The organism is Bdellovibrionales bacterium (assembly GCA_016716765.1).
Taxonomy (GTDB): Bacteria; Bdellovibrionota; Bdellovibrionia; order Bdellovibrionales; family UBA1609; genus JADJVA01.
The window spans coordinates 1-57671 of sequence record JADJVA010000011.1; the positions used below are offsets into that span (position 1 = coordinate 1).

60 protein-coding genes and 1 pseudogene (1 of these 61 running past the window's edge) are annotated in these 57671 nt (G+C 43.5%); 21 read left to right on the plus strand and 40 right to left on the minus strand.

Going from position 1 to position 57671, the window contains the following annotated elements; translation table 11 throughout:
- Positions 1-174: 174 nt before the first annotated feature.
- Both IPL83_07200 and IPL83_07205 read right to left on the minus strand, forming a co-directional pair.
- A complete protein-coding gene (locus IPL83_07200; GenBank protein ID MBK9038931.1) occupies positions 175-1032 on the minus strand; it encodes an IS3 family transposase in 858 nt (285 codons plus the stop codon).
- On the minus strand, positions 1029-1325 hold the full coding sequence (locus IPL83_07205) for a transposase (GenBank protein MBK9038932.1): 297 nt from the start codon (positions 1323-1325) through the stop codon (positions 1029-1031). The genes IPL83_07200 and IPL83_07205 overlap by 4 nt, the downstream gene beginning before the upstream one ends.
- An 831-nt stretch (positions 1326-2156) precedes the next feature.
- On the opposite strand from IPL83_07205, the gene IPL83_07210 reads away from it, so the two are divergent.
- On the plus strand, positions 2157-2978 hold the full coding sequence (locus tag IPL83_07210) for a FliM/FliN family flagellar motor switch protein (protein MBK9038933.1): 822 nt from the start codon (positions 2157-2159) through the stop codon (positions 2976-2978).
- Positions 2979-3071: 93 nt separating this feature from the next.
- Here IPL83_07210 and IPL83_07215 read toward each other — a convergent pair whose 3' ends face one another.
- Positions 3072-3950, minus strand: coding sequence for a hypothetical protein (locus IPL83_07215; protein ID MBK9038934.1), 879 nt, complete (start codon positions 3948-3950; stop codon positions 3072-3074).
- Positions 3950-5755: a serine/threonine protein kinase gene (locus IPL83_07220; GenBank protein MBK9038935.1), complete on the minus strand. Its 1806-nt coding sequence runs from the start codon at positions 5753-5755 to the stop codon at positions 3950-3952. The genes IPL83_07215 and IPL83_07220 overlap by 1 nt, the downstream gene beginning before the upstream one ends.
- 158 nt (positions 5756-5913) lie before the next feature.
- Between IPL83_07220 and IPL83_07225 the strand changes: the two genes are divergently transcribed.
- Together IPL83_07225 and IPL83_07230 are read left to right on the plus strand one after the other, a co-directional pair.
- Positions 5914-6549: a hypothetical protein gene (locus IPL83_07225; protein ID MBK9038936.1), complete on the plus strand. Its 636-nt coding sequence runs from the start codon at positions 5914-5916 to the stop codon at positions 6547-6549.
- Between the two features lie 129 nt (positions 6550-6678).
- Positions 6679-7791, plus strand: a complete 1113-nt coding sequence (locus tag IPL83_07230; GenBank protein MBK9038937.1) for a hypothetical protein — start codon at positions 6679-6681, stop codon at positions 7789-7791.
- 13 nt (positions 7792-7804) lie between these two features.
- On the opposite strand, the gene IPL83_07235 is transcribed toward IPL83_07230, so the two are convergent.
- Positions 7805-7936 (minus strand): DUF4277 domain-containing protein, encoded by a 132-nt coding sequence (locus IPL83_07235; GenBank protein ID MBK9038938.1) that lies wholly within the window; start codon positions 7934-7936, stop codon positions 7805-7807.
- 257 nt (positions 7937-8193) lie between these two features.
- Here IPL83_07235 and IPL83_07240 point away from each other — a divergent pair, with 257 nt between their 5' ends.
- Positions 8194-8613: a hypothetical protein gene (locus IPL83_07240; GenBank protein MBK9038939.1), complete on the plus strand. Its 420-nt coding sequence runs from the start codon at positions 8194-8196 to the stop codon at positions 8611-8613.
- Positions 8614-8624: 11 nt separating this feature from the next.
- On the opposite strand, the gene IPL83_07245 is transcribed toward IPL83_07240, so the two are convergent.
- The 8 genes from IPL83_07245 to IPL83_07280 form a co-directional block, all read right to left on the minus strand.
- Entirely contained in the window at positions 8625-8999 is a 375-nt protein-coding gene (locus tag IPL83_07245; protein ID MBK9038940.1) for an ATP-binding protein, read from the minus strand.
- Complete coding sequence (locus tag IPL83_07250; GenBank protein MBK9038941.1) at positions 8915-9265, minus strand: ATP-binding protein; 351 nt, start codon at positions 9263-9265, stop codon at positions 8915-8917. The genes IPL83_07245 and IPL83_07250 overlap by 85 nt, the downstream gene beginning before the upstream one ends.
- A gap of 149 nt (positions 9266-9414) precedes the next feature.
- Complete coding sequence (locus IPL83_07255) at positions 9415-9618, minus strand: hypothetical protein (GenBank protein MBK9038942.1); 204 nt, start codon at positions 9616-9618, stop codon at positions 9415-9417.
- Positions 9619-9647: 29 nt separating this feature from the next.
- Positions 9648-9965 carry a hypothetical protein gene (locus IPL83_07260; GenBank protein MBK9038943.1) on the minus strand — a complete coding sequence of 106 codons (318 nt, stop codon included), beginning with the start codon at positions 9963-9965 and terminating at the stop codon, positions 9648-9650.
- Positions 9962-10135, minus strand: coding sequence for a hypothetical protein (locus IPL83_07265; GenBank protein ID MBK9038944.1), 174 nt, complete (start codon positions 10133-10135; stop codon positions 9962-9964). The genes IPL83_07260 and IPL83_07265 overlap by 4 nt, the downstream gene beginning before the upstream one ends.
- On the minus strand, positions 10132-10518 hold the full coding sequence (locus tag IPL83_07270; protein ID MBK9038945.1) for a transposase family protein: 387 nt from the start codon (positions 10516-10518) through the stop codon (positions 10132-10134). Before IPL83_07270 ends, IPL83_07265 begins: the two co-directional genes overlap by 4 nt.
- Entirely contained in the window at positions 10485-10994 is a 510-nt protein-coding gene (locus IPL83_07275; protein MBK9038946.1) for a hypothetical protein, read from the minus strand. Before IPL83_07275 ends, IPL83_07270 begins: the two co-directional genes overlap by 34 nt.
- Before the next feature lie 56 nt (positions 10995-11050).
- Positions 11051-11713 (minus strand): hypothetical protein, encoded by a 663-nt coding sequence (locus IPL83_07280; protein MBK9038947.1) that lies wholly within the window; start codon positions 11711-11713, stop codon positions 11051-11053.
- A 75-nt stretch (positions 11714-11788) separates the two neighbouring features.
- Between IPL83_07280 and IPL83_07285 the strand changes: the two genes are divergently transcribed.
- The 4 genes from IPL83_07285 to IPL83_07300 all read left to right on the plus strand — a co-directional run bounded on the left by IPL83_07285 (position 11789) and on the right by IPL83_07300 (position 19715).
- Positions 11789-12835: a DUF2779 domain-containing protein gene (locus IPL83_07285; GenBank protein ID MBK9038948.1), complete on the plus strand. Its 1047-nt coding sequence runs from the start codon at positions 11789-11791 to the stop codon at positions 12833-12835.
- Positions 12836-12845: 10 nt separating this feature from the next.
- Complete coding sequence (locus tag IPL83_07290) at positions 12846-15806, plus strand: DEAD/DEAH box helicase family protein (protein ID MBK9038949.1); 2961 nt, start codon at positions 12846-12848, stop codon at positions 15804-15806.
- Between the two features lie 81 nt (positions 15807-15887).
- Positions 15888-16154 (plus strand): hypothetical protein, encoded by a 267-nt coding sequence (locus tag IPL83_07295; protein MBK9038950.1) that lies wholly within the window; start codon positions 15888-15890, stop codon positions 16152-16154.
- Positions 16155-16157: 3 nt separating this feature from the next.
- Positions 16158-19715 (plus strand): N-6 DNA methylase, encoded by a 3558-nt coding sequence (locus IPL83_07300; protein ID MBK9038951.1) that lies wholly within the window; start codon positions 16158-16160, stop codon positions 19713-19715.
- A 5-nt stretch (positions 19716-19720) separates the two neighbouring features.
- On the opposite strand, the gene IPL83_07305 is transcribed toward IPL83_07300, so the two are convergent.
- Genes IPL83_07305 through IPL83_07315 form a run of 3 tightly spaced genes read right to left on the minus strand, consistent with a single transcriptional unit; the run spans position 19721 to position 21706 of the window.
- Complete coding sequence (locus IPL83_07305) at positions 19721-20125, minus strand: hypothetical protein (GenBank protein ID MBK9038952.1); 405 nt, start codon at positions 20123-20125, stop codon at positions 19721-19723.
- Entirely contained in the window at positions 20125-21513 is a 1389-nt protein-coding gene (locus IPL83_07310) for a hypothetical protein (protein MBK9038953.1), read from the minus strand. Before IPL83_07310 ends, IPL83_07305 begins: the two co-directional genes overlap by 1 nt.
- A complete protein-coding gene (locus IPL83_07315) occupies positions 21494-21706 on the minus strand; it encodes a hypothetical protein (protein MBK9038954.1) in 213 nt (70 codons plus the stop codon). The genes IPL83_07310 and IPL83_07315 overlap by 20 nt, the downstream gene beginning before the upstream one ends.
- Positions 21707-22052: 346 nt before the next feature.
- On the opposite strand from IPL83_07315, the gene IPL83_07320 reads away from it, so the two are divergent.
- From IPL83_07320 to IPL83_07330, 3 genes are all read left to right on the plus strand, one after another.
- Positions 22053-22532 carry a hypothetical protein gene (locus tag IPL83_07320; protein ID MBK9038955.1) on the plus strand — a complete coding sequence of 160 codons (480 nt, stop codon included), beginning with the start codon at positions 22053-22055 and terminating at the stop codon, positions 22530-22532.
- 459 nt (positions 22533-22991) lie between these two features.
- Positions 22992-23141 carry a transposase gene (locus IPL83_07325; GenBank protein MBK9038956.1) on the plus strand — a complete coding sequence of 50 codons (150 nt, stop codon included), beginning with the start codon at positions 22992-22994 and terminating at the stop codon, positions 23139-23141.
- Between the two features lie 18 nt (positions 23142-23159).
- Complete coding sequence (locus IPL83_07330; protein ID MBK9038957.1) at positions 23160-23948, plus strand: transposase; 789 nt, start codon at positions 23160-23162, stop codon at positions 23946-23948.
- A 345-nt stretch (positions 23949-24293) separates the two neighbouring features.
- On the opposite strand, the gene IPL83_07335 is transcribed toward IPL83_07330, so the two are convergent.
- From IPL83_07335 to IPL83_07435, 21 genes and pseudogenes are all read right to left on the minus strand, one after another.
- Complete coding sequence (locus IPL83_07335; protein MBK9038958.1) at positions 24294-25175, minus strand: hypothetical protein; 882 nt, start codon at positions 25173-25175, stop codon at positions 24294-24296.
- Positions 25176-25552: 377 nt separating this feature from the next.
- On the minus strand, positions 25553-25819 hold the full coding sequence (locus IPL83_07340) for a hypothetical protein (protein MBK9038959.1): 267 nt from the start codon (positions 25817-25819) through the stop codon (positions 25553-25555).
- Complete coding sequence (locus IPL83_07345) at positions 25782-26096, minus strand: BrnT family toxin (protein MBK9038960.1); 315 nt, start codon at positions 26094-26096, stop codon at positions 25782-25784. Before IPL83_07345 ends, IPL83_07340 begins: the two co-directional genes overlap by 38 nt.
- 148 nt (positions 26097-26244) lie before the next feature.
- Positions 26245-27066: a hypothetical protein gene (locus IPL83_07350; GenBank protein ID MBK9038961.1), complete on the minus strand. Its 822-nt coding sequence runs from the start codon at positions 27064-27066 to the stop codon at positions 26245-26247.
- Between the two features lie 60 nt (positions 27067-27126).
- On the minus strand, positions 27127-29070 hold the full coding sequence (locus tag IPL83_07355; GenBank protein MBK9038962.1) for a hypothetical protein: 1944 nt from the start codon (positions 29068-29070) through the stop codon (positions 27127-27129).
- 7 nt (positions 29071-29077) lie between these two features.
- On the minus strand, positions 29078-29953 hold the full coding sequence (locus IPL83_07360) for a ParA family protein (GenBank protein MBK9038963.1): 876 nt from the start codon (positions 29951-29953) through the stop codon (positions 29078-29080).
- Positions 29954-30080: 127 nt separating this feature from the next.
- Positions 30081-31196, minus strand: coding sequence for a TraM recognition domain-containing protein (locus IPL83_07365; GenBank protein MBK9038964.1), 1116 nt, complete (start codon positions 31194-31196; stop codon positions 30081-30083).
- Positions 31127-31312: pseudogene (locus tag IPL83_07370) on the minus strand (ATP-binding cassette domain-containing protein). Before IPL83_07370 ends, IPL83_07365 begins: the two are co-directional and overlap by 70 nt.
- Entirely contained in the window at positions 31297-32049 is a 753-nt protein-coding gene (locus tag IPL83_07375) for a hypothetical protein (GenBank protein ID MBK9038965.1), read from the minus strand. Before IPL83_07375 ends, IPL83_07370 begins: the two are co-directional and overlap by 16 nt.
- Positions 32050-32133: 84 nt before the next feature.
- Positions 32134-32874, minus strand: a complete 741-nt coding sequence (locus tag IPL83_07380) for a hypothetical protein (GenBank protein ID MBK9038966.1) — start codon at positions 32872-32874, stop codon at positions 32134-32136.
- Entirely contained in the window at positions 32871-33413 is a 543-nt protein-coding gene (locus IPL83_07385; protein ID MBK9038967.1) for a hypothetical protein, read from the minus strand. Before IPL83_07385 ends, IPL83_07380 begins: the two co-directional genes overlap by 4 nt.
- 2 nt (positions 33414-33415) lie before the next feature.
- A complete protein-coding gene (locus tag IPL83_07390; GenBank protein ID MBK9038968.1) occupies positions 33416-33736 on the minus strand; it encodes a hypothetical protein in 321 nt (106 codons plus the stop codon).
- 27 nt (positions 33737-33763) lie between these two features.
- The gene (locus IPL83_07395) at positions 33764-34660 is read right to left on the minus strand and encodes a hypothetical protein (protein ID MBK9038969.1); all 897 of its coding nucleotides are present in this window, start codon (positions 34658-34660) and stop codon (positions 33764-33766) included.
- Positions 34657-35310: a hypothetical protein gene (locus IPL83_07400; GenBank protein ID MBK9038970.1), complete on the minus strand. Its 654-nt coding sequence runs from the start codon at positions 35308-35310 to the stop codon at positions 34657-34659. Before IPL83_07400 ends, IPL83_07395 begins: the two co-directional genes overlap by 4 nt.
- Complete coding sequence (locus IPL83_07405) at positions 35307-35858, minus strand: hypothetical protein (GenBank protein ID MBK9038971.1); 552 nt, start codon at positions 35856-35858, stop codon at positions 35307-35309. Before IPL83_07405 ends, IPL83_07400 begins: the two co-directional genes overlap by 4 nt.
- A 41-nt stretch (positions 35859-35899) precedes the next feature.
- Positions 35900-37237, minus strand: coding sequence for a hypothetical protein (locus IPL83_07410; GenBank protein ID MBK9038972.1), 1338 nt, complete (start codon positions 37235-37237; stop codon positions 35900-35902).
- Entirely contained in the window at positions 37234-37764 is a 531-nt protein-coding gene (locus IPL83_07415; GenBank protein ID MBK9038973.1) for a hypothetical protein, read from the minus strand. Before IPL83_07415 ends, IPL83_07410 begins: the two co-directional genes overlap by 4 nt.
- Positions 37765-38194: 430 nt before the next feature.
- On the minus strand, positions 38195-40084 hold the full coding sequence (locus IPL83_07420) for a hypothetical protein (GenBank protein MBK9038974.1): 1890 nt from the start codon (positions 40082-40084) through the stop codon (positions 38195-38197).
- A gap of 250 nt (positions 40085-40334) precedes the next feature.
- Positions 40335-40667 (minus strand): hypothetical protein, encoded by a 333-nt coding sequence (locus IPL83_07425; protein MBK9038975.1) that lies wholly within the window; start codon positions 40665-40667, stop codon positions 40335-40337.
- A gap of 61 nt (positions 40668-40728) precedes the next feature.
- The gene (locus IPL83_07430; GenBank protein MBK9038976.1) at positions 40729-41214 is read right to left on the minus strand and encodes a hypothetical protein; all 486 of its coding nucleotides are present in this window, start codon (positions 41212-41214) and stop codon (positions 40729-40731) included.
- Positions 41215-41332: 118 nt separating this feature from the next.
- Positions 41333-42643 carry a hypothetical protein gene (locus tag IPL83_07435; protein ID MBK9038977.1) on the minus strand — a complete coding sequence of 437 codons (1311 nt, stop codon included), beginning with the start codon at positions 42641-42643 and terminating at the stop codon, positions 41333-41335.
- A 426-nt stretch (positions 42644-43069) separates the two neighbouring features.
- Here IPL83_07435 and IPL83_07440 point away from each other — a divergent pair, with 426 nt between their 5' ends.
- Together IPL83_07440 and IPL83_07445 are read left to right on the plus strand one after the other, a co-directional pair.
- Positions 43070-43849 carry a hypothetical protein gene (locus tag IPL83_07440; GenBank protein ID MBK9038978.1) on the plus strand — a complete coding sequence of 260 codons (780 nt, stop codon included), beginning with the start codon at positions 43070-43072 and terminating at the stop codon, positions 43847-43849.
- Positions 43836-44135 (plus strand): hypothetical protein, encoded by a 300-nt coding sequence (locus IPL83_07445; GenBank protein MBK9038979.1) that lies wholly within the window; start codon positions 43836-43838, stop codon positions 44133-44135. Before IPL83_07440 ends, IPL83_07445 begins: the two co-directional genes overlap by 14 nt.
- 113 nt (positions 44136-44248) lie before the next feature.
- On the opposite strand, the gene IPL83_07450 is transcribed toward IPL83_07445, so the two are convergent.
- The 3 genes from IPL83_07450 to IPL83_07460 all read right to left on the minus strand — a co-directional run bounded on the left by IPL83_07450 (position 44249) and on the right by IPL83_07460 (position 48091).
- A complete protein-coding gene (locus IPL83_07450) occupies positions 44249-46345 on the minus strand; it encodes a hypothetical protein (GenBank protein MBK9038980.1) in 2097 nt (698 codons plus the stop codon).
- A gap of 209 nt (positions 46346-46554) precedes the next feature.
- Positions 46555-47748 (minus strand): hypothetical protein, encoded by a 1194-nt coding sequence (locus IPL83_07455; GenBank protein ID MBK9038981.1) that lies wholly within the window; start codon positions 47746-47748, stop codon positions 46555-46557.
- Positions 47749-47935: 187 nt separating this feature from the next.
- Positions 47936-48091: a hypothetical protein gene (locus IPL83_07460; GenBank protein MBK9038982.1), complete on the minus strand. Its 156-nt coding sequence runs from the start codon at positions 48089-48091 to the stop codon at positions 47936-47938.
- Positions 48092-48474: 383 nt separating this feature from the next.
- On the opposite strand from IPL83_07460, the gene IPL83_07465 reads away from it, so the two are divergent.
- The 8 genes from IPL83_07465 to IPL83_07500 all read left to right on the plus strand — a co-directional run.
- Positions 48475-50133: a hypothetical protein gene (locus IPL83_07465; GenBank protein ID MBK9038983.1), complete on the plus strand. Its 1659-nt coding sequence runs from the start codon at positions 48475-48477 to the stop codon at positions 50131-50133.
- A 1-nt stretch (position 50134) separates the two neighbouring features.
- On the plus strand, positions 50135-51523 hold the full coding sequence (locus tag IPL83_07470; GenBank protein ID MBK9038984.1) for a hypothetical protein: 1389 nt from the start codon (positions 50135-50137) through the stop codon (positions 51521-51523).
- Between the two features lie 17 nt (positions 51524-51540).
- Positions 51541-52125, plus strand: coding sequence for a hypothetical protein (locus IPL83_07475; GenBank protein ID MBK9038985.1), 585 nt, complete (start codon positions 51541-51543; stop codon positions 52123-52125).
- Positions 52122-53105, plus strand: coding sequence for a hypothetical protein (locus IPL83_07480; GenBank protein MBK9038986.1), 984 nt, complete (start codon positions 52122-52124; stop codon positions 53103-53105). Before IPL83_07475 ends, IPL83_07480 begins: the two co-directional genes overlap by 4 nt.
- A 104-nt stretch (positions 53106-53209) precedes the next feature.
- Entirely contained in the window at positions 53210-54145 is a 936-nt protein-coding gene (locus IPL83_07485; GenBank protein ID MBK9038987.1) for a hypothetical protein, read from the plus strand.
- Complete coding sequence (locus IPL83_07490; GenBank protein ID MBK9038988.1) at positions 54142-55830, plus strand: hypothetical protein; 1689 nt, start codon at positions 54142-54144, stop codon at positions 55828-55830. Before IPL83_07485 ends, IPL83_07490 begins: the two co-directional genes overlap by 4 nt.
- Positions 55827-57338 (plus strand): hypothetical protein, encoded by a 1512-nt coding sequence (locus tag IPL83_07495; protein ID MBK9038989.1) that lies wholly within the window; start codon positions 55827-55829, stop codon positions 57336-57338. Before IPL83_07490 ends, IPL83_07495 begins: the two co-directional genes overlap by 4 nt.
- Positions 57290-57671: the start of an RHS repeat-associated core domain-containing protein gene (locus IPL83_07500; GenBank protein MBK9038990.1), read on the plus strand. It continues 2180 nt past the right edge of the window; 382 of the gene's 2562 nt are visible here — the first part of the coding sequence; the start codon lies at positions 57290-57292; its stop codon lies off the right edge, out of view. The genes IPL83_07495 and IPL83_07500 overlap by 49 nt, the downstream gene beginning before the upstream one ends.

Below are 57671 nucleotides of genomic sequence, written 5' to 3' on the forward strand. Positions count from 1 at the left end.
AAACTTGGTTGCCATCTGTGACATCCCAATTATCGGGAAGAGAAAGAACAAAGCGAATAATATTGCATGTCTGAGAAAATACATACTCACAAACGCCTCCACCGTAGATCGAACAGATTGGCACAATATAGCGATAACAAACTGTGGAATTCCCCAGAAAAACTGGATAGTTTCTCAGGCGGCATTTAGTGTTGATTCATACTCCAAAGGACTTTGATAACCAAACGATGAATGCAATCTTTTTTTATTGTACCACGTTTCAATATACTCAAAAACTAAGATTCTCAACTCTGCTTCGGTTTTGTAGTCATGACGGTAAAGACACTCAGACTTGAATGACTTGAACCAACTCTCAACAATCGAATTGTCGTAGCAGTTTCCCTTGCGACTCATGCTCGGAATCACATCCTTCTTCTTTAGCAAAGCCAAAAATAATTTGCTCGCGTACTGAATCCCGCGGTCCGAGTGAAAGACGATCTTCGCTCTATTTCCGCAATTAGCCAATGCCATCTGCAGAGCATTCAAGACCCCGGTGGTTTCTAAACTGTCAGTGACCGACCAGCCCACAACTTTTCGGGTACAAACATCGAGAACTATGGCCAGATAGAAAAAGCCAGATCCAAATCTCAGATAAGTGATATCTCCGGCAAAGACCTGATTAGAGTCTTTGGGCAGATCATCCTCGATCCTGAAAACTCGTGGAGCAATTGGGCCCTCGTGGTTCGAATTAGTCGTTCTCACTCGATATTTTTTCTTTAATCGGGCATCCAATCCCATCTCCCTCATATACTTCGCAACAGTATTTTCACTTACAGAAAATCCCTTGCTCCTCAGCTCATGAAAGATCCTTGGTGAGCCATAGGTACTTTTGCTAGCTTTGAAAATCTCCTCAATTTCCTTGCAGATTTCCCTTTTTTTCGTCAAGAATTTGAACTGACTATTCGCTTTCCATTGGTAATACCCACTGGTACTCACCCCAAAATGTCTGCACAGGCGGTTGATAGGAACTTCATTTGAAAGGTCCAAAATCATTTGGAATTTCTCATTTGATCCTTTGATATGATCCCTAGGCTTTTTTTTAGAACATCGCTGACTTTGTTCAAATACTCATTTTCCTTTCTGAGTTCTCGAACCTCAAGCTCCAGTTCTTCATAGGTTTTCGCGCCGCTCGCAGCGCGACCTGATTGCGCTTCGATTTTCCATCGACGAATATTTGCCGGATTTATACCTAGATCTTGTGAGGCCTTTGTTGTTCCCATTTTCTCTGCTAAATCAATGGCTTCGGCCTTATACTCTTCTGAAAAAACCCTTCTCTTTGAACTCATTGTTATCTCCCATCGGTTTGTTTAAACCGCTCGAAGAAAACTGTCCACTATTTTTGGGGAACTCTACTGCCCAAGCTGAAATCACGCCTACCTACATCGGCATTTCCACATCGATGATAAATGGTGGCCGATTGCCTCAGCATCGAACAAGCAAAACCGTACGACCTAATTCCAACACGATACCATTGAGAGCCTTGTTGATCGCGAACATTTGCCTGCCAAATGAATGCAGCAAATCAACTGGCACAATTCGAGGAAATGTACGAATTCAATTCATCCAGAAACAACATCCAGCATATTAATACCGCAGAACAAGGGAAATTAATCGTACGGTAACGAGATTATTTCATTCGCATTATGATATTGACCTCAAATGTCACTAGCGAATGCAATCATTCATACTATACAAAGGGGTGTCTTATATGTATGGAATATTCTCGGCTGCGATTCTTATTTTCATTCTGTTATCTCCAGTAGCAAATGCTGATTCTCAATTCTACTCCAATGGTCAACAATGCGAGATTGGACACAACAAATCATGTCTTTCTCTTCTGGAAGGATGTTTGGCAGGAAAGGCTGCTGCCTGCTTTTACTTGGGCAATAGCCTGGCAATCAGAGACTTTATAAAGGACGCCATTTTTTTTACCAGAATGGCCTGCCTAGCCGGAGTCCCTGAAGGCTGTTTGAACCTTCCCTACCTACGTGAACGGCTTAGGATACTAAATTCCGAGATCAGCATTACCAGCTAATTTGAAGTGAATACGTAATCAAATGTGATTCTAGGCGGCCATTAATAACTTCGGCTAAAATATAAGGAAAGCGGAGCTTAATATGAGCAAGGAAAAAAATGGGTTACAAAATATTAGGGAAAAATACAAATTCGAAGGAACCGATGAGAATGGAACAAAATATCCGATTTTTGGAGCGCGGGAAAACAAGTCGTTAGTTGTGGACTACAATCCATCTGAGCTTCCTCTTATCAAATCCCCCCTAAATTTTTTAGCTCTGATGGATGACTCCATAAGCAAGCGATTTTTGTCGGCTTACAAAGAAGACATTATCAAGGCCTCAAAGTTTCACTCGGAACCCTCCATTAACATGAATAAGTATTTTGCATACTTCCATTTGGACGATAATGGCGTCCTCTCTCTCCAGACTAATGAGCACGATGAACCGATATTCCGAACCCTTGTTGATAATATTTCAGCAGGATTCAGGTCAATCTGTGAATTCAAGATCAATGAACATAGACGCAAATCTGATTTCAATCCTTGTCTGTCGCTTCTTAAGAGCGAGCCCATTTTTCTCTTCGACTATGAAATAAGGTCAAGCGATTCAAAAATGATCATAATTGTCCCGCACTACCTTGTGGAAATATATGAATCAAAATTTGGAGGAACTCAATTAATAGGTCAGGACCGCTTGCTAACGAATCCAAAGCCATTGCACCCATCAATTAAACTCGACGTACAATACGGAAATATTGATCTTGATCAACGCCTGATTGGCGAACTGAAGACAGGTGATGTCTTAATAATAGATTCCCTTCCGGGGGACCTTTTTAAGATTCTCTTAGATGATAAGGCTATTGCGCTAGGAGTTCCAGTCGTTGCTGATAACAGCATGGGGATCAGGATTGTAAAAATGCTTTAACGATCATATCCCAATTTGAAGTTGAATTTCAGCTGTCTGATGGCCCATGTACATTTTCTGAAAACGCGAACGAACTCTACGCTGAATATTCTGCTATTTTGCTATTAATAGGAGCGATTTATCTGCGAGTTTAATATACCTTGGAAAATCTTTGATCAAAAGCCCCTTGTGATCGATCCTTTTAAATACCTCAGTTGAGGCCAATTCTAAAGGTTTCCTCGTTCGACCATTATCGATAAAATCAAAAATAACGCGATCTTTCGAGACAGTACCCTTGGCAAGAAAGGTTCCATTTGTGCTTGATTCGTCACAAATCCTAACTTCTTTCTCTGAAAACCTAATCATGCAGTGCCCCATATAGTTGCCGGACTTAATAGAAGTGAGATCCGCATCTGGCAATAAAAGGACGCACAATCGTCCCGACAATTCTCTCTTCATTTCTTCAAATTCACTCTGAGCAATCGAAGTATTTCGTGATACTACGAAGGAAAAGGGAATTAATGAAGAAAGATACTTTAAGCCAAAACTAACCGAACCAATTTTGAATAGGATCATCTGACTAAGATTATCGATGGACCTACTTGATACCTGAAACACTTGAAGACCCTCAAGTAAATTTTGAGTTGCAAGAACATTCCCTCCAAGCTTCCGCACTCCACCGACTCCTAGGATGTCAAATGGGCTATGTTTTTCTGTATACCAATAATTCTTATATGGTTTGTCTCCATCCAACTCAGTTTCATCAACTATACTCCCGGCTGCTGATCGGGAAAATACCTTAATCCTCAAATTTGAAACCAATTCCTCAAGATCTCGGTAGATTGCCCGCTCAATACTTTCTGGTTCGACAGCCAACAGTGCCGCTACCCGAGAGGTGATCTCTCCTTTATCGAGCGAACCCCATCGATCTAGTACCTCGATCAGAGCCTGAATTCTCTTTGTCTTTGATATACCGGCCGGTTGTTTTGGCATTATATTCCTTGATAAAATCTAGCTGATGATCCCTTAAATCCATTTCGAACATAAATACAGACCCACGACTCTGGCCCGATTGCTTTAGGATTCGACTTAAGAAGTATCTTCTCATCGTGACCGCCGCCATCCTTAAATTCACCTGTCCTAAAAATTATGAATGTGGCCACGTCAGAGGCAGAGGAAGCCGTAAATCGACCCGAGAAATAAGTCGATATCCAATGAAGATGACCCAACTGCAGACAGTCGTTTACATCAATCTCCTTCTCATTGGAATTCATTTCAAAAGCAATATATGCGCGGGAATCGCCACTAACGCTTCTATTGGTATAAAATAAATTTCTCAATCTTGTTTCTTCCATAAAAAATCCAGGATATGGCTCAACAAAGACCTCCAAGTATTTTGATTCAACATAGCTATCTGAAAGACCATTCCCAAACAAATCGGCTTCTCCTGTCCCAGAACTGGCTAATCCCTCTAGCTTCATAAGCATGTTATCATGAAACTCGATGATACTTTTATTGACAACAATATCTTTGCAAAACTCACCCATCTGTTTTTTTAAATTCTCTCGGATCCTTCCCTCGGAAACGATTTCACTGGCCGCCTGTTTGACTGATCGCTTAACATCTCCATAAAGAAATAAATCTCTCCCATGTTTACTATAGAGCAACGTGGGCATGGACAAAATCTCACGATAAAAGTAATAGCATACGTCAACGCCTACGCCAATTTGAGTAACTTCCTTATGGTTTTGAAAATGCTTCTCAACAGGGACAGTAGAGGTGCCGTTGTCAATTTCTATTCTTGGAAATTTCGAGGTCTCTATCATCCCAAAGATAAACCTCGAGATAAACAATACCAAAGATACACAGCACACCGAAAGAACTATTGTCTTCAAACGAGTTCCCAGACCTGGCGATATAGGTCGAACAATCTTTCGTGTATTGAAACACGTAGGGTTTACACCTCTGTCGCCATATTCTGATTCCCAGCTGAGATTCAGACTTCCGGTTATCCTATCAATATCCGTCTTGCCAAATCTATTTTCCGGCTCCTTCTGCAGCAAACCATCAATTATTTTCAGTACTTCCTCGCCATACTCCCCATCAAGAGCAGGTATGTTGTAACTGCATTTCTTGACGGCAGACATGATCTCAAAGTCTGAATTTCCCTTAAACGGTGATTCAAGGGTTGCCATTTCCAGAGCAATAACACCCAAAGCAAAAAAATCACTTGCGGGAACTGAGATAAGACCGTCAACCCGCTCTGGACTCAAGTATTCCAGACTTCCAACAATTCCCTTTGTAAAGACAGAATTACGATCCTTGTGATCATCTCTTGCTAATCCAAAATCAATCAGTTTGATCTCCTGAAATTTTGTTAGAAATACATTTGATGGAGATAGATCTCTGTGAACCACGCCCTTGGCGTGCGCGTAGTCAAGCGCATTTGAAACTTGTTGAATGAGATATAGGATGGATCTATTTGAGAAGGTCTGTTCCGAAGCGGCCATCTGACGTATAAGATGGCGGAGTGTGTGCCCCTCAAGAAGCTCCGCAATAAGATAAATTTCACCAGAAGCCTCTCTAACATCAAAGATAGCACAAATATTTGGATGGCTGAGCTGCGCTTGTATCCGCGCCTCCCTCAATAGCACGCTCCTATCGACCACATATCCCGCTTTTAATCGTTTTGCGGCTACAGACTTCCGAAATCCATCTTCGCCGACGAGGACTGCTTGATAGACCTCTCCCATTCCTCCTTCAGCAATAAGCTCACCAATCTGCAGTTCAGATCTCATCAAAGAAGCCTCCAAGGTTCAATTATTCGCCAATAAATGTGAATATGCAATTTCTAGTTAATTGCCCAATTGCCAATAAAGTCCCACTGACTTCTCATTCTGGCACATTCCATTTATTGGCTAAATTTCCCAATATTCTTTTAGCAGGGGGAATTCCAATGCAAAAACGTAATCACCAAGTTGCGAGAGTCATCCGCATACTCAGTTGGATTGAGGCTTCAAGTATGGGACTAACGGTCCAGGAAGTTCATGGGCGACTACGGGATTTCGGGTATAAAACGTGTATTAGAACGGTATACCGAGATATCGAAGCAATTCAAGAGGCAGGATTTCCTTTGATAGATGAGAAGGAGTCAGACAACCGATACCTAACTAGATGGCGATCTTTTAATTTTAACAAAAAGGCAAAAGCAAATCGATTTGCCAACCGGGATTTCATTTCCATAATTATCTTGAAAGGGGCGCTTCTCGGTGTAGGGGAAAACTCTGCCAATATGTGCCTGAGAAGTGCAATATTCAATTTCGAAGCGAATTTATCTCGAGATGAAAAGGGGCACTTAGATGAGCTCTTCTCCGTTTTTAGATTTGAAGGCAATCCATTATCAGAGCGAACAATTTCATGGGATAAGCTCGAACTCTGTGTGCTCGCGGCTATCGGGAAAATTGCAGTTATTGGACCAGACAGAAGTGAAATATTTATCGACAAGATCTCATTTTGTAGCGATTCGATACGAGTGTCCAGTGAGACGGGGAATGAATTTGATTTGGATCAGATTTGTTGCAGACCTGAGTAGCCTGCATTTTTTGTGGCGGATCAATTTGATCATAGTTTGAAAATCTAATGAACAAGCCACTTTTTGGTTGAAAGTGCTTATTTGAGGAGTCGAAAGGACCGATCTATTATCAGAAATGTGAGGCAATGGATGTTTTGGGACTATTATTTTGGTGGATTCCTGATTGTATTTTTCTTCCGATTGTACAGAATGTTTCTATCGATTGCTCATCCCTATCTTTATTCGCAACGGACCAAGAATATGAAAAAAATTGGTCTTAGTTACAATTTCATGTATGAGGGCTATACAAAGGGAAACATCGTATGGATGGTATTCCCATTATTTATTTATAACTTCCTTGCGTATTCATGTTTGAGTTGGATATATATTGTATTTAAGACAGCGATGTTTTGGTTATCTCTAAAGGAATCTAAGTTTGAAACCCCCGATGGGATTCGGCAGATTCTATTCAAAATTGACGAGGAGGATTTATCGGTCGAGGAAATGGTCAGTTTGTTTAAATCGAACCCAAGACTGATTTGGTCCCTCCATTACATAACTGACAAATGCAAATGTGAACTGGATTTTGATGATAATTTTCCAACTTGTAGATTGGATGATAGATTAAAAGTTGAGGTTGATGCCAAAAATCGAAAACTTTTCTTATACTCTTCAAACGAAGGGTTTAGTTCGTCATCCGTTAATGAATATCGCTTTGATGGCAGTAAACTGATTAGTCGTTGTTTAGAATACCGCACGTCGGATTATGGTAAGAAAGAGCGGCTCATTATGGACAACGTAGTTCTTGAAAGCGAGGTCAGAAGACTTTACTCGGACGACATAGATAGGTTTGGTTCAGCCGAAGGCGAAATAAAAGAATTGAAAGAAATGGCTCAGTGGTCCGAAGTGCAGCGGTTTGACCTAAGATTTTTTGTCCTTTCTCGTCACACAGAATTGTTTTCCAAGACTGAATTTCGAAAAATAGTACGCAATGAAATGGAAAGAATAAAATCCGGAGTCTTCTTTTTTAGAGAAGAATGTAGAAAATTGGGGCTAGAGACTCTTCAATATAAAGATGGAACTAGGATCGAAATACCAGATAAAACAGAAAATAGCGAATATGATATACAAGTACCATTTCCTGTCATAGCTGATTCCCTATATGCCTCTGCAAATGATTTCGGCATCACTGAATATGAATTGTGTATTCATAGCCGGATTGAAGCTCTGCTAGCCTCATATTTGAATGAGGAAGCAGCCTAACCGAGTTGTGGAATTATTTAGTTGGATATACAATCTTAGGTAACAGCTTATCAATTTTTTCAGTTAGCCCATAGTCCCTAAACAGAGCTGCCACGAGACCTAAATGACCAACTTCCTCGACTTCAGTAATGGGTCTATCACTCATGATGATATCCGATGATTCATTTTGAGACTGCTTTTCATCGGAAGTTCGACTAAATTTTTGAAGGGATTTGAGTGTGTTTATTGATTGGTCTTCGCCTGAGAGTTCAACTGCGGAATGTCACCACTGAGCTTAAAGAGTAAGGAAAATCCTCAAAAAACCAGACGAATGTACAGAACCAAAAAACTAGTGCCGCAATTTAAATTTATTCCGCCTCTTAGGCTGGGCAAAAGACAACCCTCTTTGCCGATACGAAATATATGGCTAAACAAGGAAAGTATCTCACAAAATCGCGATACAAACTGGCAATCGAATGCCCGACTAAACTCTTCTACTCCGGTAAAAAAAATGAGTATGCAGACGCAAGTCTCGACGACCCATTTCTCGAGGCGCTAGCCAATGGAGGCTTTCAGGTTAGTGCTCTGGCCAAGTGCTATTATCCAAATGGAATTGAAGTGGCGTCAAAAGCTCATGACGTCGCGGTTGCCGAGACTGCGCGACTTCTTGAACAAGAAACCATCACAATTTTTGAGGCCGCGATTCGGTTTGAAAACCTATTTGTAAGAGTCGACATTCTTGAAAAAAAAGGGAAGTCGATACGGCTGATCGAAGTGAAATCCAAGAGCGTGTCCCGTCTCACATACTTGGACCGGCTAATCTCATATAACTGGACCGCCTGATTTTTGGAGGTCTATACTTCAGTTTTTTCGATGTCAATATCTGGCAAAATTATTCGTCCTTTCATGCGGTAACTTGGACCCTCAAAGACCACGATTTTAGCCTGCTCAAACATCCGATCGATCGCCGCATTGGCCAGGATCGGATCACTAAAGACTTGTGGCCATTCTTCGACATCTCGGTTGCTGGTCAAGATCATCGCCGAGTTGTATTTGCGTCGATCAAAGAGATCAAATATCTCTTCACTCACATCCCGTGGCATCGTCACTACGCCCCAGTCGTCAAGGATCCAAAGTTTGGACGTCAAAATTTGTTTGAACAATTTATCCAAAGTGTTCCGCTCCCGGGCCATCCGGATCTTGGCACTGAGTCTTTTACGCTCGAACAAAACACACTGTGGCCCAGTACTGCGGCTTTCATGCCTAATGCAATTGCGCAGTGGGTTTTGCCAGTTCCTGGACTTCCAAGCAACAATGCAATTTCATTGTCCTCTACGAACTTGCAACTCGAAAGCTCTTCGATCTTCTCGCGATTGATCCTCTTGTTAAAACTCCAATTGAACTGCTCCAATGTTCTCCTCTCTGGGAATGTCGCCTTTTTAATCCTACGTTCAATCGCGTTTTCCTTGCGCGTATTCAGCTCATGCTCAAACAATGTCGTCAGCCAGGAAAAATCGGACTTGATTTTTTCTGGCTGCCAAAACCGACTCTAAATTCTCAGCTGCCGACGGTAGCCTTAGCATCGTCAGTTGCTGACGGATTGTTTCTATGCTCACTCCACGCTCCCTCTTGGTTTTGGCCACATCATTTCACGACCCGTAAGTGAGCCCTATACTCACTCATCGGCCTTGTGAACTTGCCGCCCGTTGTATTAAAATTTTCAGTCTCCATTTTTACTTTTGGTGTCATCTTCAAAAACGAGTGGACCGTGCGAAAACTGATCGAACTGATTTCAATTGCAGACGCACAGGCCTTGTCGATCAAGGCATTCTGGTATTTCTTGTTCAACGTCAGGATTCCCCAGACCACCCGAGTGTCTACAAAACCTTCCCCCTCGATAAAATGATCTGGATCATTCGAGCGACATTGCCGCCGATAGCCTCTGCCTGCTTGATGTAATGGGCGTGATTCTGCAAATTCGTTTCGTTCGAGGATTTGTAGTGATCCTTGCACGCCTGGCGCTGGAACTTGTCTTTGATTACATCATAGACTTCCAGTAGCCTCCCAGCGCAGTAAATCGAAAGCTTTTCTCCGTTACCAATCAAAGTCACACTCTGGCCCGACAACCTCAAGTCAACTCGATAGTATTTATTCAAAAACCTCACATATCCATCACGGCGAACAAATCCATTCAAATGGTCTCGATCTCATAAGGAACCTGGGGCAAGTCACGCAATGTCTTTTGTTCCTGATTCTCAAAAACCTCCACAGGCTTCTCGCCATGAGTGCCGTGCTTGCGACAGTTGGCAATCTTCATTTTCAAATCAATATGGCTTTGGGCTTTCTCGATTGAAAATTCCTTCAAATCAAAGGACTCAAAAGCCGCCGAACCAATTGCACCGTACGTTCAACCTTGCCCTTCTTCTGTGGATCCGCCGGAGGGAGGGCCTCTATCGTAAAACCGGTATGCGATGCAAATCTCTCGTAACCGGCATTCAAAATCGGCTCGTGCTCCGAGGCACGATTCACGAATACCTTTGGATTGTCAGAGGTGATTTTCCTTGGAACCCCACCAACCTCAAAGAGCATTGATTGGATCGCTTTCACCGTTGTCACAAAATCGCACTTGTCCATCACTCGAACCATCGTGTACCGACTGTGACCCAAAATCCCGATAAAGGCCCATATGGTACGTTTGCGACCGTCCTGATCTATCACATCGAGAGCCTTCGCCCAGTCCACCTGCAAGCATTCCCCGGGGAGTGAATGATTTCAGGTGATGAGCCCCGAAGCAGACGGTCGGACTGAAAATGCTGCCTCTCAAGATAGCGGTAAAAACTTGCACGTGGAATCGACACCGGAATCTCTTCGAAGATTGTCTGTGGTGACCAACCTAGATGGAGTCGCTCCAAGATCCAATTCTTGTGCGGATCGAGCAGAGCGTCGGCTTCTGCTGGTTTCGACTTGCGGAGATCTATGATCGGAAAAAGGGCCTCCGGATAATTCGGCAATTTCCTATCAGTCGACCGAAAGAGTTTTGGCTCTGTACTGATCTGTTCTAAGAATCCGTACTCCACCGCAAGGCCTCGGACCTTGATCACATAGCCTTTGCCTTTGGAGAGTTGATTGGAAATTTGCGAAGCCGATTGGCCCGCTCGAAACTGTTCGACAATTTTTCGATCCACCGTGATTCTCCCTAAAATCGAGTTCTTTTTTCGCTTCATGCTTCCTCCCTTTTAGGGGTCATTCTTGCATGAAGTTCAGGTGGATGTTTCTATGCCTAATTTTTAAGCATTTGACCGGTCCAAGTATGTGAGATTTTGACCCCACATAACCGGTCCACTTGTGTGAGATTTGTCTGCGTCATACCGGTCCCGTTACGTGAGACGGGACAAAGAGCGCTGATCCAGCAGATTTTTACGAGGAGATTTGGAACAAGACCAAACTTAAAAGCGGCTCTCACACTCTGACGTCGGATTGGCGATCCTACATTTACGACGTAGCCTTTCAGGTTTATGTATGCCAGCAAGCTTTTCCTCAGTGGAGCGTAACACCCTTCCTGATATGTGCGGACAAATCTAAGCCGGCCTCCGTAAACGGCCTCAATCAAAAATTTCTTCTTCGTCAGGCAGGTAGCCAGACAATCGTTGAAGTAGTCGGCGACGTTAGCCATGTAGCTCTTGGAGAAAAGGTTCTTTGCGAGCTGGATGTTACTGAGCCTGTAGATTTGATTCATCAGGGCGAAGAAGCATCGATCTTGCTCGACAGGCGCAAATTCAATGAAGGAGTCCTTTATTACTCCCAAATCATCCACGCTGACGAACGCGCCAAGCCGAATCCTGGATCCCATTGCAAAAAGTGTGAATTTAGAACATCCGACCCAAATCTGAAAACTGGATTTGCTGAATGTTGGAATCAGTCCTTTGGAATAAATCAGGAGCATACAAAAGAACCGTTCTCATTTGATGTATGGTTTTAACCAAGCGCCGACGAGCTTGTCGGAAAAAAGGTCTTCTTCATGAAAGACATCAGCCACGGCGACTTTCCAATTAAGCCCAGGGATGACGGTGAAGCCGGCCTCAGCCGCTCGCAAAGACAATGGCTTCAAGTTGAAAAAGTTCAGAACGGCGATGAAAGTCCGTTTGTCGATGTTAACAATCTGTCGTTAGAGATGAAGAATTGGGATTATCCTCTTCACTTCATCGATTTCGAAACTTCGACGGTAGCTATTCCGTTTCATGCTGGAAGGCGACCTTATGAGCAAATCGCGTTTCAGTTCTCACATCATCAGGTCAGTTCCACTGGGGCAATTGAGCACGCGGGACAGTACATAAACACCAGGCCTGGTGTCTTTCCAAATTTTGAGTTCTTGAGAAACTTGCGAAGCGAACTGGCGTCCGATGAGGGAACTATATTTCGGTATTCGAATCACGAGAATTCGGTGCTGTGCCAGATTTACGCCCAGCTTGATCGATCCGATGAGCCGGATAAACGTGAACTCATGGCGTTCATCAAGACGATCACAAAGAAGAAAGAAGGCTCCGGGAAAAACGAGGTCGTTCTCTGGGAGGGTAGAAGGAACATGATTGACCTCTGCAAATTGGTTCAACGGTTCTATTATCATCCGAAGACCAATGGATCGAACTCGATCAAGCATGTCTTGCCCGCAGTTCTTTTCGATTCAGAATATTTGAGGTCAAAGTATTCCAAGGGAATCTACGGATCAGACCAGAACATGCGGTCTCTTAATTTTTCGAAGAAGACTTGGATCGAATATGATTCCAATGGCGGTGTCATAGACCCATATAAGCAGCTTCCGCCGGTTTTTGACCAATACGACAAGGATACGTTGGATCTGTTGATGGAGGATGATGAACTCAGAAATGGCGGAGCAGCAATGACAGCGTATGCCTATTTACCATTCACGCAAATGACAGACACAGAGCGAGAGAGAATTTCAGCAGCACTCCTGAAGTATTGTGAACTGGATACTTTTGCGATGGTGATGATTTTCGAACATTGGCAAAACTTGGTTCGGAAGTCAGGACTGGCGAAGGTTGGGTAAAGGATCACTGATGACACAAGAAGAGCAGGAAGCAAAAAGTTTCAACCGGTTGTCACCTCTCCAGATATTCTATTACACGCATTTATTGACCCTGAAGAAACCCAAGTGGAATCGAGAAACGATAGATCAGGCGGTCATAGAGGCCAAGGTGGACCTGAATCCACACCAGATTGAAGCAGCAACATTTGCATTCCGAAATCCGTTTTCCGGAGGAGTCATTCTTGCCGATGAAGTCGGTTTGGGAAAAACCATTGAGGCGGGGCTAATATTGTCTCAGCTATGGGCTGAGGGAAAGCGATCGTTCTTAATCGTTGCACCCAAGTCCCTTCGGCATCAGTGGCAAGACGAACTGAGAAATCTGTTTTATATAGACAGTCAAATTATTGATACGAGTGCAATGCGAGCGTTGGAAAAGTCTGGCAGTGGTTCTCCCCTGAAGCAGAGGGAGAAAGTAATCATCACGAACGAACATTTTTTCAATCGATATTCTGATGCAATTCAAAACACGAAATGGGACCTCATCGTAATCGACGAAGCTCACAAACTTAGAAATGTTTGGAAGCCAGCCAAAAAACAGGCGCAGAGAGCCAAGCTGATTCGTGAAACGATCAAACCGTTCAAAAAACTCCTTCTTACTGCGACCCCCATGCAAAACAACTTGATGGAACTCTATGGATTGACGTCCTTTATCGATGAAACCGTCTTGGGCACCCAGGAAAGCTTCCAACAGACTTTTTACCGCATTCCTGAAGAGCATAGAGAGGAACGGCTTTCAGAGCTTAAGTACCGGATGAAGAGATTTTTTCATCGTGAACTCCGGCGAAACGTGAGCGACTTCATCCGATATACGAACCGGAACGCCGTCACTTTTGAATTCGATCCAGAGGACGAAGAAGAACAACTGAGAAAGGAATTCGAAGCCTATTTAAAGAGGGAAAATACGTATGGAATTCCCCCAATGGCGTCTCATCTTCTTAGGCTGATATACTGCAAGCTGCTGGCCAGCTCTTCTTTTGCTTTGAAAAATAGTCTTCTTGGAATTTACAAACGACTCGTAATCACCGCCGTTCAGGCAGACAACCAGCCTCTATTCGGTTCATTGATGTCACGGATCTCAAAGAAATTTACTTTAGAGAACGGCAAGAGGTCTCAGGAACTCGAAGATTTTGAACGACTTCTTTTCAAGAAAATCAGATCGAAGAGTTATGCGGGACTGCGTGAGGCTGTGTTCGACTCCGAACTGGTCGACCTTGCCGACAAGGAAGGCGAACTTTTAGAAAACTATGATGAGGACGATTTCGAGAAAGAAGATGCTCCAGATTCCGTCGAGGTTGGTGATCGAATTGTTTCTGAAGCCGATGAAATTCTAAACTTCATTTCGTTGACCAGAAAAATAAGAGAGAACACAAAGGGCCACGCTCTAAAGGCCGCAATCGAGCAACAGTTTGAAAAGGCAAAGACTGAAGGATGGCCGCAGAAGGCTGTCATTTTTACCGAATTCAAAACGACCCAACAATACGTGATCAATGTTCTAGAGCAGATGGGAATGACACTAGATAGCGACATTGTAGTATTCAATGGAAGCGTTGGCGATGCCGAAAGCCGACGGAGACTCGTCAACGAGTTTCGAGATTCAAAAAAGATCTTTCTCACCACTGAGGCCGGAGCTGAGGGACTCAATCTCCAATTCTGCAATTTGATCGTGAATTACGACCTTCCGTGGAATCCACAGCGTATCGAGCAACGGATTGGCAGATGTCACAGATATGGCCAAGAGCTGGACGTTGTGGTCGTGAATTTCATTAACAAGAAGAATCACGCAGACCGCCGGGTTCTAGAATTGCTGGGTGAGAAGTTCAAACTTTTTGAAGGCGCATTTGGTGCTTCTGACGAAGTACTCGGAGCCATTCAGTCCGGTAACGACATAGAGAAGGAAATTCTAAAAATTTATCTTGGCTGCCGCACTGAAGAAGAAATCAACGCAAGATTCGAGGAGATGTTCAAAACGAACTGGGATCAGATCGACGCCCGGTTGCAGGGTGCTAGAGACAAGCTGATTAATGAATTTGATGAAGATGTTCGGAAGAAGCTCAAAGACCTTCACGATCAGGCAAAGTCGCAGATTACCGGAAAGCAGGCCATCGTGCGGGACTGCGTACTTTCAGCGCTCGACCAAAGCGTATTTAGTTATAAAGATGGGGTGCTTGATCTGAGATCTAGATCGCTCAGTCTTGACTCAGGTATACCGTATACGTTCAGTAAAGATCGCCAGAGTACAGCTGAGTTAGTTCATTCTAACCATACCTCTTTTAGATCCTTGCTCCCGTCTGGAGAGTTCACCGGCCACGTGTGCTTCAAGCTCTCCGGACGTCATAAAATTTCTCTAATTGATGGACTTAAAGGAAGGCAGGGGCAGTTTGCTATTTACAAACTCGCTCTGAGTGGGATTGATTCCTTTGAGGCCATCGTCCCGATTTTTCAATTATCGGCGGGATCTTTTTTGTCTGATGAAGAGGCTCATAAACTGCTTACTGTTACCAGTGATTCTCGACCAAGCCTTTCGCTAGGGAATGGTAAGATTGAATATGCCGACGAACTTGAATCGAGGATTAGTGTATTTAAGAGAGCATTAGTTGAGCACTCCGAGGACCTTTACCACGAGGAAATAGAAAAGATTGAAGGCTATTTCGACGATTTGGAAGTTCAGAAGCGGTATGAAAAAGAGGCTCTTCAAAAGCAGATCGAAGAGATCAAACAGGAGCGTCGAAAGCTGCCCCTAAACGCACAGCGCGATCTAAATCAAAAAATTTCTAGACTAAAAGACAAGCAGGTTCAGCTGGACCAAGAAATAGCTGAGTTAAGTCTAGCAGCGCAAGAGAAGCAAAAACAGTTGGTTGAAGATTTGGACTCCAAGATCAACATCCAGCTTGAAACTCGACTACTTGCCAGCGGCACCTGCGAAGTTTTGTGACCGTTGGCACTTGCTGAATGTATCAAGTTGTAACAAATACTAACCGATGAAGACTCAGCCATTGAATTCATGGAGGAGTCTATGGTCGGCATTATTTTATGGTGGGACTCGCGCCACCTTGAGGGTGTAATTAAAGGTGAGGACGGCAAGCGCTACTATTTCAACAGTAGCGTAGTTAAGAGAATTCCACCCAAGTCAAAAATCCGTGACTCCCAGGTGGTCACGTTTCTCCAGAACATTCACATCAAGCACGCCCTCTGCGCGGACGCTGTTGTGGTTCTTTCGATGACTCAACAAAACTCGCTGAAAGCAAAAATCGCTCGGCTCTCTGAAGATGTGGAGACGTAAGCGATGAAGGGAAATATTCGTCCGGACACATCTAGTCTGCTTTATACAAACCAGGGACTTTTCTCAGACAACTTCTTAGAAAATCGGCTCCTAAATTCTGATGAGTATGACAACGATCAAATCTTTCAACATTGGGAACAGAACGGCTCGAAAGAGTATGAAAGTCTGTATGCTTGGATGCTTGAAAAGTGGAAGCACGAACACGACGAAATGCAGGATCTTTCAGAGGCTCAACTTGAGGAAGTTTGGATTAGACCAATACTTGAGAGGCTGGGCTGGACATTCGAAGTTCAAAAGCGAAGTGAAAAACGAGGGCAGGTCCAGATCCCTGACTATGTTCTTTTTGACAGCGCAAACTCATTGAGGAACGCGCGAGCGTCTAAAGATAGATTTTTCGATTTTTCTCTGGCCGTCGCGGACGCGAAAAAGATGGGAACCAGCCTAGATGGATCAAAGTCGATCAAAGGCAATCCAAGCCATCAAATCATTCGATACTTGGTGGATGCAAAGAAAGAGTGGGGAATCCTTACAGACGGACAGTATTGGAGACTCTATTCTTTGAAGCCCGATTCTCGCCACTTAACATTCTTCGAAGTGGATTGCGCAAGATTCCTCTGTGAGCGAGATGATACAGCATTTAACTTTTTCTACGCTTTCTTTCGGAAAGACGCGTTCGTCCCCGATTCCACCTCTAAACAATCATTTCTTGATGTCATATTTGAACAGGGCGAACTCTATGCGGAGAAAATTGAATCATCGCTCAAGAAAAGAGCCTTTCGAATAGTGGAAGGAATTGCAAAGGGCTTTCTTTCGAAGGAGAAGACGCCCTCGGACAAAGAGCTAGAATCTGCATACGAAAAAAGTCTATCTCTCCTTTTTCGGCTTATGTTTATTCTCAACTGTGAATCTAAACGTCTGTTGGATGTAAATGAGTTGTCAGCATATTTTCCTCATTCTCTTAGAAGAATATCGATCGATATTAAGAGAGATTTTGAAATCGGTCGGAAGCCTGGATCAACCGCAAGAACGTTTCACGATGTAGTTAACCTGTTCGGCATTTTGAAATCTGGCGACGAGAGAATTGGTATTCATGGGTTTGGGGAGGAAGTGTTTCCTGGCGAATTGATTAAATATTTTGAGAAGCACCCCATTCCGGACTATCTCATGCACGATATTCTTCTGGATCTCGCATGTGCGGTGGACAGTGAGGATGGCGGACTAAAGTTTATTGACTATAAAAAGCTGGCTGAAGACCACTTGGGTTCGATTTTTGAAGGCCTCCTTGAATTCCGTTTCGTGCGAAATGAGGAAAAGGATCTATTAGTTATCGATGGCGAGGTCATTCCGCTAAGCGATGCCACTAAACGCCAGAGTGAAGCCGCTGGATCTTACAAGGTCAAAAAGGGTGATCTATATCTAAAGAACGATTCATTGGAACGGAAGGCGAGCGGAGCGTACTACACCCCAAAAGAGGCGGTCCGGTTCATAGTAAGAAACGTGATTTCGGAAGTGATGAAAGACGTTGAGCCAAGCAAGCTATCAGAGTTGAGGTTCTTGGATCCTGCTATGGGTTCTGGTCACTTTCTCTTAGGGGTAGTTCGGGAGTTGGAGAGTTGGTATGTCAATTCTCAGTTTGAGGAGAGCGGGAGCGAGGGCTCGTTAGGCAACGACAACGTGCGATGGGAAATCATGCACAACTGCATTTACGGTGTGGACTTAAACCCAATTGCCGTGGAGCTTGCAAAGTTTTCTCTCTGGATTTACTCGGCGACAAGGGATAAGGAGCTTGAGCCACTTAATGACCAATTCCTGCGTGGCAACACGTTGTCCGGCGAAGTTTCTCCCAAGTCTTTCAAGATCGATCATTTCGATGCGATCGTAGGCAATCCGCCCTACTCTGGTATTTCTCAAAATAAAAATGAATTCATTGAGCATCTTCTCAAAGGACGCCACAAAGGGAAGTCCTGCGCAAATTACTATGAAATTGATGGCAAACCCCTCAACGAGAAGAAGGTGTGGCTGCAAGATGACTACGTAAAATTCATTCGGTGGTGCCAACTCCAGAGCGAATTGGGTCAGGTCTCACACGTGGCCATGCTTACAAACCACAGTTTCATCGACAATCCGACCTTTCGAGGTATGAGACAGCAATTGCTGAAAGACTTTTCTGTAACTGTTCTAGAGTTGAACGGAAGCGTAAAGAAGCCAAAGTCTTCTGAGAATGGAAAAGACGAAAACATTTTCGATATTCAGCAAGGTGTATCAATAATCTTCATGTCCTCGAACAGTAAGAAGCCAGGAAATAATATTAGATATTTCGAGTTAATAGGACCGAGGAAGTACAAGAAGGAATGGCTGTCTGCGAAGACTATTGATTCAACAAAGTGGAGGACTGTTAAGGGTGAATCCCCTTACTATTTTTTCAATCCAAACGAGTTCGACTCCAAAAGCGCCTATAGTAAGTGGCTCTCCATCACGGATCTTTTCAAAAAATACTCCACCGGAATTGTCACAGCACGAGACAAGATAGTTTACGATTTTGACGAAAGCACGCTCGTCGAGAAAATCGATGAGTTTAGAACCGGAAAACAATCGGACGATTTTCTTCGGAAGAAGTATTTCGGAAAAAAGAAGGCAAAGAAGTACCTTGTTGGCGACACGCGTGGCTGGAAACTAAAAGATGCGAGGGCTGCTCTCGCTAGCGATAAAATTTGGAAGAAACGTATCGCGCTTGCGGACTATCGTCCGTTCGATCAAAGATACCTTTATTATTCAGATAACATGGTTGATTGGCCAAGAACTGAAATAATGAAAGAAATGGACTCCGTGAAGAATAGCGGGATCTATACATGCCGTCAGACTGTCGACGAAAATTGGTCTCACGTCCTTCCTACTTCTCGGCTTGTCGATGATTGCTTTGTTTCAAATAAAACTAAAGAGCGTGGTTACCTCTTCCCTGCAATAGTTGAAGGAAAGTCTAATGTCTCTGAGCGTTTCATTAAGAATCTGAAGTCGATTGGAGTAAAGATCAACGACTCAATGGATGGCAAGGATTCGTATACGAGTCATGATGTAGTTTTCTACGCTCTGGCCATTCTGTTTTCCGACTGGTACCAAAAAAGTTTTGCCCCAAATCTGAAAGTTGAGTTTCCTCGGCTTCCGCTGCCTAGTAGCGAAAAGGCCTTTAAGAAGATCAGTGTGATTGGCCAAAAGGTCTTCAATGCCTACACTCTTCAGCGACCGTTCGAAGCTCCCGTGAAGTTAAAGACAAGCGGCAGCAATCTAGTATCAAAAATCGAATTTGAAGAAAATGGATCTAAAGTCCTGGTTTGGATAAACGAGAAACAGTACTTCGACCTCAGCCCAACCGTTTGGGATTTCTCTGTGGGCGCCTACCAGATTTGTCAAAAATGGCTCAAAGATCGCAAGGGACGGAAATTGTCGTCATTCGATATTGAACATTACAACAAGGTCATTGCTGCAATTGGTGAGCTTGTTAAGTTGAAGGCTCAACTCGCAACTGAAATTGATGAAGGTGACTTCAGCGTACAAGTGGCATAGCTGCCTCAAAGTTTCAGGCAGTCCTTTGTAAAAACAATGCCTTTTCTGGCTGGAGCATCCATAGGCTTCTCAAATAGTCTTACTTTTTTGACTGGCCATGCCCAGACTTCTTTACGCTGTGAGTACGAAAAAAGCGGGTGGGTAGCTTCGACAAGGTGATGTCGGTAGTCTGCTTTCCAGGACGAGAGCGACGTGTAGCGATAACTTTCTCCAAACTTTACCAAACCAATTATCCGAGCAACAGAAGACGGAGCACGCCCCGAACTTCCAGGCGTCTCTACAACTGCAAGATACTGATCTATATAGTGACGAGGAATTTCACAAGATCTTGTTTCAATCGTTTTTTTGCCGCTTGGAATTAGCTCGCTCCACGGCCACTGAATATTGATACCAGAAAATTGTTTGCCCATCAGAGATTTTGCTCGGGGGAGCTAGGGTGCGAATAGGAATTGTGCGAATTCATCTGAGGGGAATAGTGTTCGTCCTGAATTCGAGACTTTTCAGCAACATCCTTCTGGGACGGAAATTTCTGACGTAGATCCCAACCTATCGACTGACATGTCTTTTTGAATCCCTCTACGTTTCCAACAACGTCACAACAATCAGACTTGTTTCGCCAGAGATCTTGATACTGATAGTAATCTTTTATTCCGTTTCCAATATAGCAAGTTGTAAATCTAAGCTGACGTTCGATGCACCATTTGTGAATCCGGCGGTAATAGAAACTGATCTCTTCATCGGAGAACTTCTTGTCCTGTCCAACCCAGTTTTCGGGTTTATAAAAACTCTTCAAATCGATACCGCAAGCAGCGCTGAGTTCCGTTATTGCATGGGTTTTCATGCGAACAAATCCAGCAAGAACAGTCTTTACTCCCGATGCCGCAATTTCATCGAAAAAACCTTCACTCAAAAGTGGCAGTCTAGGGCAGTTCTCCTCGGAGCCAAATCTTTCGATGATTGAGTTTTGGTCAGTGAAAAATCCGTCCGGGTATTCGGGAAAGAGTGGATTTACACGTACTGTGGTCCAAATGCCGTGGTCAGATAATTTCTTTAGTGCCGCAAACCTGTCGGATATCCCGGGTGCTCCAGGCTCAATCTTTCTTGTTAGTTCTCGATTGTCGCCAGAAATTGAGTATTGGACGGAAGTTAAACTGGGCTTCAGTAGCTCCAAGTATTCAGGTTCAGCAAGTAAATCAGAACGCGTGAAGATGACATGCGGATAATCGTAAAAGGATAATACCTTAAGCAGCTCATGCGAGACGCGATATTTCTTATCCATCCACATAAAACTGTCAGACATGGAATCTATTCTAATGGGAATTCTGTTTCCTAAGATATCTCGCCATTTGTTTGGCTTGTCCGTTTCAAAGACCTCGTAGAAAAGTTTGCGAATTTCGGTCAGATCAATTGGAAATGGGATGGGGCAATTCCAGTAGCCATGACTTGAAAGTTGCTCTCGCGCATAACAGAAAATGCAATCGTGAACGCAACCGCGCCCATAGGTATCGACCTCAAGAGCATAATGGCATTTTGAACAACTGTAATGTGAGTTCACAAGTTTAAGAGTCGTTTTAAAAATTGTACCCCCGCGCACAGGTTTATCTTTAAAACGTCTCGCGATTCGATCGTAGACAGCCCAGTCACACGTGTCTGCATAGGCGCTACTTTCGAGCTTATCTAGTTTGGCCCTCATTTGAATTTCAAGAGGTCCAATCTCGCTGATGCGCTTTATTTCCGGAGTAATCTTCGGCTGATTTCTTGGAACAAAGGGTATCAAACTAAATTCTTGGTTCAGCATTTCGATTCCCTCTTAAGTTTTTCTTTTTGATTCGGTCAGACGAAACCGACTCCAAAGTAATCGACGGATTCTGAATAAAGCGCTTTATGGCGATTCTTGCGAGCGTAGAAAAATCCAAGACTCTGTTCTTTTTTAAAAACTCGTCGATAAGTTTGTCGTCTGCATCGCTAACCCGAATAGTCTTTGTTGGCATGTCCCACCCGCAATATTTTGTGAGACACTGTAATGCAGATGAATACGTCGCCGGGTCAAACTGAAAGCGTAGTCATGCACCGCAGAAGAATGCAGCACGCTCCATTTCTGGGTCCCAAAGTCCAAGAAGCACGTCTTCTCGAAAAAATTCCGATTGGCGGACGATCGAATTTCAACCAAATGCTTAAATGGTGAGCACTCGGACCAGGCAACGCGGACCCACGTCGGACCCTGCATTCCCCTTGCCTCCCCTTTGATGTCTTGGGTGCAATTTCTGAAACCTCGCAACCAGCGAAGTCGAAAGCAAGGTCCCGCTCACAATCTTCAGGTTAACAGAGGAGTTGACCATGATTGTTGGCAAAGGAAATTGGCTCGATACGCCGGACATATTCTTACTTAAGCGTACCGAACGGAAAAATCAGTTACGGGAAATCGTGATCGAGGCGATAAAGACATGCCGTCGATACGGCACGTTTACTTGCTCAAAGGCAAAACAAAGCCTAACCCACAAAAGCAGCAAAAATCCAGAAATAATTTTCCTCAGCCAATTTAATTCTAGCACTATTTGGGGTCAATTTGTTACCCTCAGATTAACAATGGTGACCTGGAAATATAGCGACGCAAGATTCTCTTCGATACGAAAGGAGCTGAATAAGGGGAGCATTTTATCTCGAGCGCGAGAGCCGGCAAGGCTCGGGGGCTTCGGTGAATTTTATGGAAGAGACGTATATAAACGAATTCTCGAGTTTAAACACGAAGCCCAGAAGTCTCGAGAGGAACGCACTGTTGTGTTGGAAGTTCGAGAACCAACGCCCATAGGGTATTGAGGAAAGTGATAAGTCGCGCAGCCTGCATGCCGGGCGAAAAGACGTGCTGAAGTACTTAAGGCCCAATTTATCAAGATTTTCTCCGGCCAAATTTTCGTTTTGATTGTTAGCGTAAGGGCAAGGAAACGTGCCGTATCTACGGCACTCATTTTTAGCTTTGATTAAAGTGACATTCCGCAGTTGAACTCTCAGGCGAAGACCAATTAATAATCGCACTCAAATCCCTTTTCTTGAATCCCGGGTGTACACCTTTGGCACAATGAGAAGATCTCAATTGGGCATTCCCCGGCGGTTGGCCCTTAAAACTGTAGGCCTTGCATCTTGAGTCATGGTGCGTAATAACCCCCGGCAGAGTCCGGTAAAGGAGCACCAAATGAAGAAGAGATTTAGCGAGGAACAAATAATTTCTGCAGTAAAAAACTGGAGACGGGATCGCCAGCAAAAGAGGTGTCGCGCGAGATGGGCGTGACGATTCAGACTCTCTACCATTGGAAGAAGCGTTTTGGTGGTATGGACGTGACCGACGCCAGACGGCTGAAAGACCTGGAGATGGAGAATACGCGCCTAAAAGGATCGTGGCGGACCAGGCTCTCGACATCGTCATGTTGAAGGATGTGAACTCAAAAAGTGGTGAGGTCCAGCGACAAGAGAACGGAGGCCTCATACCTTGTTGAAAAATACGAGGTCTCCAAGGCTCGAACCAGCTGTCTGCTGGGCCTTCCCATCACCACCTTGTATTATAATCCAAAAGAGAATGGAGACCAGCCTCTGGCGTCGCGATTGTCGGAGCTAGCGACAGAGCATAGAAGGTTCGGTCACCCGCGGCTATTTGTTCTTCTCAAGAGGGAAATATCTGATCTCAACCACAAACGATCGCGTCGGATTTATCAAAAACTAAAGCTTCAGATTGGACGCAGGAAGAGAAAAAAGCTTGGATCCTGTCCCAGACTGCCGGCCACTCAAGCAATGGGACCCAATCAAATATGGGCTATTGACTTCATGTTCGACTTTATCGAGTCAGGAAGGCGCCTTAAAATTCTCACCATTGTCGATGAATTCGCAAAACTCTCCCCCGGAGTTCTGGTTGATCAATCCATTCGAGGAATTGACGTCACCGAATATCTCGACCACTTAGCCGGGGAAAAATACCCTCAGATCATCCGGGTCGATCAGGGTACGGAATTTACGTCGAGGGCGATGCTTGAGTGGGCCTATCGTCATGGCATTCAGCTGGAGTTTACAAAGGTAAGAAAAACCAACCAAATTGTCGAATCTTTCAATTCGAGAGTTCGTGACGAGTGCCTCAACGAGCACGTCTTTTTCTCTCGAAGATGCTCGAGAGAAAATCGACACCTGGCACTGGAGGTACAACAACATCAATCCACATTCAGCACTAGGAATGAAATCTCCAATTGAATTTGCAAAGGAACAGGAATCTATGTTAGCAAGCTAACGCCACATGACTCAGGTTACTCGACCTACAGAGTCTTGGGCCAACCGCCCCCCCACATCTTGGGTGACCCCTTATGACGTAATGCACTATTTTTGTCAATTCTTATAGTTGATGTAAGAAAACTGCCAGAATCTGACATTCTTTCTTGGAGAGAACTTCCCAGACGTAATGGTTATCGCAATGGAACATCGACTGAAGCCAAATTTCCCCCACTGGCCCCATTAGCTGTGCCTTTGCTTGAAAAAAACTCAATAAATGCCCCCAATATTCCATTGGGGACAACAATTGAACAAAAAGTATGAGCTATTTTATTCTGTCAATCGCATCCCGGGCTCATCAAGCAGATCGATTCTTGCCTTGATTTGAGCCATTAGCTCTTCATTTTTTCTTATTTTATCGACAGCCTTTGACAGACTAAATTCTCTCAGTTCAACCGAGATACTATAGGCTTTATTTTCTACTTCTGTATACCTCCGAGCAAATTCTTCAAATTTTACCCATTGGTCTTCATCAGACACAGGTCTGTCGATAACAATTTTCATGTCCTCTACTTCTTGCTGAATGATCGGTATGGTTCTGCTCAAAAGGTCTGCTATCTCTCTTTTATGCTCTTCTGTTGTAAACTTCAGGATAGCCAGGCTATCAGCCAACCATTCTCTTTCACCTTTCGCGCTAATATACAGGTTGCTGTTGTAATAATACCATTGGATGTCCTCAGATGAGGCCCTGTGCACAATCCTCTCTAAAAATTTCATTTCCTTTTCGACTTGGCTCACTGCTTCTTCAACGAAAAATCCAGAAAAGATGAATGCTTTTCTATCGGTGGGTCTTGAAGAAAACCACCCTGTCTTTTCAAATAAAGCATCAACAACAGTTCTACTGTGATCGGTTCCCCTGATTCTATTTCCTGAGATTGATCCACCTGCGCAATTGTAATCAGCGACCAACTCATTAAGGTGCGTTTTCATCTGCAATAAGAAATCTTGCTTATTCAAAAACACGATATTTGGGTTCTCTACCCGCTTCCTTCCTGGGCCAACCAAATCGGTGTCGATAACCCTTAAGACTAATTGAGAAAGGGAGGGATCATTATTTGCTTGTTCTAACCCATCATCAATTGGTGGACGTGTTGCCCACGCGGCAGTCGACACAAGAAAAAAAAACAAGATACCAAGAGTTTTTTGCGGCATATAATTCTCCTTAAGTAAAAACTTAGGGCTAACTACTCGTCGCATTATATAATGTCAAGCGTCAATCCTATGTTGATGTAAGAAAAGCCTAATAATCATACATGATTCTAAGCAGAATCCGAGGCTCCGAATACCCTCCCCGCCCGTTACGATTGTTACAATTTAGTCGGGTGAGCCAACACTCTCGGGGTAAGAGAAAACGTCAATTATTTGATTTATTTGGCTTATTTAAATTTCTCGAGGCCTCCTCCGTGGCTCTCAAATTTGAAAGCCCGATCCGTCACATGGGGGGGCAATTCTCTCTTCGTGTGGGTTGAACAGAGTTGGTACGAAGATGGGGCTGATGACCGAGGACGCGACACCTTGGTCCAACCGCCCTAAGATGCTTTCTCAAGATATTGGATTAAGGCCTCGCGAATGAGCCTTTGATATTTTGTGTTCTTCAATTCTGCAAGATCCTTAAGTCTCCTCAAAAGATCATCTGATATCCTAAACGTAACCGTCTTATCTTTAGGGACAAATTGGAAATAATGAGAGAACGGCTTCCAGTCTCCATTTCTGATGAGATCTGAAAAATCCCTCTCAACAGGGTCACTCTTCACTCTTTTATTTACCTTTGCTTTTTTTGCTTTTTTCTTTTTCATTTAATGCCTCTATTTCCTTTTTTTTCGCGTATCTGGCACTAATTACACGAATCATAAATCGACCTTCAATTATCCGAAGCGTAAACACCCCTACCAAATACCTGCCATCATAAAGACCGAAAGCTACGTACCTATCTTCGGCCTCGCTGTGTTTATTATCAGGTGTAACCAACGGATCACTCAGAAAAAATGCCTCGATCATGGATATCGACAGGCCGTGCTTCTGACACTTCTTTTCGTTATGCTGATCCCAGTTGAAATAGCTAATCTTCACCATGCTAAGTATAGCAATGTACATGCAAAATGTAAATACAAAATGTCAATTTATTATTTCCTGGTAAATTCAGATGTTTATATGACGAAAGGACCCCTCAGTTGAACCCTAATCTAGGGTTCAACTGATCTATTGAAAGATCGATCTCCCCTCATGCCGCCGCAAAATCCATCTCTCGTCTCCAGACCATGGTCCTGCGGCGAGACCGAAATTGCCGTTGAAATCCTGAACTCAACTGATGAACGAGAATGATATTGGAGATTTGAAATAGAAATCTCAAGACGACAAGAGAGATGGTATTGCTCTTTTGAGCTTGTTCGGGCCTTAAGCTTTGATTCATCTCATTGGCCTGAAGCTCCAGAAGACTCTTTCTGTGCTCGTTGTTCTCATTGGTCAGCTTGCGGGCCGCTGAAAGCCAGCCTTTTTGCATGAATACTTCAATTGCCAGATCATTTTTCATCATCGTGGATTTTAGACCGGATATCGTCTCTCTCAACACTTCGCCTTGAGCAATATTGCCCATCCCCTTCCCAATCACATTGGAAGAAAAGGACCAGGACGAGTAGAAAAAGAGAAGTGCCAGCACTGTTTTGACCAGAATTTGACTCAACAAGTTTGAGGGTTTGAGAAAGGCAAATACGATCAAGAGTCCTTCAACTAAAAGGGCTGCGAGAATGGATTGCTCAAGGTTTGAATTGTTTGACTGATAAAATTCAACCGCTTCACGGAGTAAAAAGTAAGTGATTCCAGCAATAAGGAGTATCTGGACCAGGAGGCCAAGAAATTCAAATTTGAAAGTTTGACTCCGAGGTTGACCGATTTGAGGACCTCGTTGAATTTCAAACAAGGAGAGTTGGGATTCAACAATTGAGGGTTGAATTTCAGTCTTTCGCTTGAGCCGATGTTCTCTGATTCGCTCTTTGTTGCGAAGGTAATATTCCGAATTGTATTGCTTTCTGCAAAACTGACCCACCTTGCCTCCTTCCATGAAAACTGGATCCCTTTGTCCCCTACCCGATCCGGGAGTAGTTTTTTAAGATTTAGAGAGTCCCTCAACAATCTTGGCCATCACGAGCCTCTCATGAGAAACACTGCCGATCTTGACCAGTCCGTTTTCGGGAACAAGGGAAAGCTTCTCCCTCTCTGTCATGTGAGAGGCGATCTCCTGAGCTTTAGCTGAGAGCTTGTCCTGAGCTTGGCGCTTTTCGAGATCCGCCATCTCACGCCTTCGCTTTTCGTTGTTTTCCACCTGGACCTTGAGCTCGTTGACCAGACCTTCAGAGATGTAGGCTCCAGAACGTCTGAGGATGCCCATCAGAAAGGCAAGCTTCGATCCACGGCTGCTGATCCCTCCGACTTCCAAATCGTAAGCAAAGGCCTCCAGCGACTCCTGAACCTCTGATGCTGATAAGGTACCCAGTTGGAAGAGCTGTTTGATCTGAGTTTGACCAAAACCGATGGCCTTCACATTCTCCGGTGTCTGAATCTGAAGCCAGTCTTCGGGGAGGTCCTGTCGCTTGGATTCAGGGCCGATAGTATTAGTAATATTCTTATTATTAATATCACTACTACTACTAGAGGACGATGTTCCCTTATTAGTTCCCTTATTAGATCCCCAATTGCTCCCTAATTGATCCCTATTTGTAACGTTGAAGTCATCAGTCCTTTGAAGCTCCCTGTCCAACAGCATCTTTTGATACAATTCTTTTCCGATAGAGAATTGTGTGAAACCGCCTTTCCCCCTTTTCCCGCCACTTCTTAAGATGTATTGCTTTTTACAGAGTCTTTTCACAACCATTTTCAATACTTCTGCGTTCATATTGAGTTTAGAGGTGATTTCATCGAGTGTGATCGGTCCAGTGTCAAAGCTCCCCTGTGAAAGGCATTTTAAGAAAATATAATCAATAAAACGCCTTTCATTTCCAACAAGGAGGTGAATGGAGGAGGAGAACAAAAAGAGCTGTGATTGTTCCCCTATTGTTCCCTGATTTGTTCCCTTAATAAGCCCCTTGTTGTTATCTGATTGTTCCCCTATTGCTCCCTTAATGAAGACAGCCTGTTCCCTAATTGATCCCGTATCGTTCCCCAATTGTTCCCTAATACGGGAAGGATCAGAAGATATTGCTAGCTCCTGGTAGAAAGAAGATTCAGAATATATTGTTCCCTTAATGTTCCCTAATTCATTTTGATTTTCTTCTGATTTAGATTCCATCGCCTTCAAAAGATGTTCCCTAATTGCTCCCTTATTGGTGAAATTAGGAGGGTCTATTTTAACGGCACAAAATACTTCATTCGATTCCTCAGGATCACTCTCAAAAACGCAGGGAACTTGTTCCCTAATTGCTCCCCTTTTGTTACCTAAATCAGAGTCAAATTTGCTGTCATTATATGTAGGTATTTCGCTAACAATATCCTCTTTTGTTCCCTTATTGATCCCTAATTGTTCCCCAATATCAGTCGGCCGAAGGGGTGGCCTAAGAGACTGATCATTTTCTTCATCGTTTAAGTTCACATTACATGCATTATTGTTCCCTAATTGCTCCCCAATTGATCTAAATGAACCACTTTGCCCTAAATGACACGAACTAAAATCTGTTCCCTTATTGTTCCCTAAAATATTTCTAGCTCCAAAATCCTCTAAATTGAAACTGCCCACGTCAGTGGCAGCAATGGCGTCTTCACTCAACAGTGGATCGTTTAGAGCGTTATGGGCCATTTCAATTATGTCGCCTATGGGAAATTTTTCGCGAAGTTCAGAATTCTTTGAATTATTAGGTTGGTCTTTAATTCCTATACCAAGATGTTGCTTTTCGGCTTTATCATAATTTTCCCTAATTTTCCGCTGTTCTTCAGTTGAAAGTTTGCTCTTAGCCTCAACAAAAAAATTTGATGACTCGGATTCAAATTCTTCAAATACATCCAGCGCAGAGACCTTATTTTTAGTGCTTCGCTTTCGAAGTTTTCGCTTATTTTTCATTTAATCCTCAAACATCCACTTCAGAGAAACGTCGAGTTTCTCGGTTGAAGTGGGCGATCGGGTCGCGACGCTTGATCTTTTCAATTTGTTCAATTATCTCTCGAGCCAACATTCCATAATCTTCTGATGCATTCGATTTTGGAAATGCCTCAGAGAGTAGTTTCCTTTTTACCTGAGCAGTTCTCACTTTGGAATCCACTCTTATTGGATCAAAAATCACACCGCCATTTAACAAATCAGACTGCTCAAGTCTTTCGAGGTCCTCAATTATATCTAGATCAATGTTTCGTCTTTGATCTACCTGAGTCGGAACTACTCCCAGAACTGACCCAATTGGATTCGGTCTGGCTTTCTTTTTCTCTTCGTCCTCGTAACTTTGTAAGAGATTAATAAGATTTTTTACGCCAACCAGGCTAAGCAAATCTGGCGTTGCTGGTATCAGAACATAATCGACGAAGGTTGCAATGTTAGTGGTTATCAGGGAAAGAGACGGGGGCGAATCAACCAAAATAAAATCAAATCCTTCAAGATTCTCAAATCTTTTTCGCATCAAATATTCTGATTCAGGTACAGTTCTGAACTCCGTAGCGAAATCAGCTAGCGCTCTTCCCCCGGAGATCATAACACTTAGGTTAGGGCGAACTTCATGGAAAAGTTTTGAAGGATCAAGTCCCTCTCTTAAAACAGCAGACAACCCGCCTTCCGAGTCCTTAATCTTCAACCGAAAAATAGTTTTAATGTTTGACTGGTCATCAGCATCGATTATCAAAGCTTTGGAATTTGGATACAAATTAAGCAGCGCATCAGCGAGACAAACAGTCGTTGTGGTTTTGCCTGCTCCACCTTTGTTTATTAGAACTCCTATTTTAATTGGTTTTTTCATTTTCGCTGCCCTTCCGTTTAATCTACTCTGTTAGAAAGTGAAAAATTTTTTGTATGCACTCAGTCGTTATAATACTTTAAAATTAAGGTTTTAGGTTTGTAAAGTTTTTTCTTGTTTGGTCCAGTTCTCATTTTTTTGATATCTCAGTTAGTTGTACCGATACATCCACCAACCGCGAAATCTTCAACACCTGTCCTTGTCCGAGCTGTCGGATTTGATTTGGGTGAACGACAAATTCCTCAGTGTCCCTGACTGACTTTTCACCGGTATTTTGATCCCAAAGTAGTCCTTGTTTATAACGCACCGTTGATTTTTGTATGCTTCGAGTTCCGGCCATGGAGGCAAAGTACTCGGCGTCATCGGGGCTGTCGGTTCCGAAAATCAGTTTGGTATTGCAGTTTCTTTCTAATTGATCACAAAAAGTGGGGGAGACTTTCATGAGATCCCCTCGGGATTGGTGGGCCACCATGATTCCAAGTTTTGCTCCTCTGGCTCTATTGAGAAGATCGATGAAATTGTCTGTGGCAAAGCTTGCGAATTCATCGACGATTAATAGACAGGGTTTTCGATCTTTTTCAGGGACCTCGTCATAGATTTGACCTACGGATCTGATGAGATCTTGAAGAACTAATTTTCCAAGTTGTGTGCAAGAGGCTTTGTCGGCCATGGAGTTGAGAAGAAAGTAGGTGATTTTGCCTTGTTTGATGGTCTCTTTCAGATCAATGGCTGAAGGGGAGAGAGATTCCTTTCCGATGAGTGGGCCGGCCGAGGATCTATATATATTGATAAGATCGGAGAGGAGTCCTGATACTTGCCGCAACCCGTCTTTTTCTCGTAGGGACTCAGCTCTATTTCTCAGAGTTTCTTTTGTTTCATTGTCCAAAAAATCGGAGACGGCCAAGGTTTCAAGTTCATCAGGATTAGAGAGATAGTGAGCCAAATCTGAGAGAGTGAAGGGAACACCTCCCTGATCTCTGATTTGACAAAGAGCTAAGAGAAGATCTGAGAGAGCTCGGGAGGCGGTTTTCTTATAATATTCTTCAGACCAATCGAGTGAGTTCATGATCTGAGAAAGAATTTCCTGAGGTGTGCCGTGTTTGATGGGATTGTAGGGTTTTGAAATTTTATGCTGAGTGAGACAGAAGAATTCGAGATTTTGCAATCGATCGGATCTTAGGGCTTCATTTCTAATCCATTGGATCGTATCAAAGTCGGCTTTGAGATCGACAAAGATGATGCCCATTTTTTTGGTATCAGACTTTTGAGAATGACCTGAATCAGGGTTGTTTTTCCAGCACCACTGCCACCGATGAGCTGAACATGATAATTGAGATTGGCCTTGGTTAAATAGACAGGCTCATTTTGTTTCCAATTTTATGACCGATCAGAATTTCGTCCTCAAGAGGGGTCCGATCCTCTGAAGCCTTAAGAATGGCTTTCGCCAAAACGGGAGACATGTGGAGAATGGAGACTCCTAAAAGTGGGAAAAGGAAATAGGGGAGAGCTGCGGCCTGAATCATGGGAGCGACGTCTGAGAATTGTTCAAAAACGCCTGACAAGATAAATAGACCTGAAACTCCTACCTTCAAAAAACTCTCCCTTTGAAGAGTGTCCAGCTTTAAGGACCTCAAGAAAACAGAATTGAGAAGTGGCTTTAAGAACTGAAAAAAAGCATCGGCCAAAGGGGCCATGAGGTTTTTCGACAGTGCCCCTCTCAAAAAGGTGTTGAGGAAGAGAAATCCAAATTGTGACAAAAGACCTATGAGAAAGATCTTGAACAAGTAGAGCTGGACATCAACTGTGGAGAAGGACTTCAATTTGAGGAATTTTTTGATCCATGTGAAAAATGGTCCTGTCTCAATCCAGTTGTTATAAGACGAGGCTCCCCAGTGGAAGAGATCTATTCCCCACTGATACTCAAAGATCCCCCAGTAGATGTGACCATGCGTTGGAAACCCAAAGATGAAAATCACGAGTGATAAGGGGACCATGAAGTTGGCAAAAAAGATGAAGCACTTTACCCGTATGGATTTTTGAAGTCCCCAGGCTCCAGTTAAAACCAGGCCAAAAAAAAGGCCTAAGAGAACCATGGGCAAGAGTTTGGCTACTTTTAAAGAAGAAGAACTCCACCCAAACTGCCTGAGACAATGAGAACTCCATTTTGATCGTTTTCATTCATCCTATTTTTTGAGGACATGCTGAAGCTCCCTTTGATTAAAAATCTCCCCTATCCACTGAACCTCAGATTTGAGTCCCTGAGTCATTGTCTTGTAGCTCTCTGCAACAATTTGAGAGGTGCAGACGATGTGAAGTTGATGGTAGTGAGCGGGGAGGTAGGTCAATAGCCCCTTGATTTGCGAGACTCTGGTTTTTCTCTGAGAGGGAGATTTTGGATAGTGCTCCATTTCAAAGATCACGTTTTTTTCGGATGAGTTTGAGTAGACGCCGTCAGGGATAAAGACCTTCATTTTACTCATCAAGGTCATTCTCTGAATAGGAAGGTCTTCGCTGATGAGCCGTCTTTCGGATCTCCAAAAACTGGCTATCGAGAGTTGTTCGAGTTTCACTCTGGTCCAGGCGACAAGGGATGAGTGATTTACATTGAATGAAAATTGAGCTGTTGGTTTGAGCTGGCGGACTTCCGGTCGGTACCACTTAAGAGCTGAGACCCCGATGGGCGTTGTTCGATAGAAGAGATTTTTCTTTCCAAAAACAATGGCTTCGATAAGTCCATTAGTTCTGAGGCGATTGATGCGAGTTCTTGAATTTTTGAGTTTCGTCTCCCAGCAGTCCTGTCCCCAGAAGGCAAAGGCCAAAGGCTCAACTCCCAGGGGCCCCATTTCATTTAAGAACTCAAGCAGATGAAGATCTCTTTTTGTCAGCGACATGGGCTCTTTAAAAAATCTCTCTGGCGACTTCATGTTTTCTCCCGTGTTTCATTTCCTATATTGGCTTCAAAAATAATCTTCATTTCTCTGACCCCACCCCCTGTTATTATTCCAATCTTTTGGACCTTTCCGAATGGCTCGGGCGTTCTCAAGACCACCCGACCCCAATTACTCGTTGGGGGTGGGTGGTCTTGAGATTGGCGAAAGCCAAAGTCCGAGCCAAGAACACATTTCAAATCAATAGGATATGGATTTGAGGGGGGAGTTTTAGGTTGGGTATTGCCCCGATATTTTTGAAGCTCAAAAACCCAACCTAAAACCCAAGGATAAACGTGAGGAGAGCCAAAGATTCTTTGAAAAGGAGCTTGGATTTTTCTCGCTACATTGGCACTCGTTTGCTCAAAATCTACGACAACAAGTTCTTCCTTTTTTTGCGGCTTCAGCTTCAACTGACTTTGACTCTCTCTCGGGTGTACCGCGACCGGAACCGTTCGTCGGGGGTGGCGCGATATACCCACACCCCAACGGTACAAGTCGCGGTGTGGGTAAGAAAAAGAGTACTCAAATTTCATAATCACTCGCCGTGTTTTCTTAAGATAATTTCTGGAGCATTGTGGTGGTCTTTGTTTTCTATCAATCTCGATCTGGGAGGAGAGGACTTCACCAATCCCAGAAGTTTTCCTCTGACCTCGGGATCTGAAATGGCCTTGCCGATCAAAAAGGATTCCTCGGCATAACGGTTAATGAGATTCCACCAGGCCTCATCTTTTTCTCTTAAAATAAGATGAGAGATAACTTTGGTCCAATCAGAGCTCCTCAGTCCCATGCCTTTTGCATGCTCCTTGAAGGACTTGATTCGACTTGCAGCTTCGGAATTTATTTTGATGACGGACATTTTCGACTCCTCTTGTTAATTGTTTGGTTAATTTTCGATGGCAGGGGCAAGAACGAGAACTTTGATTTCAAAGGGACCTTTTAGTTCTGAGAACTCAGGAAACTTTTTAAGCTTTTCTCGAAACCTCTCAGCTGAGCTCATGGCACTTTGGCTGAGCGCTTTTTTTGTTGAGGAGTTAATGGAGGTGTCCTCAATGGTTCCCCCAAAGGGAGTCAGATATTTTGGAACCTGAGCGTCAAAGTAGGCCGCCATAAAAGTTGAGATAAAGTCGCCCGCAAAATACTTGGCTTCTTTTGAATGATGAATGCCCTCAAAGCCAGGTGTGCCGAGCTCTGTTAAGGCCGTACCTTTGAAGGAAAAAGCTTGGGCCTTGGATCTGGGAGAGAGCATTTCAAAATCAATGAACACTCGATTTGAGTTGGGCTCAAGACGGGAGAAGCCAACGAGTCTTGATTGGGTTAGGTGGCCTGAGGTAATCCGGGCCACAACCGGAGCTTTTTCATCGGGGAAAGCAATGACGGAGTGCTCAACTTGAGCCGATAAAATATCCCCAGGCCTTATAGTTTTGAGAGTCTCCTTTACTGAGTCCATGGGAACAACAATGGAACTCTCAGTGTCTTTTGATTTTTGGGAATTTATTGCCAAATAATATTGGGGAAGATTGGATCTGACACCTTGATAAGGGGCAGCTTTCGTTTTGACTTCGATCTTGGCTCGGCTCTTCTTGGTATTGGGACCCGTGGTTTCAGTAACTGAAGGCATCTTTCCTTTTGAAGAGGGATTTTCAATTGTCTCGAAATCATCGACAGATTCCTTAACTGATTCTGGCTCATTGAGTAAAGAATGCCCGTCGAGGATGTGATCTGAGGCCAAGCAGTTGAGCTGAAAGTAGTGATTGAGAATCAGAAATAGAATTAGCTTCATTTTTTGTCTCCCGAATCTGGAGCTTCGACCTGGGTGGGGGCGGGGGGCCGAGTCTTGGGGTTTGATGAGGTATCAGTTGAGGGCGGATTCGAAGGGATGCGGTCTATTCTCTTTGCAGTTCTTTTTAAGATCTCAATAAGAGAGGGAGTTTTTGGGAAATCTTTCTGGTTCTGACTTTGGAGAGGACTTTCTTTTGGACTCTCCTTAAGGTATGCGGAGCTTTTCCCTGTCTGATCGGAGACTGTTTCGGTGAAGGTGGGTCCTTTGACCGCTCCCAGAATTTTGATCACATCTTGATGAAGTTTTTGGTTTGCAATGACGTCAAAGACAAAAAGCCCATGGGAGCATCGAACGATCAAGTTGGTCGGATCAACCAAATTTGTCCTGGCTGATAAGACGAGTTCAGATTTTAGAGTTTTTGAGACCTGAACTTCAAGGCTTGATTTTAACCCCACCTTGGCTTCATCAATATCGCAGGGAAATTGAATGACACTGGAGAGCCCGGGCTTGATGTAGATCAGGCCTACTTGAGAGCGATCGAAGAACTGAGATGATATCCGGGTTTGGGCCCTAGTGAAAAAACAGGGAAAAAAGCCTACAAAAACACTCAAAGTACACACTAAAAAGCAGGGAAAAAGGGCCATAATCATAGTTTTTCCTCCCGAAGTTCTGTGATCTCCATGCCCCAGGGGTTGCCTTCAGTCCTCTCGATTCGCTGGAGCTTGAGAATTACTTTCACCTGAAAGCTCTCGGTCTGAAGGCGGGATTTTTGCTCTATTTGCAAAAGAGCTTGAAAGTGCTCCTTATCGACTTGGTTGAGACCTCGAAGTCTTGAGCTTTGCACAAGGCCTGATTTTTCAACGGCCAATTTTAACCTCTGGATATTTTCTCCCTCACTTTTCCAAAGACTCTCAGACATGAGATTTGTGGCCTCGCCCACGTTTTGATTGAAATCGAGTGGGGTGAAGTTGTAGGCCTTTGAGAAATAGTGCTTCAAGAAAGAAGTGAGCTCTGTCTTAAAGAGAGGATCGTCTTGGCTTGTGATGATTCTGGTGCCGTTGGCATCAATACCGATCAGGAGGGTTTTGCCCTGATTTTTGACTGCTTGAAAAGTCGCAAAGCAAGCCCAAGATGTGAGGGCTAAAAAGAGAAGGCTTTTCAGAATTTGTGGCTTTAGTATTTCAAATGCCAATTTCATAGGGAAACTCCAGAGGTCTTAAAGATTGGAACGTTCATTTTTCACTCCCCCCTTTGCGAGCGATCAATAAAAGTCGTATTTTGCCTCGCCTGTCTTTTCTGAGACGAAGAATAAGACCCCCTTCTCAAACCCTGTTGTTCTCTTGCACTCCCACTTGGATTGCTGGAATTTCCATTTCCATTTCCATTTCCATTTCCATTGGGTGAGGTATTTGGAGTTTTAAGTCTTTGAGAGGACAATCCAAGACGAGCTGTGTTCAGTTTCGAAGGGCTGAAATATTTTTGGCTAGACCCATCCGAATGGGAGAGATTTTGGCCAAGTGAAGTTCTAGCTGTAGATTTGTTTCGAAAAGGACCTGTCAAACTTCCTTGGTTTGACAGGTTAAAGGGGAGAGCTCCTGAGCCATTTTTTGAGTCTTGGGATTTATGAGCCATCAGGTCTGTGTTCTTAGAATTTCTCATTCCAGACTTTCCGCTTAGTCTATGCGTGATTTGAGCCTGATGATCCCTGGAGCTTTCTTGAAAGGAAGAGCCCCTTGAGGAGGCAAAGGGCTGAAGCAGGGGACTTCGATTTCTTAAACCAATGGAGCTGTTTAATTGGGCCTGTCCTTTTCTCTGCGACTGTTGAGGTAAATATCGAGGAGGAGTCAAGCCGTGGACAAATCCTCCGGCAATTCGTCTTCCCACCTCTTTTCCTCCGGAGAGAGCACTTAAGGCTGAGCCTCCAAACGTCGAATGAAGAAGGAGCTTACAAAATGAGAGAGGGCCTAAGAGTTTGAACAGCTCGATTAAGAGATCAATGGACCAGGAGAAAATCTGACTTTCAGATTTTAATCCATTTTGGAGTAGCGTTCCTCCCACTCGGTCAAAGACTGAAAATAAGAGGGGCCAAGAGGAACCGATAAGAATGAGAAAGAAAAAGATCTTGATGAGCGAGTGCATGGATAAAACTGTGCCGAAGAGAAAGACAATGGGAGCCAAAGCCGACATAAAGATGAGTGCAATAATAAAAAGGCACTGAGCTAGGTAATAAATAACAGAGGTGATAAGCCCTAGAGTTTTTCGAACGACAGAGAGGCCGGGAGTTGAAGTGGGGTCTTTTTGAGAGAGCAGAAGTCTTTGAGTTTTTTGTTGAGTAATGTCGCCTTCAATGGCTCTTGAAAAATCAAAAGTCAGAGAGAGGAGATATTCATAGGAGAGAAGAAGGGCCAGAAAGAGGGCGGCTCCCTTGAGAAGCTCTCCATACTCTCTTGAGTTGGCGGCCGTCATATTGAGATAGAGGAGTCTTAAGGAGAAGAGTACTGGAAAGATCAGAATGATATAGCTCTTGGTTTCTCGAAAGACCTCGCCACTCATTTTTTGGGTGAATTCAAAGCTCATGGATGAACCCCCCGCCTTTTGATAAACTCCTGCGTCATCAGTTCATCAAAACTCCTCGATTCGATCTCGGATCTTCTCATTTGAAGTTTTAACTCGGTCAAAATCTCAGTCTGAACAGCGAGCGAGGATCTTTGAAGTTTGAGCTGTTCTTGAAGAGTAAAAGCGCTCTCTGATTGGGCATAGGCCGAGGCAGCTTTTGGAAAATTGGCCAGTGTCAGGAACAGACGCTTTACTCTCTTCAAGTATTCACTCGAAGATCTGATACTGTCGGTTAAAGTCATTTTTGAGAGCCTTGGAGTTTTCATCAGGGCTTCGATTTCGTTTTTGGCCCAAACTGCTGTTTGAGTTTTTCCCTCGATTTTGTCCAGAGAAGCTGAGAGCTCACTGATGGATCGATCCAGTTCGGAGAGGTGCGAGGAATCCCTCTCCGAGGAGTTGTTGTCCACGGTCTTAAGTAGTTCATGGGTGGCATCGACGAGAGCCGAGGCCTCGGCTACTTTTTCAGCAGAATCGACAATGGTGTCCAAAAAGGCTTGAGCCCTTGAGGGAGACAAAAGCCAGGAGATACACAGTAGTAGTAGTGAAATAAGAGTTCGAGAGGGATTGGGGCTCATGAATCTTGAACCTTTCTATCGAAACTCAAGACTCTGATGGCTTCAAGACGTGTCAGCCTTGGAACTGTCTTCATTAGACTCTCGATCTTCTGGTTGTCTTCTCTTGTACTCGAGAATCTCCAATACTCCTCGGGGCTTAGGATAATGCGAAATATTCGGGAGCCAAATTTGTCCTGATACAAAACCTCTGAAAATCTCTTCTGCTCTCTCGTTAAATTCTCAAGACTCTCCATCTTATCCCTCGACAATTGAAATCTCTCCTGAAACTCTTTTCTCTCTCCATCAACGCTAAAGAGAAGTCGGTTGGGACTGTTCTCGATGATACCCTGATCATTTTGAACGATCAGATCCGTTGATTTTTGGCTGATGGCAATGAAGGATCCACCGAATTTTCTGACGTTAGCCGTTGAAAATTTAAAGAAGGGAAAGCAGCGCTTGATAAAAAGGGAGTCTCATCTGCGATAAAGACGAGTTTTTTGTCCTTTGATCTGATCATTTCAAGGTTAAATTGAGCCATGACGAGTGAAAATCCGCCCTGGCCAAAATCAGCGTCACTGGCCTGATGAATATCTGAAAAATTATAGTAGCGAAGGCGACAGTCATCTTGAGACGGATCTTGCTCGGGTCCGCTGATCAGAGCATTTTGATAGATACCACCTTTAGCCCATCGGTAGAGGAGAGATTTTCTCGGAAGATCTTTTGATTCCTTTAAAAACCCATCAATGGATAGAGTTTCATTGTCTTTTCTTTTGATCCCTTCGGCATAGAGAAATAGAGCTCTTTCCACCTGGGCTCTTAATTCCTTAGAGAGTGTCAGCTCTCCCTCTTCGGTCATGAGCACGTTGAGGAAATTTGATAGAACAGAAATTGAGGACTCATGAATGCCCTCTTTAAGACACAAAAAGGGATTCATGCCGGAGGGCTTGTCAAGGCTCAGCCGATACTCTTTCCCTTTTAAATTCTCGGTTTCCTTCGAGTGGCTTCCACCCACATCGACTTTGATAATATGAATTCGCGTGTCATGAAGAAGGGCTCTCGTGAGAAGATTGGTGAGTACACTTTTTCCACTGCCTGTTTTGCCACAGATAATCGTTGAGAAGGCGTCGTAGCGCTTATCAAACAAATCGATCGAGTCCAGACTGTGGTCTCTGCGGTGAAGAAAAAGACTGTGGCAATCTTTAAGATTTCTATCTTCATCGCGGATATTTTGAGATTTTTGATCGACTCTCCTTTTTCGAGCCCCAAGAAGCGGGAAATAGAGGCTTAAGATGTCTCCTCTTTCCTTGAAACTTAAGTGATGAGAGCTGCCTGGAAGAAGAGATTTAAAGCAATTAAAGCTTCCGAATGTCTCAAGGGCAAAAGCTCCCATGGGTTTCATAGCATGAATGACAATTTTTGAGTCCTCCCGAATTAACTCCTCAGAGACTCTTGGCAAAATCACGTAGAGCTCGTAATTAAAAAGAGACTCCCTCTCAAGGGCTACTTTTTCTAAAAGATCTTCGGAATCATAATACTTCTGAGCCGATATCTTATCCCCTCCGCTCAATCCTTGAGAGGATTTGCGACGGAGCAAGAGCTCAGAGAGACTTGAGGGCATTTTTCTGACCTTCAAGGATATTTGATAGGGCTCGGGGATTTGTTGTCTGAGACTGTGAAGGGAGTTTAAGTTTAGAGCCGTGGGTGTTGGCCCCTGAAACTTCACAATCCCAAAAATCTCGGGCGATATCTCAATGCCGGCTTTGAGTATTCTTAAAAGTTTCCCCTGAGTGCTAAGGACCGGAGGTTTTTTTAATGCTCGGCACTCAAGGCCTATCTCTTCTAAATGTTTGAGATTAAACCCATCCAAAAGGGAGAGGGCGTAGGATTCCTCAACTGAGGTGGATTTCTTTCTCAAGATGGTCTTGATCAATTGAGAGAATCCCCCGATTTGGGTCTCAAGACTTATTGTGATCTTTTCCCGTGAGAATCCGATCTCTGAGAGCTCCTCTCTTCTTGATGAGAGAGCCGTACTTGAAGAAGAGAAGGCCCATTGAGAGCTGAGATTAATTTTAAGAGTGATCCTTGGATCGAGTGAAAGGGCAAATTGAGTGAGATGACGGCTCACATCCTCCAGATCGTCTCGCTCGGGATCGATTCCATCCACTTCAAAGGCTGTTAAGAGGCTTAAGTTTTCAAAGACCCAGAAGCGATGACCTCTTAGATCGAAATGATGAGTCAGTTTTGGATAAATCACTTGAACCCTCCTGTTGAAGGCCCGGGAGAGGAAGTCCCGGACTGTGTGTCTTCGAAAGTTGAGTCTTAAGAAAACAAGAGAAAGAGAGCAGATCAAAAGGTGAAGAAGAGGAAGAAACTTTGCCGATTCAAATTGTTTAAAGACCAGAAGGCCAGATAGAAAGAGAAGGCCAAGGAAAATAAAGTCCACCTCACTCAGGCCAAAAAACAAAGACGAATTATTGAGGGAATAAGAGGGTTTTTGGATGGGTTTAGGCACCAAAAACACTCCTTAATAATTCAATAATGGCAGGTCCTCCAAAGGTGGCAGCAAGCCCTATGACTCCGCCAATGAGTATCTGCTTTCCCAAGAAAGGAGCCCCAAAGTGATAAAAAATAGCGCCGAGAGCAAAGGCAATCCCACTCGTTGCTTGTGCAAGACTTAAGAGACTTTGGTTGGCCATATTGGCCGCCTGACTGAGCCTACTTGCGTGGGCTGGATGAGAGAAAATTAAAATGAAAAGAGAAAGAGGAGAGAGCAGTTGAGTGAATAAAAATGCAGAGGTCTCATTTGTTTTGTCAATGTAGGTCTGATTATGTTTCATTTTTTTATTCCTTTCTAGAAATCTGTTTTGCTTGGAATGAATTCCCGCTTTTTTCCAGTCTTTATGGAGTTAAAGACGGTGGAATAAACTCGTACATCAGGTTGTAGTGGAGCCAAGTGTTAGGGTTGCCGGAGTCTTGAACCCATTGATCAACGGAGTATTTTCTCCACTCTCCAGGACTGATGAGTTTTCTCGCCTCATCCGGCAGCGATTTACTAAAAAGGCCTGAGCCTTGAGAGAGAAGTCTCGGGGCTTCTGATTTTTTGAACTTTATTAATTCAGCTTTAAGCGCTTCAGTCTCTATTTTTAAGTCTTGCGATGCCTTTTCATTGTCAAACAGGTAAAGACTTGCAATTGCGAAACCTGATGAGAGAAGAGCTGCCCAAAGGGCTCCATGGCTAAATTTGCTTTCATCCTTTGGTGCCGACATAGACCCAAAAGACCCTCCAACAATGGCTCCCACACCCATTGAAGACAACTGCGATTGTCTGTGAGTGGCACAGGAGTTCAAAAAAAGTCCCATCAAACAAATTCTCAGTGCTTTCATCTGGTTCTCCAAAAAGAAGGTCTAATGATTCGTCAGAAACACAATGAAATCTCGTCTCCTCAAGCACCTCTCTCTCGTTGAGAAAGAGAGAAGAGATTGAGGAGCATTTGAGATGGGCTTATTTTGAGGTCTTCGGAGTCCAAATCCCCATCAAATCAAAGTGAGAGAAAAGAGGCAGAGCTCTTTGATCAACAATTGTCATCGATGGGGCTTTGATATTCTGAGCTTTCAGATTGAGTCCAGATTCGCTCACAATGAACTTCAAGCTTTCAAGTTGTCTCCCTGTGAGGATGTCACCCTGATCGCGAACAAGCTTCTTCTCAGCACAAACTGTGTGACATATTATATCAGGCATTCCATCAATCCCCCTTCCGGTCCTATTCCTGCACTTCTCTTCTTCCCTGGCACATTCCTCGTGGCAAGTCGTAGCTCCCCTGAATGTTCTCATCGTGTCTTGAGGTCTTCCCTGATCAAAAAGAGAGAGAGTATTTGGATCTGATCCATAAAGCCCCACATACAGTGGTGTCTGGGGTCTTAAGTGAAAAGTGAGCTCCTTAGGGAATCCTTCACCCAAATGAACTCGGTCCATCGCAAACTGCAAGGACTCCTCATTGAGCGGAATCAACTCAAAAGGTCCTGGATTTTCGAAATTCAAATGTTGCTCGTCGACTGCGAAATTACATCCTAAATCTCGGTAAACCCTTTCATATATTTTAGTTTGTATCAGCCCCAAGCCTCTTTGTCCGAGGACAATCTCAACGGGATTTTCCTCAAATGAGGTGATCTGAAGGACTCTCAACAATGCAAATCTTTTATCTACGAGCTTAATTTCAGAAAACGAAAGACTTTCACTTTCCTTCGACAGACTTGAAAACTCCTCAGGCGTCAGGCTCTTTGATTCAATTCGACTTGGAGGTGTTGAGAGCGAGAATTTTAGGACTCTTGCCTCCTTCTCTTTTTGTCCATTGATCTGGATCCGCACCGAAGCCGTCCTTGATTCAGAGGGAGTAAAAATATTCTTTAGTCCATGAACATGAAATTCCAGATTGAGATTGGACTTCAAATCTGGTGTCAAACCCGCCACCACTTTGACGGCCGATAGAGGAAGCTCCGCCTCCGATTCCATGTATTTGATAAAGGCCCTAATCCCCCCCTCATGAATGGAGGAGTCGGGGATATTGGAAAGAGTTAGCACCATTTCGTCAGGCACAAGATATGGAAGTGAGAAGTTCTCACCAGAAAGCTCCATTTGAGATAGGGCTTTGACTTCATTGAGTCTCATCTCTCCATGAAGTGTTTCATCAATTTTTAAGGAGAGGCTCAAAGCCTCGCTTTTAGCCGGAGATGGAGCCTTTGAATGGTCATTATTTTTAAACGAACAAGCAAAGCACAGAAACGAGACAAGGAAAATATTCCAAAAAGAACGCATAACTCCCCCTTTTGCCCGAAAATCGAACAAGAAAACGAGCTCACCCTTGCGTTGAGAACCAAGACGGAATAACTTCCGATTGCTTTGTGTTGGAAGATATTTTCCGCACCGGCTCTCCCTGGCACTTTAGTTTCAGCTAAAGTTGTTAGGGCGAGCTTTTTTTTATTTAGTACCCACCATGAAAAAAACTCGAGCTTTTCACATTTACTCAAGCTTTACCCATGAAAACTTTGTTGAGACATCCAAATCAAAATATTCCTTTTGAATAAAGAAAAATCTTTGGCTAAACGAATTATGATCACCACGGTGATTTGATTCATTGAGCAATCAATAGGTTACACGTAGAAATGATCACCATGGTGATCATTTCTAGACTAAACGCATTAAAAAACGTGGATCGTTTGGATCTAGAAATCGGGGGGACTAATGAATTTATTGCCGGAAATTAGATTTAAAATTAACTCTTGGCTTGAAAGTGGGACCGGCCGATCATCAGCCATGCTTGCACGACTAGCGGGTCTGCCCTATTCAACCACTAGGCGTGTTGTTCAGGGAGAGTCCATTTCTACCTGCGTAAATCTCGCAAATATTTTAAGTGTCGTGCTTGAAAACAACGATGCTCATCTTCTTGGGTCTCTCCTAAAGGAGCAATTTCCAAATGAAACTTCTGTAATTGAGACCTTTATATCTAAAGGTCTCATTTCTGATGATTCCCGCCAAAAGCTCAACAGGTTCATTAATGACGATCCAATCTCATCAGTTATTTACGCTATATGTAATTCAGATATAGGAGTATCTGCTGATGAAATTGAAAATGAGTATGGACGAGCAGGAATGAGAGCCTTAGATAATTTGATTAATGCAGAGCTCGTCGAGCAAGCAGGTGGCAAATTTAAGACATCTACGGATAAAAAAGTAAACTTTACCGTTCAGTCGTTTAAAAACGCTTTGAAGGGACATGTTGACAACATGTTATTTGAAAACCTCGAGGAGAACTTAGCTTTTGGCTATATTCAGTGGGGAACCATTTCAAAGGAGGCATATTGTCAAGCGCTAGTGGCCTTAAAGAAAAATATGCAGGAGATTGAATCACTAATAACAAATAACCCTGGAAATATTCCTATTTATTTTCTATCGTTGGGCAACTCATACGTTGACCTAAAATCATTCACTGAACGGGAGAAGAGAAAAAATGAAAAAAATTAGTATATTGGTATTCCTATTTCTAACGACTCCCTCCTTGGCCGGTAATGGTTCGGGGGTAGGTGGAACCGGAGGGTTTCACACTCAACCCATTGAGAAAGATCAAGAGGACGGTTATTCTCGTGTGCAGTTTGTTGAACGTCACCAGGGAGAGACGACCTTCATTCTCAAAAGAGATGGTATTGAACATGTTTTTTCTCTACGGCCAGAGGAAATCGATCCTCAGATGATGAATCTCATTTTTAAATCAGAGCAAAACAGGGGAGAGCCCGTTTTTGTAGAAATTTAGATTTTTATCAAGAGCGAAAATGAATGGAGAGTGAATCTCTTCATTAGGATGATAATATCTCAGAACAGGGGTTCTCAGGAAATGAAAGCCCCTTTGTTTTTTAGGTGCTGACCTCACTGCCGTTTTTCACAGCCAATTAAGCGCCCTTGAAGGCACATGATTCGATAGCGACGGCTGATTGTCTCAAAGATATTTTGGTGAGCGCTGCCGATTTCAGGGTTTCTCTTCCATTCATTTGTTGCCGCAGGACTTCGCGAAGGGTCACCGTATTTTTTCCCTCCCGGCAGATATTGTTTTAGATCGAATTTATCAAAGGGATTGTCACTTCGCTTTCCGTTTTCAAGAACACCACTAAAGCTGGAATATCCCTCTCGAGATTCGGCTCCAAGAGGACTTGAAGTATAGCCTCCACCACCACCGATGCCCTTTAAAACGTCAGTATCATAGCCGGGGCCTCCATAGCCACCACCCCCTCCCGAGTAGGGCATAGCACTTCCTCCGCCGCCTCCGCCCCCGGCAAATCCTCCACCGTTATTGGGAATGGCATTGGCCCTTGCCTCTTCTCCCAATCCCTCACCAAAGATGGGAGCTTGCACTTGTGCATTCGTGTCGGTAACACTGAGGTCACTGCCGTCAGCCGCTCTGGTTCCAAATCCTGTGTTCTGAAATGAACTCCCACTTCCTGATCCGCTCCCGGTCGAGGCACTGCCTCCGCTTAATCCTGAACAAAGAGGATCGGATTGAGCATTGGGTCCTCGGCAATTAACACAGATTGGATTTGAAGCGTTGACGGGATCGTTACAGTCTCCGTTAAAAACAGGCTGCTGGTCAATGTTGGGAAATCCTGTCACTTGATTCGTGGCGGCTTGTTGGCAAAGATCGGCAAATCCACTCGCTGCAGCTGATTGAGCCGCTTGTCCTCCCATGGCCGCCACATTTGAGTTATAGCCCGTACACCGAGTGCCTCTTCCATCTGCATTGGCTTGAGCGGCTCTGTAATCACTGACCAAGCTCTCAGGGCACTTGGCACCTTTTCCACCGTTTGCCCTGAAGACCGTGTCCAATTGACTGCATTCGGTTAAAACTCTGCGGTACTTATTCGACACTTCCTGGCACTTATCTTCGCAAGTGCCCTTATCAGAAAAGCACTTTGCTCCCAAAGCCGTATTGGCTCCAGCCCCTCCGAGGGCTACAAGTTTCATAAACTCACAGCTCTTGGCAATTCCCGCAGAATCGCCTCCCGAAGCCCCACCCATGGAGACCATACCAGCGGCTCCAACTAAGAGTGTTCCCATGGCTGTTATCGAACTCGCACTCGGTCCATCAAGACCTGACACACACTTCACCGGATCATTGCAACAGGTATAGGCTTTTTTGTGAGCCTCTTCGCAGTAGGCTCTATCACTCTCAACTTCCGGTGCCTGAGGAAATCCCTGAATGGTATCATTCATTCCAACAGTGGAGTCTGATTCCGCTTGACCTGCATCTTCATTCGCTACTGTGCTCATCGGTCGTCCATCGGATCCGCACTGAGGCAGTCCATCTTGCTTTTGCGACTCTTTCATCCAACAAGACGGCTCCCCATTGTCATCGCACATGGCCTTGCCTTTGACTTGGCCTGAGTCAGCTGACCAGCAAGAGGCTGTTTGAGTTGAAGAGGATTCATCTTTCGATGAAGACTTGCTAGCTTTCTCTGAGTCCTTTGCATCTGCATCATCTTTTTGTCCTGAGGATTTGCCGGAGCCATTCTTCGTCGTGGTCCCTTTCTCTGATGGTTTCGTAGCAGGATCTGACCCCGAACCTCGTGGAGATTGTGAAGTCCTACTTCGAGGAGTTTGAGGGGTTTGGTTCGAGCCGCAGGTGGGATCGAAATCTAAGCATCCGGCAGATCCTCCGCCATCTTCTATTTTCTTGCTAGGCCGTGGAATCGCATTCCAATTAATTGGATCTGGAAAAGTATCAAAATCCCCTCCATAGGAGCGATTCTTCTCGAAATAGGCCAGATTTGCAGGAGTCAATCGAAAGGCGGGCAAAAAAGTACCGTCCGGATTTCTTGTTCCACAGTGTCCATACTTTTCAGTGATGCCAGCAGGGCAACTCAAGGCGTGAGACACTTTTGGAATCAAACAGGCAAAAACAGAGACAAGAGCGCAAACGACAAAACGGAACTTATCACCACCACTCAATCCAGAAGCCTTTGATATATTCAAAAAGTTCTCCACCACTCAGGGACTTCTGGCAGGATGAAGGTTCTTTACGGAAATTTGCCTGCTCTTAAATTTGATTTTACAGGTAAACTGATCCTGTATCAAAAATTATAAGAGAGAGTTTCATTTACGCCTAAGTGTTTGATATTTTGGATCTATCTCGTCTCAATTTGAGACTTAAACCAAGACCGTGATCTGAATCAAATTAATTGTTAAATGGATCTCGTTGCGTTACCATTTTGCTTCGGTTCACTTCGACCGAACTTCTTTCGAAAATTGATGAATTCCTCGTAAAAGGAATTTCCGTCAACCGCTAAATTTACGCGATTTTCAATGTGAAAATCGCCTTCCGTATCTGTAGCATTAGGAAGCAGCCTATTTCCGCCATGTACACCGGTAAATGTCAAAACTCCATGTTCATCACGTACTGCAAGTGCTGAACCAGAAGATCTATCGAGAGTATCGCCGTCATGAATCAAGACATTCTTGATCGCCGGTCCTAAATCCGAGTCAGGGTTTCTATAAATATTAAAAGGCTCACAGTTTTTGTAAAAAGGAGAGTCCTTGATTTTACCGTTCTCATCTCTCAGACTCACCATCTCAATTTTTTTCGAAAAGCGCGTATCATCGAGAGGCTTAAAGGCAAGAGGTTTGGGCCAGTGCTTTCGATCAACTGGTACTTTCTTCCCAATTTTTCCATTAGCATCCCTTTTTCCAACCGAAACCCCGACAGGCTCTTTCAGTTTTACAAAGGCATAATCCTTATGTCTGAGCTCTCTCGGATTCTGACTTCCGTACTGAATCGACTCAATTTCATAGCTTCTCCACTCATAAGCCACATCTGGATCTTTTCTTAATTCCTTTGGAATCCAGACTTTTGTTGAAAACTTGAAGCCTTTCCCATCACTGTACTTATCGATTTCACCGTCAATATGATTCAAAAATACATGAGCTGCCGTAATTACAATATCTCCGTCCATAACTAAGTGGCCAGTGCCTGTGCAAACTCCTCCGCCCTTAGCTCTACACTTGCGACTGTAGTCCCCGATTTCACCAACCCCAAACAAGGCCTTATCTTCTTCACTTGAATTTTCATCAAAGAAAAATGGGCAACGTCCGTCATTTCCCATAATCGCAGTTGGAATAAATCTTCCCAGCTGCTGGAGATTTTTGGCATTGGCTGGTGAATTCTCACAGCCCTTCACAAAGTCGGTCCTTTTGTGGTCCGAAAAAAACGGCTCTGGCTTTCCCGTCTTTGAATTGATTATCCAATCCCCGGGAGGCAACCCGGATTGCGCATAGGCCTTTGAAAATCCAAGCCCCAAACAAAAGGACTTCAAGCAAATCAATAGAGCCAAATAGTAAATGGGATCGACGCTCATTGTAGTTTTTATTTTGAAATTCATCTTCAATGTCACCTTAAAGCGTTTAAAGCTCGTTCATATCAGGTACTGACATCCTATGCTAATGCTGTGCCAATTCGAAACAAAGCCAGTCTGGGGCTTAGAATCCCCATCTGTCGGACTGTTCCCTGATTTGAGCACTCTTTCAAGAAATGCATCCCATTTGACTAATTCCTGATCACAACAAGTCTCAGGTGACATCCCCATCGTCTCCAGCTCGAATTTCATTGTCTCCAGCTCGAATTGTAACTCCCGATCGAATCCACAAGGCATTACGGCCTACCATCATGAGCCACCACCAAGAGCGATGGAAATTCAAATTCGCTAAATTCGATTGAGCATTCAAAAATCCTTCTTGTCTCCGTGTTCTCCTCCGTCCACCTGGTATCGATTTCAATTCATCAGCGAAATTGGCTTCAAAAAAAAAGAAGTGGAACTTTGATCGAAATCAATCTGATGTTGCAAAAATGTTGTCGAGCAAGCTCTTTAAATTGCCATTTGTCGGCACATTCGAAAGTGTTCGACAGCAACCTTACAAAGACAAAATTAAACATCACCTATCTGTAAGTCTTCAAACGAAAACACATTTTCCACGATTTATGATCTCAGTTTGAAATCGAATCCAAGTGGCCTACTCCTCGCAAACAACAAAATCGATTTATCCCGCAATCACAGACTGCCATAGACCTCTTTTGTTCTATGAGGTCGATTATTTAAGGAGAACTCTTTGTGAGGCGTCAATTGGTGAAATTATCAGAACATATTAGAGAAATAGCCCTTTTTAGGACAATTGAAGATCAATTGTCGCCTAACACTCAATCAACCTCTGCAAACAAAATTTGGTCCCTGCATAGCGGAACACTCCTGATTTTGAAACTATCCGCAGCCTTGAGTCTGATCCTATTTTCATTGACCCAACAAACTTCGCTTGCTGAAGGCAACCATATGAGAAGTGACGCTTATGCACAAGCTATCATATACATGATCCAGAAGAAACAGGAGCAGGAAGCCGCCGCAGAGCTGCAAAGCGTAAATGCAGCTTTGGCCGCTGAAAGGCAAGCTTTTCGGGAGCGTTTGGAAATTCTTAAACAGTCCAGAATCGAATTCATCAATACTCTCAAAAATCTTTCAAACCAACATCGCGAGGCTGATCTTCCTCTATTGGCAGTGAGGGCTTTAGTTCAAGCTGCTTCTGGTGAAAATGAATTGATGAAGGAAAATGCTCAACAGTTCATGGCAAAGAGCTCGGGCCTTTTAGAATCCCTATCAGATTTTAACTATTTCAATAAAAAATCACACCTCCCGTGGTCTTACGAAGGACCCGATCCCTTTATCTCTCTAAAATTAATATTGAGGACTGTTTCCCTGGCCGATGGTCCTCCAAACCCAAATGATCCTGATATGGATTGGCTAACTCTTGCAACTCAAGTGTTATCAGAGGACGAAAATTCGATTGTCAATAGGTATATGAAATCGGCCACCCTGTTAAACCAGGCGGCGCAGAGCCCATATGTTAAGGAATTCCGGGCTAATGAAGAGCGTCTTTTTCAGTTTATTCAGACCTCAGAGACAAAATTGAAAGAAGAGGAAAAATTGCTCAATCAAATCGCTCAAATCACGATGGATTTTGCACTCAACTCAGCATTGAGCGAGCAACTGATCCGTACAATGGACCCTTCATTTCTAACTGGAGAAACAACCCTTGCCACCGCGCCTCGCGGCCGCGAGGCCATTCTTCACCAGATCGCCTCAGCGAGGCAGGAAATACAGACAATTAAAGCACAAAAAGATGCTATGCCGGCAAAGATCGACGCAGAAAATAGTATTCAGAAGGGTCGTATGGATGAGCTGGCCAAAGCGATAGAAGTCCGTATTAAGGAGATCGAAACGAGAATCACAGAACACGAGGCACTGAAAGAGCATCTCAAAGCAAAAACCGAAGAAATCGGAAATCTCAAGAAGAAGCTCATCGACTTCCAAAATATCAGCAAGGAAGCGGTAGATGGCTTCCGAGTTGTCTCGGCTGGATTGGATAAAAGATTCTTTAACGACCGTATCACTCTAATTGATTTCGCTAAATCATACATCCAGATTCGCGGATCATTTTCTGAATCAGAGAGAAGTGAACTTGACAAAATAGCGTGGACTGAAACGAAAGGTCGCTTGGAGGGTAAAAGGTACGCATACGAAAATCTAAAGATCACCTTGGATGGCTTCATTGATCAGGTCAGTAATAACAGTTTGCACGATTTGCAATTGCTTATCAATTCAGTGGAAGATTCATCAAAAAATCAAGAAATCCTAACAAAGAATGGGATCGATTTCCTAAACAGAATCAAGACTATATATCTATCCGTCAGTGACCTATTAACTGGGAAGAAGCGCTAAAATGGTACACTTTATTTTTCTCATCCTAATTGGAAGCTTTTCCACTGTATCTCATGGATCCGAAGCCTCCGTAATTTGCGGTGATGAAAGCAGGCAAAAATATTTGCTTGGAGAAGCTTTTCATTCGCAGGTTAAGGATACTGTACAGAAAGGTCTTTTGAATCCAAAAAATATGTTTAACTATTGGGCCCAGGAGAGCAATATTTCAAATAACCTCTGGGATTCATTTGATTCGTGTCTAACTGGAAATACCGACACCTCTAAGGACACTTGCATAGCAAACTGGTCTATCCTGTCTACTAACTTTTATCTATTTGTTCTGGACCTTAATCATTATAAAACGTGCAATCTTCAGAAGTTTGAAAAAAACGCTCAACACCTGGAACAATTGTCCTCCTTGATTGAAAAGACCTACAAGGAATCTCAAACACTTTTTCACAATTTGACACTAAGTGTGATCAAACGCTATTTAAAACACGATCACGCATTAAATCTCAACAAAACTGCCGCTTCCAACAATGAGAGTTCTTCTGCGCAAAGCAGAATTCTAGCATGCGAGGCCACGGTACACAGATTGAGATCCCAATATTTTAACGACTCGCTCGCAAGATTAAAGTCAGGAAAATGGGCGAGTGATATTGCGGATAAATTTAAAGCGGAAATTAAAAAAGATTTCGATTGTCAAAACTACACTGAAAAGACAGCTCTTTCAGATAAGGAAATAGAGAGTGTTCTTGAGACTCGGATCAGCTCCTTATGCGATAGAGACCATCTCAACACGAAGAACCGAATTATTTGTCATTGGCCCACCCTTAGAAGTCGCCTATTAGAATATGAAAACGGACAGAAACCAAGTCTTGTCCATATGAAGTGGATCCCTACAAGCCTCACTCGATCGCTAAAATCACTCGGAGAGGACAATTTGCCAGGTCTCTATCTTACCTACCTTCTTGATCTCCAAAAATACATTCTCAGCTCCTATTTTATGCTAGTGGGTATTGTCGAAAGCGATCTGACTGGTAGTTCGAGCGATGTTGCAAGTTGGTTGGCACATGATATTGGGATTAGAATCGCCATGGATCGATTTTCTCAGCTACAAATTGAGTGCCACTTTTTAAGCAACATTCGTTCTATGGGATTTTCTGGTGTCAAGACCGATGCTTGTGAAAAACTTAATGACTCTGCCGAGCTCCTACTCTCAAAAAATGAAATCAGAATACGCGTTTCTAAGGAACTTTCCTCCGACTATTCTGCCGGAGACAATATCAAGGACATCCATGACACCCTTAAGCAATTAACTGGAAGACCCACACGTAACGAACTTAACACCTTTGTCATTCCGAGTCTTTTCCGATCAAATAGGAGCGGAAAAATAGTGTCCCAATCATAACTCAAAATGAACACAATTTGCGCATAATAGCTGCATTCATTGAGAACAATTCCAAAATTGAACCTGTCTCGTGGTTGAGAAAAGTCGAGAGCCTCTTGAGAATTGAGGACAGTAACTGCAAAGACATATCTCGTTTTCTATTTAGTCTTGGTAGCACAAATCGGGGCTCCTCTCACTTTAATGAAATGGGAAAATATTTGGAGAGTAATTGTGGCTATTCTAGAGACCTCAATCTGTGGACAGTTCTTGGTTTTGAGTTCCAATACGAGAACAATAGATTGCAAAAGCCAAGTCCTGTTGTTCCCGACAGAGAGCCAACTCAGCCGGAGTTAACCGAGTTCAGCGACGTGGTACTTGGCATAGCTTTGAGACTGCTTATTCTTCAAAATGGCTACGATATTGATTTGGAAATTGATATTGCAAGACGATCAGGAGTCATCAATAGCCTGATCAATTGGCTCTTGGATTTAAAGTATGATCACGGAATTGATAAGATGGAAAGCGTTATGTCTGCAAAATCAAACGCGGAACGCAGTCAACAAGCGAATGATCCCGAACTCAATGATCTATTGAAGTTCTTGGTGCGTGGGGAGGCAGAGTGACACAGAGCTATTCCAAAAAGGCCAGAATTCTTCTTTCCAATCGTGAATCTATCAATGAAGTGAGGATGTCTGAAGAGGGACATTCCGAATTTTGTCAAACCTCGATTCAATCTTCACCGCAGAGGAAAGAGACCTTTCTGTTCTGCAACATTGAGTACGTTCGAAAGATAAATAGAAAGGCATATTTGAGTATTTCTGAAATCACTAAGATAGGTCTAAAATCAACTAGCCTGGCGAAGTATTTTGTTGTTCTGGCAATACCTCAATTTATATGGAATATTCGGGCAGAAGCCACGCCCGGCGAAGTTTCAACTTCCGTTAGCATCAGTGGATCGGCCTCCTACGGATACGAAGAACACCATCCAATAAAATGGGGTTGCTTTGGAAAGAACTCCACTTCTGCCTTCGATTCCGACCAGACAAAAGAAGAAGTGACATATCAAACTAATCAGGGATCTGCAGCACTTTATAATACAATTGACGAAAAGCGTAGTGTTCAGGAGAAAGTTGAAAATCAATCGGTTGATTGGAATTTTAACTATGACAAAGAAGACTATTCCTTTCACCTGAAATTCAAAAGGAACGTTGGAAAGGGAGTCGAATTTTATAATCGTAGAGCATGTAATACACGATCCTGGCATTACAGAATTGACAGTGCTACCTCTAAGGTACATTCATCCGTTAACATAGTTGTGCCGTCAAATGTTTGGATTGTAGAAATTGAAAATTTGACCAAACGAATTGCTGGGATCGATCCAAAATTCAAAATAAAAAATGTCTATTCAAAAATAAATGGTGGACTTGCTCTCGGAGATGGAATGGTCTACCAACCTGTGCACTATTTTTATGTAAAGCCTGGAGATGAAATAACTCTCGAACTAGAGTTTGAAGATACCGGATCAGATATTGATTTAGTTTCCGAACTAAAGGTCACATTTTTGGATATAATAGGTGTGATCAGATTATCAAGACATCTCTAGGTGGCGATCAACAATCGTTTTCACCTGACCGAATTTTGTCCGCTCTGAAGTCCGGATTAAATTCAAGCGACCGAAATAAAGATGGATCTCTGAGACGCCAAGCAATGCTATTTACGGGATGTTTGACGGCCCGCCCGACGATTCATAAATTATTGTTCAATAATGACATAAATGATCTCAAATCAATACTGGCTGCAATCGAGAGCATAAATAACGAAGTCATTTCTAGTTGGAAAAATGATTCCATCAGAGACTACGACCACATACTGGCTGATATTGGCTACATGGCTAGATACTCCATTTCGCAGTCAATCCTGGATTCAACTCGTTCCATGTGCAAGGAATATCCGTTTTTGATGGAAGACGGTAAAATCGGTTTAATAACGGCATACTTGAGATTGCGACAGCAATTAGATAAAATTTTGAAAATTCTTGAATTGAATGGGAACAATATCCCACAAATTGCTATCTATTTGAAGACGATTTCAGAACAACTTTACAAAATTACCCGCGAGATTCGTAATGGATCAGTGGATGTGAAAGCTATAGACGATCTGGGAAAAAGTTATAAAGAGAAGGGGATTGCATTTCATATCAACAGGATCTTACGCGAGACTAATGCTATTCCACGAATAGACGACACGAAATCTTATGAGGACTTCCGAAATGCACTAAAGAACTTCCACTCGCTCGTTATGAAATTCAACGTCCATTTTCACGTTGAGATTGAATCATTCGAAGAAAATGGAGGTGATAAAACTGATTATTCAGAGATCGACCAAATCACTAGCCAAATGGAACTAGCAGGGCAAAATCTAGGGCTTACGTTACGGCGTTTTTTATCCCAGTTCGAGGGACAGTATGTAAAGGGTTACCTGAACGGGCTATCAGAAATTGAAAGCCGCCATTACCTGGGTACATCGGAAATTGTAGAGTCCAGTTACAATGGCCATTTTAAGTCATTTTTTGAACTATACCAAAAAATCAATCTAGACAGGCTGAGTGAGTGCTTGGAAAATCCAACGAGGTCAGGCGAATGAAAAATTCAATATCACTCTTCTTGGCCATTTCTCTATTTATCCAAAATTCGAAAGTCGCAAGGGCGAGCGATACCAGTGATACCCCAGTGACCGTTGAATTTACTCACTCAAAAATGAAGGAGACGGCAGAGGCTCATTTTAAAGCCGTTCTTCTCTCAACGCTCTTTGAGGCTATTCAACTGAACTCATCGAACCTAATTCAGGGATTGTCTCAAATTCTGGAGAATGAGGGCACCACAAGAAGGGCAAGTATCGAGAATTGGAAAGTCACATTTAGAGAAAATATGGATGATGAAAACGGAATTGCCGGATATAAAATGCAAACATTATACAATCAATTTAAGGATATCTTGAAATCAACAACTAAAAGCCGATCTCGCTTTGAACATCGTATTATCAGCTTGGCTGAAGCACAAAATGTACCACTTAAAATGGCACAGACTTTTATCTCCAAACTCGATTCTCTGTGCCAATATGGCGTTGGGTTTGGTTCAGCAGGAACTAAGCTTCCGGATTTCTATATGAAATCTCCTGATTTCTCGATCAGGATTGATACGCCCGTATACGGAAGTCCACAGCAGGCCGGCTACAATGGTCCACAAGTTGAATTTGGAACAAATGGCAGCGAAGAAGAATTGGCAAAATTTGCAGCTCTTTATAACGTGAACCTAATTATATCGTTACAATATGTTACAGGTAGCGCCATGTTTGCCTCAGCAGGTTCAGCAGCGAGTGGCACATGGGCGACATTCGCTACTGCAAGTGCCAGCCAGGCAGCCGCGGCAATGGCCGCAGCTGCTGCTGTCGCCTTGGCAGTGGCCGTAATCATCGTTACTGTGAACTTATATGATAGTCAGCAGAAGTCTGTTAAAGCTGTTAGAGAACAGATCAAGGCTTTTAATGGATTCGCAACAGGAGAAGATGGCCGAAGGTACTTTAAGGATTCCTGTCTTCAGACAAGAGCGTCTCTATCTGACATGCTTGCTCGAATGAAATCGATAAATGATGGCAATCAAAGTGAAATTGATCGATTAAATCATATTGATCAAAAAATCATAGAAAAATTCAATGTCTATACAAAAGCTATGATTCAGTACATTTCAAAAATGTCTGAACTCGTTAATAAATTCAAAGAAGCGGGTTCGAAAAATCCAGAGGAACAAGCGATCAAAGAATTGAGTAACTCAAATGAATCTGTCCTGTTGGCTAGTGCTGGAAAAAAATTGGATCCCATATCTCTAGCTAAACTGATTGAGACTACGCTTCTCCTTAGTTATCGCTCGGCTTCGGTTCTTGCTCAAGAAAAGAGAGCTCAACTCAGTCCGATGTTACTGGATATGAATGATGATAATCTAATCGAGACTAAAAATAGATTGCGTGAGATGCTCGTTGCATTAAAAGACCTAAAATTGAAGATGAAACACACTCCATCTTGGAAAGCCGATGTTGATTCTCATGAAGAAATACAATTTCTATGTGATGAATTGGATGTCATATTTTTGGCTCAGGCTGAGTTGCTCGTGTCAAGTGCCTTTAAGGAGAACGTCGATCATTCTCGCTCGAAATTGATGGATAAAAAAGCTCAGTGGAACACTCTTTGGCTTGAGGCGAAGAGCAAATTTGAGGATTCGAGAGTTGTGAATGCTCTGAAGAAAACATTCGATTATCTTGAGGAATTACAATGAGGCCTTTTCTTGAAGTCATGATTTCCAGTGTTTTTCTTTTGGGTCTTGTAAGTGGCGCCAAGGGACAGAGTTTTACATATTGTGCTTCGGTGGACAGTAGAGGAGGCGTAGGAAATTGTGAAGGACAGGGAAGAAATCCCGGTCAGGGCACGGATAGCCGAGGGACGGGTAATCCTGGTGATGACTACGGGAGAGATAGAGAGAGGGAGAAGGAGAGACTCGATCGAGAGAGAGAGGAACGTCAACAGAAGGCAGATGAGGAGTCACGGAAAGGGGAACGAGCTAGGCTAGATCAAGCGGAACGCCTCCGTAGGAATTTGTCCTATTCAGGAGAAAGACTTCCTGAAAATGGATTTTCCAATCCTTTATTGAAGTCGGAGCCCGATGTTCAGGTCGGCTATCCCGTTGGCCCATTGGTAAAGCTTCCTCTATCTCCGAAGGAATCCAACTATAGACCTCCGGTGCCCGTTCTCCCTGGATCTTTACCACCAGGAATTTCATCGAGTCCGGTAGAACATCCTGAGATTCAATGCGGCTCGGTCATTCAAGTTGATAATCTCTCTCTTGGCGAGGTGATTCCAATAATCGGTCTTCCATTCGATTTGGTCTATTTTAGCGATCGCGTTCCAGGACGTTTGGGGGACTACCAGCTTCATGTTCCTCTGCGAGACCTGGCTCCACCTTCTTCCAACGCCACGTTAAATATGTCTCTTGCAGGACGGACTAGCAGTGTTCAAATTGACACGACAAAGAGTGACCGTTTTGATTTCCTTTGGGAAGGGTTAGACAGTCAAGGCACTTTTCCCATTGGAAAAGTGTTGGCTAAAGTCACAATCGACGGTCAGAAATCAGATGGATGGGTTAAATTTGTAGGAAATTTTAAACCGAACTATCTTGGATTGGGAGGGTGGGGACTCAGCAATCTTCACTATTTTAGTAAGGATGAAAATCTCATTTATTTGGGAAATGGAAAAGTACAGAAGGTGGATGGAACCAAAAAAATTTCATTTCCTTCTGATAACGGGTCCGAGATCTATGTTTTTAATTCAAACGGAACTCACTCAACGACCAAAAATAGTCGTACTGGAGCAATACTCTTTTTTTTCAGCTATGACGAACAAGGAAGAATTTCTAAGATTACTGATTCCTACGAAAATAAAATTGAGTTCATCAGAGATGGTCGCAAGGTTGAAATAGTAGGTCCATCTCATCGGAGAACCTCTCTCGTCGTTGGAGACAGAGGCTATTTAGCTTCTGTCTCAAATGAAGCCCAAGAAACATATCAGATGAAGTATTTCAATGGTGGATTATTGGCGGAGTTTCAAAAACCGCAGGGACAACTTAGTCAATTTACCTACAATAATCTCGGTTACTTGGAACGGGACTTGGGAGCAGGGGGTAATTCCCTCTTGTTCAGTGGTCAGATAGACGGGACAGAAGAAAAAAAGATAGATCTGAAATGGAAACGGCACTTGGTCGCGCCTCCTATTATGTCTTATCCAAGCTGAAAGACGGATTTTATGAGAGAAGAAGGACCGAGGCCAATGGAAGATTCTCCGTTCTAAAATATAAATCGGACGACTCGAAAACTCATATTACGAACGAATTTGAAACCACCACTAGATTTGGCAAAAGTGCTCGATTTGATGGACGGCTATCAGTACCAGTCAGTAGTAGAACAATTGTAAAGGGCTTGTCTCAGTTTCCCCAAGACACCTTTTATTCTTACGATATTCCTGATCAAATTAAAGTGGGATACTACGATAACAACACTCTCACGAGTCAAGTTACGACGAATGGCAAAACCACGACCAGTGTTTTTGAGCTTAAAAGTGGTCGCC

Bases quoted from the DNA above. Each gene is read 5' to 3' on its own strand.
- IPL83_07200 (MBK9038931.1), bottom strand. From the start codon at position 1,032: ATGATTTTGGACCTTTCAAATGAAGTTCCTATCAACCGCCTGTGCAGA.
- IPL83_07205 (MBK9038932.1), bottom strand. From the start codon at position 1,325: ATGAGTTCAAAGAGAAGGGTTTTTTCAGAAGAGTATAAGGCCGAAGCC.
- IPL83_07210 (MBK9038933.1), top strand. From the start codon at position 2,157: ATGAGCAAGGAAAAAAATGGGTTACAAAATATTAGGGAAAAATACAAA.
- IPL83_07215 (MBK9038934.1), bottom strand. From the start codon at position 3,950: ATGCCAAAACAACCGGCCGGTATATCAAAGACAAAGAGAATTCAGGCT.
- IPL83_07220 (MBK9038935.1), bottom strand. From the start codon at position 5,755: ATGAGATCTGAACTGCAGATTGGTGAGCTTATTGCTGAAGGAGGAATG.
- IPL83_07225 (MBK9038936.1), top strand. From the start codon at position 5,914: ATGCAAAAACGTAATCACCAAGTTGCGAGAGTCATCCGCATACTCAGT.
- IPL83_07230 (MBK9038937.1), top strand. From the start codon at position 6,679: ATGTTTTGGGACTATTATTTTGGTGGATTCCTGATTGTATTTTTCTTC.
- IPL83_07235 (MBK9038938.1), bottom strand. From the start codon at position 7,936: ATGAGTGATAGACCCATTACTGAAGTCGAGGAAGTTGGTCATTTAGGT.
- IPL83_07240 (MBK9038939.1), top strand. From the start codon at position 8,194: ATGGCTAAACAAGGAAAGTATCTCACAAAATCGCGATACAAACTGGCA.
- IPL83_07275 (MBK9038946.1), bottom strand. From the start codon at position 10,994: ATGAAGCGAAAAAAGAACTCGATTTTAGGGAGAATCACGGTGGATCGA.
- IPL83_07280 (MBK9038947.1), bottom strand. From the start codon at position 11,713: ATGCTCCTGATTTATTCCAAAGGACTGATTCCAACATTCAGCAAATCC.
- IPL83_07285 (MBK9038948.1), top strand. From the start codon at position 11,789: ATGAAAGACATCAGCCACGGCGACTTTCCAATTAAGCCCAGGGATGAC.
- IPL83_07290 (MBK9038949.1), top strand. From the start codon at position 12,846: ATGACACAAGAAGAGCAGGAAGCAAAAAGTTTCAACCGGTTGTCACCT.
- IPL83_07295 (MBK9038950.1), top strand. From the start codon at position 15,888: ATGGTCGGCATTATTTTATGGTGGGACTCGCGCCACCTTGAGGGTGTA.
- IPL83_07300 (MBK9038951.1), top strand. From the start codon at position 16,158: ATGAAGGGAAATATTCGTCCGGACACATCTAGTCTGCTTTATACAAAC.
- IPL83_07305 (MBK9038952.1), bottom strand. From the start codon at position 20,125: ATGGGCAAACAATTTTCTGGTATCAATATTCAGTGGCCGTGGAGCGAG.
- IPL83_07310 (MBK9038953.1), bottom strand. From the start codon at position 21,513: ATGCTGAACCAAGAATTTAGTTTGATACCCTTTGTTCCAAGAAATCAG.
- IPL83_07315 (MBK9038954.1), bottom strand. From the start codon at position 21,706: ATGCCAACAAAGACTATTCGGGTTAGCGATGCAGACGACAAACTTATC.
- IPL83_07320 (MBK9038955.1), top strand. From the start codon at position 22,053: ATGATTGTTGGCAAAGGAAATTGGCTCGATACGCCGGACATATTCTTA.
- IPL83_07325 (MBK9038956.1), top strand. From the start codon at position 22,992: ATGGGCGTGACGATTCAGACTCTCTACCATTGGAAGAAGCGTTTTGGT.
- IPL83_07335 (MBK9038958.1), bottom strand. From the start codon at position 25,175: ATGCCGCAAAAAACTCTTGGTATCTTGTTTTTTTTTCTTGTGTCGACT.
- IPL83_07340 (MBK9038959.1), bottom strand. From the start codon at position 25,819: ATGAAAAAGAAAAAAGCAAAAAAAGCAAAGGTAAATAAAAGAGTGAAG.
- IPL83_07345 (MBK9038960.1), bottom strand. From the start codon at position 26,096: ATGGTGAAGATTAGCTATTTCAACTGGGATCAGCATAACGAAAAGAAG.
- IPL83_07355 (MBK9038962.1), bottom strand. From the start codon at position 29,070: ATGAAAAATAAGCGAAAACTTCGAAAGCGAAGCACTAAAAATAAGGTC.
- IPL83_07360 (MBK9038963.1), bottom strand. From the start codon at position 29,953: ATGAAAAAACCAATTAAAATAGGAGTTCTAATAAACAAAGGTGGAGCA.
- IPL83_07365 (MBK9038964.1), bottom strand. From the start codon at position 31,196: ATGGGCATCATCTTTGTCGATCTCAAAGCCGACTTTGATACGATCCAA.
- IPL83_07380 (MBK9038966.1), bottom strand. From the start codon at position 32,874: ATGAAGTCGCCAGAGAGATTTTTTAAAGAGCCCATGTCGCTGACAAAA.
- IPL83_07385 (MBK9038967.1), bottom strand. From the start codon at position 33,413: ATGAAATTTGAGTACTCTTTTTCTTACCCACACCGCGACTTGTACCGT.
- IPL83_07390 (MBK9038968.1), bottom strand. From the start codon at position 33,736: ATGTCCGTCATCAAAATAAATTCCGAAGCTGCAAGTCGAATCAAGTCC.
- IPL83_07395 (MBK9038969.1), bottom strand. From the start codon at position 34,660: ATGAAGCTAATTCTATTTCTGATTCTCAATCACTACTTTCAGCTCAAC.
- IPL83_07400 (MBK9038970.1), bottom strand. From the start codon at position 35,310: ATGATTATGGCCCTTTTTCCCTGCTTTTTAGTGTGTACTTTGAGTGTT.
- IPL83_07405 (MBK9038971.1), bottom strand. From the start codon at position 35,858: ATGAAATTGGCATTTGAAATACTAAAGCCACAAATTCTGAAAAGCCTT.
- IPL83_07410 (MBK9038972.1), bottom strand. From the start codon at position 37,237: ATGAGCTTTGAATTCACCCAAAAAATGAGTGGCGAGGTCTTTCGAGAA.
- IPL83_07425 (MBK9038975.1), bottom strand. From the start codon at position 40,667: ATGAAACATAATCAGACCTACATTGACAAAACAAATGAGACCTCTGCA.
- IPL83_07430 (MBK9038976.1), bottom strand. From the start codon at position 41,214: ATGAAAGCACTGAGAATTTGTTTGATGGGACTTTTTTTGAACTCCTGT.
- IPL83_07435 (MBK9038977.1), bottom strand. From the start codon at position 42,643: ATGCGTTCTTTTTGGAATATTTTCCTTGTCTCGTTTCTGTGCTTTGCT.
- IPL83_07440 (MBK9038978.1), top strand. From the start codon at position 43,070: ATGAATTTATTGCCGGAAATTAGATTTAAAATTAACTCTTGGCTTGAA.
- IPL83_07445 (MBK9038979.1), top strand. From the start codon at position 43,836: ATGAAAAAAATTAGTATATTGGTATTCCTATTTCTAACGACTCCCTCC.
- IPL83_07455 (MBK9038981.1), bottom strand. From the start codon at position 47,748: ATGAATTTCAAAATAAAAACTACAATGAGCGTCGATCCCATTTACTAT.
- IPL83_07470 (MBK9038984.1), top strand. From the start codon at position 50,135: ATGGTACACTTTATTTTTCTCATCCTAATTGGAAGCTTTTCCACTGTA.
- IPL83_07485 (MBK9038987.1), top strand. From the start codon at position 53,210: ATGCTATTTACGGGATGTTTGACGGCCCGCCCGACGATTCATAAATTA.
- IPL83_07490 (MBK9038988.1), top strand. From the start codon at position 54,142: ATGAAAAATTCAATATCACTCTTCTTGGCCATTTCTCTATTTATCCAA.
- IPL83_07495 (MBK9038989.1), top strand. From the start codon at position 55,827: ATGAGGCCTTTTCTTGAAGTCATGATTTCCAGTGTTTTTCTTTTGGGT.